General features: G+C 66.4%; 50 protein-coding genes (1 of these 50 running past the window's edge). 34 read left to right on the top strand and 16 right to left on the bottom strand.

Going from position 1 to position 57,671, the window contains the following annotated elements; translation table 11 throughout:
* The 3 genes from ACFU5G_RS05045 to ACFU5G_RS05035 all read right to left on the bottom strand — a co-directional run.
* Positions 1–1,369, bottom strand: partial view of an exo-alpha-sialidase gene (locus ACFU5G_RS05045; RefSeq protein WP_377241405.1) — the 5' portion only. 227 nt of this gene lie to the left of the window's left edge; the window shows 1,369 of its 1,596 coding nt (coding positions 1–1,369); the start codon lies at positions 1,367–1,369; the stop codon falls past the left edge of the window.
* A gap of 167 nt (positions 1,370–1,536) precedes the next feature.
* Positions 1,537–2,316, bottom strand: coding sequence for a glucosamine-6-phosphate deaminase (gene nagB, locus ACFU5G_RS05040; protein WP_377241403.1), 780 nt, complete (start codon positions 2,314–2,316; stop codon positions 1,537–1,539).
* Positions 2,317–2,344: 28 nt separating this feature from the next.
* The gene (locus tag ACFU5G_RS05035; RefSeq protein ID WP_377241400.1) at positions 2,345–3,067 is read right to left on the bottom strand and encodes a FadR/GntR family transcriptional regulator; all 723 of its coding nucleotides are present in this window, start codon (positions 3,065–3,067) and stop codon (positions 2,345–2,347) included.
* A 150-nt stretch (positions 3,068–3,217) separates the two neighbouring features.
* Here ACFU5G_RS05035 and ACFU5G_RS05030 point away from each other — a divergent pair, with 150 nt between their 5' ends.
* The 7 genes from ACFU5G_RS05030 to ACFU5G_RS05000 all read left to right on the top strand — a co-directional run bounded on the left by ACFU5G_RS05030 (position 3,218) and on the right by ACFU5G_RS05000 (position 11,434).
* Positions 3,218–4,813 (top strand): ABC transporter substrate-binding protein, encoded by a 1,596-nt coding sequence (locus ACFU5G_RS05030; protein ID WP_377241398.1) that lies wholly within the window; start codon positions 3,218–3,220, stop codon positions 4,811–4,813.
* A gap of 120 nt (positions 4,814–4,933) precedes the next feature.
* Positions 4,934–5,890 carry an ABC transporter permease gene (locus ACFU5G_RS05025; protein WP_377241396.1) on the top strand — a complete coding sequence of 319 codons (957 nt, stop codon included), beginning with the start codon at positions 4,934–4,936 and terminating at the stop codon, positions 5,888–5,890.
* Between the two features lies 1 nt (position 5,891).
* Entirely contained in the window at positions 5,892–7,913 is a 2,022-nt protein-coding gene (locus tag ACFU5G_RS05020; protein ID WP_377241394.1) for a dipeptide/oligopeptide/nickel ABC transporter permease/ATP-binding protein, read from the top strand.
* Positions 7,910–8,740 (top strand): ABC transporter ATP-binding protein, encoded by an 831-nt coding sequence (locus ACFU5G_RS05015; protein ID WP_377241392.1) that lies wholly within the window; start codon positions 7,910–7,912, stop codon positions 8,738–8,740. Before ACFU5G_RS05020 ends, ACFU5G_RS05015 begins: the two co-directional genes overlap by 4 nt.
* Before the next feature lie 63 nt (positions 8,741–8,803).
* Complete coding sequence (locus tag ACFU5G_RS05010; RefSeq protein ID WP_377241390.1) at positions 8,804–9,730, top strand: dihydrodipicolinate synthase family protein; 927 nt, start codon at positions 8,804–8,806, stop codon at positions 9,728–9,730.
* Positions 9,723–10,730: an ROK family protein gene (locus tag ACFU5G_RS05005; RefSeq protein ID WP_377241388.1), complete on the top strand. Its 1,008-nt coding sequence runs from the start codon at positions 9,723–9,725 to the stop codon at positions 10,728–10,730. Before ACFU5G_RS05010 ends, ACFU5G_RS05005 begins: the two co-directional genes overlap by 8 nt.
* Complete coding sequence (locus tag ACFU5G_RS05000; RefSeq protein WP_377241386.1) at positions 10,727–11,434, top strand: N-acetylmannosamine-6-phosphate 2-epimerase; 708 nt, start codon at positions 10,727–10,729, stop codon at positions 11,432–11,434. Before ACFU5G_RS05005 ends, ACFU5G_RS05000 begins: the two co-directional genes overlap by 4 nt.
* A gap of 12 nt (positions 11,435–11,446) precedes the next feature.
* Here ACFU5G_RS05000 and ACFU5G_RS04995 read toward each other — a convergent pair whose 3' ends face one another.
* Entirely contained in the window at positions 11,447–12,625 is a 1,179-nt protein-coding gene (locus tag ACFU5G_RS04995) for a hypothetical protein (protein WP_377241384.1), read from the bottom strand.
* Positions 12,626–12,911: 286 nt separating this feature from the next.
* Between ACFU5G_RS04995 and ACFU5G_RS04990 the strand changes: the two genes are divergently transcribed.
* Together ACFU5G_RS04990 and ACFU5G_RS04985 are read left to right on the top strand one after the other, a co-directional pair.
* Positions 12,912–14,504: a molybdopterin-dependent oxidoreductase gene (locus ACFU5G_RS04990; RefSeq protein WP_377241382.1), complete on the top strand. Its 1,593-nt coding sequence runs from the start codon at positions 12,912–12,914 to the stop codon at positions 14,502–14,504.
* A gap of 119 nt (positions 14,505–14,623) precedes the next feature.
* The gene (locus tag ACFU5G_RS04985) at positions 14,624–15,061 is read left to right on the top strand and encodes a hypothetical protein (protein ID WP_377241380.1); all 438 of its coding nucleotides are present in this window, start codon (positions 14,624–14,626) and stop codon (positions 15,059–15,061) included.
* A 217-nt stretch (positions 15,062–15,278) separates the two neighbouring features.
* On the opposite strand, the gene ACFU5G_RS04980 is transcribed toward ACFU5G_RS04985, so the two are convergent.
* Positions 15,279–15,557 carry a hypothetical protein gene (locus tag ACFU5G_RS04980; RefSeq protein ID WP_377241378.1) on the bottom strand — a complete coding sequence of 93 codons (279 nt, stop codon included), beginning with the start codon at positions 15,555–15,557 and terminating at the stop codon, positions 15,279–15,281.
* A gap of 148 nt (positions 15,558–15,705) precedes the next feature.
* Between ACFU5G_RS04980 and ACFU5G_RS04975 the strand changes: the two genes are divergently transcribed.
* From ACFU5G_RS04975 to ACFU5G_RS04955, 5 genes are all read left to right on the top strand, one after another.
* Entirely contained in the window at positions 15,706–16,488 is a 783-nt protein-coding gene (locus ACFU5G_RS04975; RefSeq protein WP_377241423.1) for an ABC transporter ATP-binding protein, read from the top strand.
* Entirely contained in the window at positions 16,485–19,022 is a 2,538-nt protein-coding gene (locus ACFU5G_RS04970) for an FtsX-like permease family protein (protein ID WP_377241376.1), read from the top strand. Before ACFU5G_RS04975 ends, ACFU5G_RS04970 begins: the two co-directional genes overlap by 4 nt.
* A 100-nt stretch (positions 19,023–19,122) precedes the next feature.
* Positions 19,123–20,358, top strand: a complete 1,236-nt coding sequence (locus ACFU5G_RS04965; RefSeq protein WP_377241374.1) for a sensor domain-containing protein — start codon at positions 19,123–19,125, stop codon at positions 20,356–20,358.
* On the top strand, positions 20,343–20,981 hold the full coding sequence (locus ACFU5G_RS04960; protein WP_377241372.1) for a response regulator: 639 nt from the start codon (positions 20,343–20,345) through the stop codon (positions 20,979–20,981). The genes ACFU5G_RS04965 and ACFU5G_RS04960 overlap by 16 nt, the downstream gene beginning before the upstream one ends.
* Positions 20,982–21,489: 508 nt before the next feature.
* Entirely contained in the window at positions 21,490–21,621 is a 132-nt protein-coding gene (locus ACFU5G_RS04955; protein ID WP_377241370.1) for a hypothetical protein, read from the top strand.
* A gap of 349 nt (positions 21,622–21,970) precedes the next feature.
* Here the strand turns inward: ACFU5G_RS04955 and ACFU5G_RS04950 are convergent, their stop codons facing one another.
* Positions 21,971–22,906 (bottom strand): hypothetical protein, encoded by a 936-nt coding sequence (locus ACFU5G_RS04950; RefSeq protein ID WP_377241368.1) that lies wholly within the window; start codon positions 22,904–22,906, stop codon positions 21,971–21,973.
* Entirely contained in the window at positions 22,903–23,895 is a 993-nt protein-coding gene (locus tag ACFU5G_RS04945) for a hypothetical protein (protein ID WP_377241366.1), read from the bottom strand. Before ACFU5G_RS04945 ends, ACFU5G_RS04950 begins: the two co-directional genes overlap by 4 nt.
* Before the next feature lie 431 nt (positions 23,896–24,326).
* Here ACFU5G_RS04945 and ACFU5G_RS04940 point away from each other — a divergent pair, with 431 nt between their 5' ends.
* The gene (locus tag ACFU5G_RS04940) at positions 24,327–24,767 is read left to right on the top strand and encodes a hypothetical protein (protein ID WP_377241364.1); all 441 of its coding nucleotides are present in this window, start codon (positions 24,327–24,329) and stop codon (positions 24,765–24,767) included.
* Positions 24,768–24,784: 17 nt separating this feature from the next.
* On the opposite strand, the gene ACFU5G_RS04935 is transcribed toward ACFU5G_RS04940, so the two are convergent.
* Positions 24,785–25,024 (bottom strand): hypothetical protein, encoded by a 240-nt coding sequence (locus tag ACFU5G_RS04935; protein ID WP_377241425.1) that lies wholly within the window; start codon positions 25,022–25,024, stop codon positions 24,785–24,787.
* Between ACFU5G_RS04935 and ACFU5G_RS04930 the strand changes: the two genes are divergently transcribed.
* From ACFU5G_RS04930 to ACFU5G_RS04905, 6 genes are all read left to right on the top strand, one after another.
* Positions 24,950–25,597, top strand: a complete 648-nt coding sequence (locus ACFU5G_RS04930; RefSeq protein WP_377241421.1) for a response regulator transcription factor — start codon at positions 24,950–24,952, stop codon at positions 25,595–25,597. The two genes, ACFU5G_RS04935 and ACFU5G_RS04930, sit on opposite strands and share 75 nt — an antisense overlap.
* A 158-nt stretch (positions 25,598–25,755) precedes the next feature.
* Entirely contained in the window at positions 25,756–26,997 is a 1,242-nt protein-coding gene (locus tag ACFU5G_RS04925) for a cytochrome P450 (protein WP_377241362.1), read from the top strand.
* A 26-nt stretch (positions 26,998–27,023) separates the two neighbouring features.
* Positions 27,024–27,263, top strand: a complete 240-nt coding sequence (locus tag ACFU5G_RS04920; protein WP_377241360.1) for a ferredoxin — start codon at positions 27,024–27,026, stop codon at positions 27,261–27,263.
* Positions 27,260–28,555 (top strand): NAD(P)/FAD-dependent oxidoreductase, encoded by a 1,296-nt coding sequence (locus ACFU5G_RS04915; protein WP_377241358.1) that lies wholly within the window; start codon positions 27,260–27,262, stop codon positions 28,553–28,555. Before ACFU5G_RS04920 ends, ACFU5G_RS04915 begins: the two co-directional genes overlap by 4 nt.
* Positions 28,556–28,767: 212 nt before the next feature.
* The gene (locus ACFU5G_RS04910; protein WP_377241356.1) at positions 28,768–30,750 is read left to right on the top strand and encodes a toprim domain-containing protein; all 1,983 of its coding nucleotides are present in this window, start codon (positions 28,768–28,770) and stop codon (positions 30,748–30,750) included.
* A gap of 221 nt (positions 30,751–30,971) precedes the next feature.
* Positions 30,972–31,175 (top strand): DUF5710 domain-containing protein, encoded by a 204-nt coding sequence (locus ACFU5G_RS04905; RefSeq protein ID WP_377241354.1) that lies wholly within the window; start codon positions 30,972–30,974, stop codon positions 31,173–31,175.
* 196 nt (positions 31,176–31,371) lie between these two features.
* On the opposite strand, the gene ACFU5G_RS04900 is transcribed toward ACFU5G_RS04905, so the two are convergent.
* The 5 genes from ACFU5G_RS04900 to ACFU5G_RS04880 all read right to left on the bottom strand — a co-directional run bounded on the left by ACFU5G_RS04900 (position 31,372) and on the right by ACFU5G_RS04880 (position 36,530).
* Positions 31,372–32,112: an SAM-dependent methyltransferase gene (locus ACFU5G_RS04900; protein WP_377241352.1), complete on the bottom strand. Its 741-nt coding sequence runs from the start codon at positions 32,110–32,112 to the stop codon at positions 31,372–31,374.
* A 191-nt stretch (positions 32,113–32,303) separates the two neighbouring features.
* On the bottom strand, positions 32,304–32,561 hold the full coding sequence (locus tag ACFU5G_RS04895) for a phosphopantetheine-binding protein (RefSeq protein WP_377241350.1): 258 nt from the start codon (positions 32,559–32,561) through the stop codon (positions 32,304–32,306).
* Between the two features lie 39 nt (positions 32,562–32,600).
* Entirely contained in the window at positions 32,601–33,779 is a 1,179-nt protein-coding gene (locus ACFU5G_RS04890) for an acyl-CoA dehydrogenase family protein (protein ID WP_377241348.1), read from the bottom strand.
* The gene (locus ACFU5G_RS04885; RefSeq protein WP_377241346.1) at positions 33,766–35,016 is read right to left on the bottom strand and encodes a type III PLP-dependent enzyme; all 1,251 of its coding nucleotides are present in this window, start codon (positions 35,014–35,016) and stop codon (positions 33,766–33,768) included. The genes ACFU5G_RS04890 and ACFU5G_RS04885 overlap by 14 nt, the downstream gene beginning before the upstream one ends.
* Complete coding sequence (locus ACFU5G_RS04880) at positions 35,016–36,530, bottom strand: class I adenylate-forming enzyme family protein (RefSeq protein WP_377241344.1); 1,515 nt, start codon at positions 36,528–36,530, stop codon at positions 35,016–35,018. The genes ACFU5G_RS04885 and ACFU5G_RS04880 overlap by 1 nt, the downstream gene beginning before the upstream one ends.
* Before the next feature lie 451 nt (positions 36,531–36,981).
* On the opposite strand from ACFU5G_RS04880, the gene ACFU5G_RS04875 reads away from it, so the two are divergent.
* From ACFU5G_RS04875 to ACFU5G_RS04820, 12 genes are all read left to right on the top strand, one after another.
* Positions 36,982–37,239: a transposase family protein gene (locus tag ACFU5G_RS04875; protein WP_377241419.1), complete on the top strand. Its 258-nt coding sequence runs from the start codon at positions 36,982–36,984 to the stop codon at positions 37,237–37,239.
* Positions 37,240–37,353: 114 nt separating this feature from the next.
* Positions 37,354–38,691 (top strand): condensation domain-containing protein, encoded by a 1,338-nt coding sequence (locus tag ACFU5G_RS04870; protein ID WP_377241342.1) that lies wholly within the window; start codon positions 37,354–37,356, stop codon positions 38,689–38,691.
* A 628-nt stretch (positions 38,692–39,319) separates the two neighbouring features.
* Positions 39,320–40,588 (top strand): radical SAM protein, encoded by a 1,269-nt coding sequence (locus ACFU5G_RS04865; RefSeq protein WP_377241340.1) that lies wholly within the window; start codon positions 39,320–39,322, stop codon positions 40,586–40,588.
* Positions 40,589–40,924: 336 nt separating this feature from the next.
* On the top strand, positions 40,925–42,619 hold the full coding sequence (locus ACFU5G_RS04860; RefSeq protein WP_377241338.1) for a carbamoyltransferase: 1,695 nt from the start codon (positions 40,925–40,927) through the stop codon (positions 42,617–42,619).
* On the top strand, positions 42,616–43,578 hold the full coding sequence (locus ACFU5G_RS04855; RefSeq protein WP_377241336.1) for a phosphotransferase: 963 nt from the start codon (positions 42,616–42,618) through the stop codon (positions 43,576–43,578). Before ACFU5G_RS04860 ends, ACFU5G_RS04855 begins: the two co-directional genes overlap by 4 nt.
* Complete coding sequence (locus tag ACFU5G_RS04850; RefSeq protein ID WP_377241334.1) at positions 43,575–44,840, top strand: DegT/DnrJ/EryC1/StrS family aminotransferase; 1,266 nt, start codon at positions 43,575–43,577, stop codon at positions 44,838–44,840. The genes ACFU5G_RS04855 and ACFU5G_RS04850 overlap by 4 nt, the downstream gene beginning before the upstream one ends.
* Positions 44,791–46,101 carry a nucleotidyltransferase family protein gene (locus ACFU5G_RS04845; RefSeq protein WP_377241332.1) on the top strand — a complete coding sequence of 437 codons (1,311 nt, stop codon included), beginning with the start codon at positions 44,791–44,793 and terminating at the stop codon, positions 46,099–46,101. The genes ACFU5G_RS04850 and ACFU5G_RS04845 overlap by 50 nt, the downstream gene beginning before the upstream one ends.
* Positions 46,098–46,571 carry an NUDIX pyrophosphatase gene (locus ACFU5G_RS04840; protein WP_377241330.1) on the top strand — a complete coding sequence of 158 codons (474 nt, stop codon included), beginning with the start codon at positions 46,098–46,100 and terminating at the stop codon, positions 46,569–46,571. Before ACFU5G_RS04845 ends, ACFU5G_RS04840 begins: the two co-directional genes overlap by 4 nt.
* 458 nt (positions 46,572–47,029) lie before the next feature.
* Positions 47,030–47,536 carry a hypothetical protein gene (locus ACFU5G_RS04835; RefSeq protein ID WP_377241328.1) on the top strand — a complete coding sequence of 169 codons (507 nt, stop codon included), beginning with the start codon at positions 47,030–47,032 and terminating at the stop codon, positions 47,534–47,536.
* A gap of 383 nt (positions 47,537–47,919) precedes the next feature.
* Positions 47,920–49,797, top strand: a complete 1,878-nt coding sequence (locus tag ACFU5G_RS04830; protein WP_377241326.1) for an ABC transporter ATP-binding protein — start codon at positions 47,920–47,922, stop codon at positions 49,795–49,797.
* Positions 49,794–51,563 carry an ABC transporter ATP-binding protein gene (locus ACFU5G_RS04825; RefSeq protein WP_377241324.1) on the top strand — a complete coding sequence of 590 codons (1,770 nt, stop codon included), beginning with the start codon at positions 49,794–49,796 and terminating at the stop codon, positions 51,561–51,563. Before ACFU5G_RS04830 ends, ACFU5G_RS04825 begins: the two co-directional genes overlap by 4 nt.
* A 182-nt stretch (positions 51,564–51,745) precedes the next feature.
* Positions 51,746–52,807 (top strand): LLM class flavin-dependent oxidoreductase, encoded by a 1,062-nt coding sequence (locus ACFU5G_RS04820; RefSeq protein WP_377241322.1) that lies wholly within the window; start codon positions 51,746–51,748, stop codon positions 52,805–52,807.
* A 204-nt stretch (positions 52,808–53,011) separates the two neighbouring features.
* On the opposite strand, the gene ACFU5G_RS04815 is transcribed toward ACFU5G_RS04820, so the two are convergent.
* The 3 genes from ACFU5G_RS04815 to ACFU5G_RS04805 all read right to left on the bottom strand — a co-directional run bounded on the left by ACFU5G_RS04815 (position 53,012) and on the right by ACFU5G_RS04805 (position 55,682).
* Positions 53,012–53,425, bottom strand: coding sequence for a flavin reductase family protein (locus tag ACFU5G_RS04815; RefSeq protein ID WP_377241417.1), 414 nt, complete (start codon positions 53,423–53,425; stop codon positions 53,012–53,014).
* Between the two features lie 744 nt (positions 53,426–54,169).
* Positions 54,170–54,844, bottom strand: a complete 675-nt coding sequence (locus tag ACFU5G_RS04810; RefSeq protein ID WP_377241320.1) for a hypothetical protein — start codon at positions 54,842–54,844, stop codon at positions 54,170–54,172.
* 16 nt (positions 54,845–54,860) lie between these two features.
* The gene (locus ACFU5G_RS04805) at positions 54,861–55,682 is read right to left on the bottom strand and encodes a hypothetical protein (RefSeq protein ID WP_377241318.1); all 822 of its coding nucleotides are present in this window, start codon (positions 55,680–55,682) and stop codon (positions 54,861–54,863) included.
* Positions 55,683–56,356: 674 nt separating this feature from the next.
* On the opposite strand from ACFU5G_RS04805, the gene ACFU5G_RS04800 reads away from it, so the two are divergent.
* Positions 56,357–57,625 carry a DUF3238 domain-containing protein gene (locus ACFU5G_RS04800; protein ID WP_377241316.1) on the top strand — a complete coding sequence of 423 codons (1,269 nt, stop codon included), beginning with the start codon at positions 56,357–56,359 and terminating at the stop codon, positions 57,623–57,625.
* The last annotated feature ends 46 nt before the right edge of the window (positions 57,626–57,671 follow it).

Here is a 57,671-nt window from a genome sequence, read left to right as displayed (position 1 = left end):
CCGTGGTCGCGGCACCGGACCTGTTGTGCACCGTGTAGCTGAACCGCAGCACGTCGCCCACCGCGTACCCGGCCGGCTTCGGGTTGGTCAGCACGCCTCCGACGACCTCGATCGTGCCGGCCGTGGCGGACGTCCCGGAGAGCAGCCAGTCGAGGTCGAACGAGGCGAACCGGATGCCGCCGTTGCCGCCCTCGGGCTCGTACAGCAGGCCGACGTTCCCGTCGGGCAGCGTCGCGAGCGTCGAGTACGCCATGCCCGCCGGCTGGAAGGTGCGGGACGTGGGCCAGGTCGCCCCGTCGTCGTAGCTGATCCGGATCACGCCGTTGCTGCGCGACGACGTGGAGCCTGCGTTGGAGAACAGCAGCACCTTGGCCTGGGCCGAGCCCTGCGCCGCGTTCGGGTAGGCGCGCACGATCGAGGCGTTGTTCGTGGGGTCCGGCAGCTCGCTGTCCACCGTCACCGCACCGTAGGTCACGCCGCCGTCCGTCGAGTAGGCGACCTTGCGGTAGCCGGACCGGGCGGAGTCGCGCGAGTTGAGCATGACGCGACCGTCGGAGAGCTCGACGGTCTTGTTCTCGTCCATGCCGGTGCCCACGGGCGTGCCGGCCTGCCAGGTCGCGCCGTGGTCGTCGGAGTAGACGGACACGGCCTGGTAGGCGCCGGACGCGTTGGTGATCGTGTACTGCTGCAGCAGGCGCCCGGCGTGCGGGCCGTACTTGAGCTGGATGCCCTGGCCCGACGCCGCGAACCGGGACCGCCAGCCCAGGTCCGCCGTGATGTCCGCGGTGATCGTGCGGTGCGACCACGTGACGCCGTCGTCGGTCGAGGTCGACACGTTGGCGTGGATGACGTTCCGGTCCGTGGGGTCGACGCCCGGCTGCGAGTTGCCGAAGCCCCGGTCGTAGGACTTCACGTGGAAGCTGAGGACGGCGCCGGTCTCGCGGTCCACGACGTAGCTCGGGTCCGAGTAGCCCTCGACCGGGGCCGGCGTGCGGCCCGCGGCGACGACGGTCTGCGGTCCCCACGTGGCGCCGTCGTCGGTGGAGCGGCGCTGGAGGATCGAGTTGGGTCCGGGGGAGTCGGCCCCGGTCGGGCGCCCGTCGTAGGACGCCAGCACCGTGCCGCTGTTGGTCACGGCGAGCGCGGGGATCCGGTAGTTCGGGAATCCGCCGATGCCGTTGGTCGCGAGCTGCTGCTCGGTGTAGCTGCCGGCGCCGCCGGTCGCCGGAGCGGCGTCGAAGTCGGGTGCCGGTGCCGCGTGGTGGGCCACCGCGGTCGCCGCGGGGACGAGCGCGACGGTCGCGCCGAGAGTGAGTGCCGCGGTGAGGCCGAGCGCGGTTCGCGCTGTCGTGCGAAGGGTTCCGAGCATGTCGTTCCTTCCGGTCGGTGCGGCTCGGCGGTGCCGGTTCTCCGGCACGGGAGAGCGCGCGGCGGCACCGCCGAGACGTTAGACAGATGACGTCAGATGTCTGACGTGGGAACGGTAGGTGTCCTTCCGGCGCTGGTCAAGGCCCTGCGGCCTACAGGCTCTGCGGCCTACAGGCCCTGCCAGTCCGGCTTGTCGGCGTACGTCTGCCGGTAGTAGTCGCCGAGCTGCAGCCGGGAGGCGGCCGCGTCGTCGACCAGCACGGTCGCGTGCGGGTGCAGCTGCATGATCGTGGCGGGCCACATCGCCGAGACCGGGCCCTCCACGAGCTGGTGCACCGCCTCGGCCTTGGCGCGCCCGGACGCCAGCAGCACCAGGTGCCGCGCCGACATGATCGTGGCCAGGCCCTGGGTCAGGCAGTGCCGCGGGACCTGGTCGACCGATCCGCCGAAGAACCGCGCGTTGTCCTCGCGGGTCTGCTTCGTCAGGGTCTTGATCCGGGTGCGGGAGGCGAGCGAGGAGCCCGGCTCGTTGAACGCGATGTGCCCGTCCGTGCCGATCCCCAGGATCTGCAGGTCCACGCCCCCGGCGTCCTGGATGCTCGCCTCGTAGGCGGCGCAGGCTGCCGGGAGGTCGGACGCCAGCCCGTCGGGTCCCTGCACCGCGCCGGCGGGCAGGTCGACCCGGGAGGCGAACTCCTTCTCGATGACGTTGCGGTACCGCTCCGGGTGGTCGGCGGGCAGGCCCACGTACTCGTCGAGCATGAAGGCGCGGGCGCGCGCGAACGAGAGCCCGTCCTTGTGCCGGGTGGCCAGCTCGTCGTACACCGCCAGGGGTGAGGACCCCGTGGCCAGGCCGAGCACCGTCTCCGGGTTGGCGCGCAGCAGGCCCTCGACGGCGTCCGCCGCCAGCCTCGCCAGCTCGGCCGCCGGCGCGATCACGACCTCCATCAGCTCCTCGTCCCGTCGTGGGGCGCGGTCACGATCGTGCCGTCGTCGCGTCGAGCGCCCGGTCGATCGGCTCGTAGTGCGAGACGACGGCCGCGCGGAAGGCCGCGACGTCGCCGGCCTCGGCCGCGTCGAGCATGAGGCCGTGGGCCCGCGCCGTCTGGTCGAAGTCCGCCGCCACGGCGAGCCCGAGCTTGGGGACCACCGCGGTGTGCACGTCCCAGAACGCCGCCACGAGCTGGCCGACCAGCGAGTTGTCGAGGCGGGCGAGCAGGCCGGTGTGGAACGCGCGGTCCTGCTTCGGGAAGCTGCGGTTCTCGGCGGCGGCGGCGACCATCTCGTCCACGAGCGCGTGCAGCTCGGGGTTGGACGTCCCGGCCAGGCTCCCGACGATGCGGTGGGCCATGGCGTGGTCGAGGGCCTGCCGTACCTCGACGACATCGCGCAGGGCGCGCAGGTCGTCCCCGGGGCTGAGTACGCCGCGGAACACGAGGGCCTCCACCAGGCCGTCGAGCGACATGTTCCCCACGAACGTCCCGTGCCCGTGCCGTACCTCGACGATGTCGAGCGTCGACAGGGTGCGGATCGCCTCGCGCACGCTGGAGCGGGAGACGCCCAGGCGGTCGCACAGCTCGGACTCCGTCGGCAGCGGATCCCCGGGGCGCAGCCCCTCGGCGAGGATGAAGTCCTTGATCTGGTCCGCTGTCGCGGTCCTGCGCGGCGTGGCCCTCGGCCGGTCCGCGGTGTCGGGCACGGGTGAGTCGGAAGCGAGGAAGGAAAAGCTCCTGCGCTCTGGTGACGGCATCTTGACCCCTTCGTTTTCTGGTCCTACTGTCATCCTACTCGACGTCAGACATCAGACGTCGTCTGTCCGGACTGGTCTGGTCCACTGTCAGGAGAACCAATGAAGATTCACGCCAGCTCACCCCCTCGCAGAGGCGCGGTCGCCACGGCAGGAGCTCTCGTCGCCCTGTCCCTCGCCGCGTGCTCCGGCGGAGCCGCGGGCGGTACGTCCGGGGCGGGATCCGCCGCCACGGGCGAGATCGACCAGGACGCCGTCATCGAGGCCGGCATCTCCTACACCCTCTCCGGTGGTTTTGACCCGATGATCACCACCGGTGCGGTGACAGTATCGGCGAACTGGCACGTGTTCGAGGGGCTCACGGAGCTCGATCCCGCGACGCGCGAGGTCTACGCCGCACTGGGCACCGACCTGCCCACCCAGGTGGACGACACGCACTACGAGGTCGACCTGCGCGAGGGCGCCACCTTCCACGACGACACGCCCGTCACCGTCGACGACGTCGTCTACAGCTTCGACCGTGTCCTCGACCCCGAGAACGAGTCGCTCTACGCGGGGTTCATCGACTTCGTCGACTCGGTCACGGCCGTGGACGACGACACGGTCTCCATCAACCTGAAGTACCCCTTCAGCCTGGTGAACGAGCGGCTGTCCGTCGTCAAGATCGTGCCGGAGGAGCTCGTCGAGTCCGACTACGACGCGTTCAACGAGCTGCCGGTCGGCACCGGCCCGTACAAGCTCACCGGCGCGAGGCCGGACGACAAGATCACGTTCGAGCGGTTCGACGCCTACAACGGCCCGCGCCCGGCGCAGTCCGCCGGGCTGGTCTGGAACCTCCTGTCCGACCCCGCTGCCCGCGTCACCGCGATGAGCTCGGGTACCGTCAGCGCGATCGAGGACGTGCCCTACATCGACGTCGCGGCGCTCGAGAGCAGCGCGACGGTCGAGTCGGTCCAGTCGTTCAACACGCTGTTCATGATGTTCAACACCGACCTGGCACCGTTCGACGACCCGCGGGTGCGGCAGGCGTTCTTCTACGCGCTCGACACGGACAAGATCATCGAGACCGGGCTGCTCGGCAACGGCGCCGCGGCCACGAGCTTCCTGCCCGCGGACCACCCGAGCTACCACGAGGCGTCGACCGTCTACTCCTACGACGCCGAGAAGGCGAAGTCCCTGCTGGCCGAGGCCGGCGTCGAGGACCTCTCGGTCACGCTGCTCACCACCGACACCGGGTGGGTCCAGGACATCGCGCCGCTCATCAAGGAGAACCTCGACGCGATCGGCGTGGACACCACCCTCGACATCGGGCAGTCCGGCGGCCAGTACACCAAGGTCGACAACGGTGAGCTCGAGGTCATGGTGGCCCCCGGCGACCCGTCGGTCTTCGGGAACGACCCCGACCTGCTGATGCGCTGGTGGTACGGCGACAACGTCTGGTCCCAGTCGCGCTACCGCTGGGACGACGACCCGAGGTTCGCCGAGCTGCAGGACCTCCTCGACGAGGCCGTGCGCACCGAGGGCGACGAGCAGCAAGAGCTCTGGAACCAGGCGTTCGACCTGATCTCCGACGAGGTGCCGCTCTACCCGCTGCTGCACCGCCAGCTGCCCACCGCCTGGGACGGCGCCCGGCTCGCCGGCTTCCAGCCGCTGCCCGTCACCGGCCTGTCGTTCCTCGACGCCGGCCTCGTCAAGTAGCCGACCCAGAACTGATCCTGCGCCGGGTCCCACGCCCCCCAGAGCGGGGGACCCGGCGCATGGTCCCGAACGGAGAACCACCATGCCCCGCCGCCCCCACGACGAGCCAGGAGGCAGAACGTGAGCGCGCTCCTGCGGCTCGTCGGACGCCGCCTGCTCCAGCTGCCGATCATGATCGTCGGCATCACGGTCCTCGTCTTCTTCGTGATGTCGTTCTCCACCGTCGACCCGGCCATCCAGGCGCTCGGCGAGGGTGCCTCGGTCGAGGCGCGCGAGTCGTACCGCGCGGCCAACGGCCTCGACGACCCGCTGCCGGTCCGGTACCTCGACTTCCTCGGCGGCCTGGTGCAGGGCGACCTCGGCACCTACAGCGCCCGTAGCCTGTCGGTGGGCGACGAGGTGGCCCGCGCGCTGCCGATCACGCTCCAGCTCACGTTCATGGGCCTGGCCATCGCGGTCGTGCTCGCGCTGGCCTTCGGCGTCGTCGCGGCACTCTTCCGCGACCGCTGGCCCGACAAGGCGATCCGCGTCGTGTCCGTGGCCTCGCTGGCCACGCCGTCCTTCTGGCTCGCGGTGCTGCTCATCCAGAGCGTCACGCTCGGAGCGGGCCTGCTGCCGGCGAGCGGTCCGCTGCCGGACCCGGCCGAGGACCTCGGTGGTTACCTCGCCCGGATGGCGCTGCCCGCGCTCGCCCTCGCCGTGCCGGTGATCGGCCAGCTGACCCGGGTCGTGCGGACCTCCGTGGTGGAGGAGCTGGACAAGGACTACGTGCGGACCGCGCTCGGCGCCGGCATCCCCAAGCCTGTCGTCGTGGGGCGCAACGTGCTGCGCAACGCGCTCATCACCCCCGTCACGGTGCTCGGCCTGCGGGTCGGCTACCTCATCGGCGGCGCCGTCGTCATCGAGGTCATCTTCGCGCTGCCCGGCATGGGCACGCTGATCCTCAACGGCGTCACCAACAACGAACCCAACCTGGTGCAGGGCGTGACCCTCACCGTGGCTCTGGCGTTCGTGCTCGTCAACATCGTGGTCGACATGCTCTACGTGCTCGTCAACCCCCGGATCAGGACGGTGTGACGTGCGACGACAGCTCACCGAACGACTCTCCGGCCCCGCGCTGCGGCTCCGCGGGCTGCCGCTGGGGTCCAAGATCTCCCTCGCCTTCGTGCTGCTCGTGGTGCTCGCGGCGGTGTTCGCCCCGCTGGTGGCCGTCCACGACCCGCTCGCCACGGGCGTCCCGGTGCAGCCGCCCGGCGGCGAGCACTGGTTCGGCACCGACCGACAGGGGCGCGACGTCTTCGCCCGCGTGGTGCACGGGGCGCGCTACTCCCTGGTGATCGGCCTCGGTGCCACGGCGATCGCCCTGGTCGCGGCCGCGATCCTCGGCTCCGTCGTCGCCACGGCGAACAAGGTGGTCTCCGAGACCCTCATGCGGGTGCTCGACATCATCATGTCGTTCCCCGGCATCGCCCTGGCCGCCGTCTTCGTCGCCGTCTACGGGCGTTCGCTGCCCGTGCTGGTGCTGACGATCGCGTTCCTGTACACGCCGCAGCTGACCCGCGTCGTGCGGGCCAACATCCTCGACCAGTACGGGGAGGACTACGTCGCGGCGACCCGGGTCATGGGTGCGCGCACGACCTGGATCCTCGCCCGGCACGTGGCCCGTAACTGCGCGGCTCCCGTGCTCGTGTTCACGACCGTGCTCGTCGCCGACGCGATCATCTTCGAGGCCTCGCTGTCCTTCATCCAGGCGGGTGTGCCCGACCCGGAGCCGTCCTGGGGCAACGTCATCGCCGCCGGCCGCGACCTCGTCATGGGCGGCTTCTGGTGGGCGACGTTCTTCCCGGGCCTCGCCATCATGCTCACGGTCCTGTGCCTGAACATCCTGTCCGAGGGCATGACCGACGCGATGGTCGCCCCCGCACGCGGTTCCGTCCGTGCGACGGGCGCCGATGCCGACGCCGACGCCGCTGATGCCGGCTTCGTCGCGGACGCCGCGACCGCCCCGCAGGTCGGCCCGGCCGAGCCCACGGTGCCGCTCGCAGAGCGGCTCGCCGCCCTGCGCGTCGCCGAGGCGGCACGCACGGACCGGCGCATCTACGCCGGCGACGCCGAACCACTCCTGGAGGTCCAGAACCTCTCGATCAGGTTTCCGGAACGCCACGGCGACGTGGCCGTCGTCGACGACGTGTCGTACTCGGTGCGGCCCGGCGAGACCATGGCGCTGGTCGGCGAGTCCGGCTGCGGCAAGTCGATCACCTCGCTGGCGGTCATGGGCCTTCTGGACCCGTCGGCGCAGGTCAGTGGCCAGATCCTGTACAAGGGCCGGGACCTGCTCGGCATGCGGGACAGGGAACGTGCGGGTCTGCGCGGCACGGAGATCGCCATGATCTACCAGGACGCGCTCAGCTCGCTGAACCCCTCGATGCTCATCCGTGCACAGCTGCGGCAGCTCACGCGGCGCGGCGGTACCCGCACCGCCGAGGAGCTGCTCGAGCTCGTGGGCCTCGACCCGGCGCGCACGCTCAGGAGCTACCCGCACGAGCTGTCCGGCGGGCAGCGCCAGCGCGTGCTCATCGCCATGGCGCTCACCCGGGACCCGAGCCTCGTGATCGCCGACGAACCGACGACGGCGCTCGACGTCACCGTCCAGGCGCAGGTCGTCGCGCTGCTCGACGAGCTGCGGGAGAAGCTGGGCTTCGCGATGGTGTTCGTCAGTCACGACCTCGCGCTGGTCGCGCAGCTCGCGCACCGCATCACCGTGATGTACGCGGGCCAGGTCGTGGAGCAGGCACTCACCAGCGCCCTCCTGACCGACCCGCGCCACGAGTACACGCAGGGCCTGCTCGGCGCGGTGCTCTCGATCGAGCAGCGCTCGACACGTCTGCACCAGATCCCCGGCACCGTCCCGTCCCCGCGGGACTTCCCGGCGGGCGACCGGTTCGCGCCGCGCTCGTCCCGTCCTGACCAGGGCCTCGACGTCCGGCCAGTCCTGCGCCCCGTCGACGGGGACACCGACCACCTGGTCGCCGTGCCCGGGGAGCAGGGGAGTGCCGACCGGTCGAAGGACACGCCCGTCACCACCGGAGGCCAGCGATGAGCGCCACCACCACACCGTCGCGTCCGGCCGGTCCGGCGGACGCGGAGCCCGTCGTCGAGCTGCGCAACGTGCACGTCGTCTTCAAGGCGCGCACCGGCACCCTGTTCCGCGCGAACCGCGTGCACGCCGTCGACGACGTGTCGGTCCAGGTCCGGCGGGGCAGCACCCTCGGGATCGTGGGCGAGTCCGGGTCGGGCAAGTCGACCATGGCGAAGGTCCTGGTCGGTCTGCAGGCGCCGACGTCGGGCGAGATCCGCTTCCGGGGCGAGCCGGTGCGTTCCTACTCGCCGGCCGTGCGCCGGTCGGTCGGCCGCGTCGTGTCCGTCGTCTTCCAGGACCCGGCGACGGCGCTCAACGCCCGCATGTCGGTACGGGACGCGCTGCGCGACCCGCTCGACGTCCACCGCGTGGGCGACCAGGCCTCGCGCCGGGCTCGCGTCCGCGAGCTGGTGCACCTCGTCGGCCTGCCGTCCTCCGCGCTCGACGCCATGCCCGGCCAGCTGTCCGGCGGGCAGCGCCAGCGGGTGGCGATCGCGAGAGCCCTCGCGCTGGAGCCCGACGTGATCGTGGCCGACGAGCCCACGTCGGCGCTCGACGTGTCCGTGCGCGCGCAGATCCTCAACCTGCTCGCCGACCTCAAGACGGAGCTCGACCTGGGGATGGTCTTCATCTCCCACGACATCCAGACCGTCCGGCACGTCTCGGACGAGATCGTCGTCATGCGCTCGGGCCGCATCGTCGAGTCCGGGCCGGCGGCCCGGGTGCTCGACGACCCGCAGGACGACTACACCCGAACCCTGCTCGCGGCCGCGCCCGCCCTGCTCTAGGGCCGGACGCGTGCCGACGCCGCAACCAGATCCACAGCCAGAAACCAGAACCGGAGCTACTTCGTGACCACGCCCACCTTCCGCGGGATCGTCCCGCCCATCCTCACCCCCCTCACGCCGGACGGTGAGGTGGACACGGCCTCGCTCGAGCGCCTCACCCGCCACCTGGTGGCCGCGGGCGTGCACGGCGTGTTCGTGCTCGGGTCCACCGGAGAGGTCGCCTACCTCACCGACGCCCAGCGCGAGCAGGTGGTGCGCACCGTCGTCCGTGCCGTCGACGGCCGCGTACCCGTCATGGCGGGCGCGATCGATCTCACGACGGCCCGGGTCGCGGGGCAGGCCAGGGCGCTCGCGGCCGCCGGTGCGGACGCCGTCGTGGCGACCGTCCCGGTGTACGCGATCAACGACTACCCGGAGATCGAGCGCCACCTGCGGACGGTCGCCGCGGCCGTCGACGTACCGCTGTTCGCCTACGACGTGCCGGTGCGCGTCCGCACCAAGCTGCCGGTGGACCTGCTGGTCCGGCTCGGCCGCGAGGGCGTGCTCGCCGGGGTCAAGGACTCGTCGGGCGACGACGTCGCGTTCCGCCGCCTCGTGCTGGCCAACGCGGCGGCGGGCTCACCGCTGGCCCTCTTCACGGGCCACGAGCTCGTCGTGGACGGCATGCTCCTGCTCGGGGCGGACGGCGTCGTACCCGGCCTCGCCAACGTGGACGCCGCCGCCTACGTGCGCCTGTGGGACCTGGCGCAGGCTGGCAAGTGGGAGGACGCGCGGGACGAGCAGGACCGGATCGCGGCCCTGTTCGAGATCGTGTTCCAGGCGGCCGGCCGGTCGGGCGACGCGGCCGGGGTCGGTGCCTTCAAGGTCGCGGTGCAGCGGCAGGGCCTGATCGACACCGACACGCTCGCGTACCCGCTCGAGGCGCTCGACGGCGAGGTCGCCGGGCGGATCGAGCAGATCACCCGTGCCGCGGGGCTCCTGGGTGACTGACCCGGCGGCTGCCGGGGTCGTCGTCGGCGTGGATCTCGGTGGCACCAAGATCGCCGCGGCGACGGTGACGGCCTCCGGCGGGCTGGGTCCGCTGCGCTCCGTCCCGACGCCGGGCCAGGACGGTCCGGACGCGGTGCTCGACGCCGTCGCGGGGCTGGTGCGTGCCGTCGTCGACGCGGCGGGCGCACCGCTCCGCGGCGTCGGGGTCGGCACGGCGGGGGTCGTGGACGTGTCGCGGGGCGTCATCGTCTCGGCGACCGACACGCTGCCCGGCTGGCCGGGCACCGACGTCGCCGCCGAGGTACGACGGCGTCTCGTCGACGTCGTGGCCGGCCCGGGCCCGCTGGCCGTCTTCGTGGAGAACGACGTCGACGCGCACGCGGCCGGCGAGGCGTGGCTCGGCGCCGCCGCGGGGGCGGACAGCGCGCTCCTGGTCGCGGTCGGCACCGGGGTCGGCGGCGCGGTCGTGCTCGACGGCCGCCCCGTGCGGGGCGCGCACCACCTCGCGGGCGAGATGGGCCACGTGCCGGTGCCCGGCGCCGAGGGGCTGCCGTGCACCTGCGGCCGGCCCGGGCACCTCGAGGCGATCGGTGCCGGCCCGGCGATCCACCGCCGCTATCTCGCCCTCGGCGGCGACCCTGCCGTCCGGGACACGCGCGAGGTCGTGGCGTTGGCCCGAGCCGGTGAGGAGCTCGCCGGCTCGGTGGTCCGGGCCGCGGCCACGGCGGTGGGACGGGCGACGGCAGGGGTCGTCACCGTCCTGGACCCCGAGGTCGTCGTGGTCGGCGGCGGCGTCGCAAACGCGGGCGAGGTGTGGTGGTCCGCCTTCGAGTCCGCGCTGCGGGCCGAGGTGGTCGACGTGCTCGCCGACCTGTCCGTCCGGCCCGCGGCCCTCGGTGCTGCGGCCGCCGTCCTGGGCGCCGCGCGCGGCGTGCACCAGCTCTGCTCGGCGCCCGGCGGGAAGCCGGCTCCGACAACCCCCGGAAGGACCGTGGAATGACAGGGACGACGCGGAACGAGATCACCTGGACCCGCCAGGCCGTGCTCGACGCGATGCGGGGGCGGCTCACCGTGTCCTGCCAGGCCTACCCGGGTGAGCCGCTCCGCGACCCTCGGACCACCGCGCAGATGGCGCGCGCCGTGGTCGACGGTGGCGCCGCGGCGGTGCGCGTCCAGGGACTGGCCGACATCGCCGCGGTCGTGGCAGCGGTCGACGTCCCGGTCGTGGGGCTGTGGAAGGACGGCGGCGACGGGGTCTTCATCACGCCCACGCTGGACCACGCGCGCGCCGTCGTCCGGGCGGGCGCGCACGTCGTCGCGCTCGACGGGACGCGCCGCCCGCGACCCGACGGGCGGACGCTCGCCGAGACCGTCCGGTCGCTGCGCGAGGAGTCGGACGTCCTGGTGATGGCGGACTGCGGTTCGCTGGCCGACGCGCTCGCCGCGCAGGACGCCGGCGTGGACCTGCTCGGGACCACTCTCGCCGGGTACACCGGAGAGCGGGCGAAGACGCAGGGGCCCGACCTCGAGCTCGTGGAGGAGCTCGTCCTCGGCTGCGAGCTCCCGGTCGTCGTCGAGGGTCGGGTCCACACACCCGACCAGGCCGGTCAGGCCCTTCGGCGTGGGGCGTTCAGCGTCTGTGTCGGCACCGCGATCACGCACCCGACGACGATCACCTCCTGGTTCGTCGCGGCGCTCGACTAGGCGTCCGGCACGTCAGGAGGCGAGGCCGGCCACCGCGTCGCGGTCCGCGGGCAGCCCGACACGCATCCGTGCGAGGTTCGCGTTGCCGTCATGGCCGTCCCACAGGCTGTCGTTGGCGACCAGCTCGCGCAGCACTGCCTTCTGGGCCTCGTCCAGGTTCCGCGGGGGATCGGGCCGGACACCCGGCTGGAACTCCACGCCGGGAAACGCCTTGAGCAGGATCGGGCCCCAGGTCATGTTCGCCCACAGCCCGCCGGACGCGGCCCGGATCACGGGCAGGCACGCGGGCAGGAGCTCGGCGAGCCCTACGTCGCGGGCCAGGAGGTTCGCCAGCAAGGTGAAATGGACCCGCATGTCGAATCTCGAGGGGCGGCGGGCGAACCACTCGTCCGCCGCCAGCGGGTCGTGCAGTGCCTCGACGAGCAGGGCGGTGGCCTCGGCCGAGTCCGTGAGCGACAGCGCGGCACAGGCACGGATCGCGAGGTCGTCGTCGGCCAGCCACCGGGTGGTGTCTGCCCCGAGGTCGCCCACGCCGAGGACGAGCACGGCGCGCTCGTCCCGCCCGGACGCCGCGTCCACCGCGGCGGTCAGCGGTCCGGCCAACGCTTCTGGGTCCGGCTGGACCGCTGCGAGACGCACGTAGGCGTCAAGGGATGCGAGGCGCACTGCCTCGTCCTCATCGCCCAGGTACGTCGAGACAGATGCCAGCGCCTCGCCGCATGCGGCCGGCAGCTCGGCGATCGACCGGGCCCACAGGTAGTTGCTGACGTCGGAGTCCCACACCGACTCGTCGTCCGCCGCCATCGCACGATAAAAGGCCTCGACGTCCTCGTCCGTTGGCTCGGCACCGTCCGACTCGCTCGCGTCCTCGTGCCAGGACGCGCTGTCTCCGACGGCGTCGACCCATTCCAGCAGCGAGGCCAGGCGCGACCGCCCGTGCTCGTCGTGACGGCGCAGTACGGGGTCGTGCAGCATCCCGGCCACGACCCGGAGCGCGGGCACCGTCGCCGGGTAGACGGTGCCCTGGTGGAGCACGGCGGCGCGGAGATGATCGAGAGCCTCGTCAAACGCGGCATCGTCTTCGGAGACGAGGCCCTGGAGATGGTGCGGCGTGTCCGACGCGACCCCGTAGGCATGGAACAGCCGGGACCAGTCCACGTCGGTGACCAGCGGCGTCGTCGTCGAACTCATGGCCAGGGACCTTACAGGGCCGGTGGAACTGGTTCGGCGGGATTCGCCCTGACCGATCCTGATCGTCTTCCGCTCCGAACCTAATAGGTCCTACTCAGGCGGCAGCTTGCCGCCATCACAAAGGCGGATCGGTTATGCGCACGTCAAGAATCGCTCACTCTGCTGCGACAGCTGCCCTGGTCGGTCTGCCGCTGGCAACCGCGCCGGCCGGCGCGGCAGAGACCAACGAGTTCACTGCTGAGCCCACTCAGCTCGACGACGCCGCAAGCCGAACCGGGCTCAACGCATGACACAGGCCACTGAGAGCCCCGCGGCGCCGTCGGCCGAACGCTCTCCGGGCGGCGCGGGCTGGGCCGCGCTCGCGGGAGTGCTCGCCGGAGGCGCCGGGCTGGCCGTCGCGGAGCTCGTCGCCGCGGTCGTCGCACCCGGTGCCAGCACGCTGTTCGCAGGCGGCGCCGCCGTGGTCGACGCCGTGCCCCCAGGGCTCAAGGACGTTGCCGTGGAGTGGTTCGGCACCAACGACAAGGCCGTGCTGCTCGCCACGATGGGCGCGGTGCTGGCCCTGGGGGCGGCGCTCGCGGGCTGGCTGGAGCTGCGCCGCCCGCCGGCGGGCGCGGTCCTGGTGGGAGTCGTCGGCGTCGTCGGGGTCGTGGTCGCGTTGCTGCGCCCGAGCGCGACGCCGCTGTGGGCACTGCCGAGCGCCATCGGGCTCGGCGCCGCGGTGCTCCTGCTGCGTGCCGCCGTGGCGCGGCTGCGGCCTGTGCCGGGCCGGGGCGATGCCTCGGCGGGCGAGACTCCGGGCGCCGCCGTGAACCGGCGTGGCTTCCTGGCCGTGTCGGGCATCACCGTGGGGGTCGCGGTGCTCGCGCTGGCCGGCTCGCGCGTGCTGTCGATGGGCTCGACCGCGATCAGCGCCGTGCGGGAGAAGCTGCGCCTGCCCGCAGCGCGCACGCCGGCGCCGCCGGTGCCCGCCGGAGCTGACCTGAAGCTCGACGACCTGGCGCCGTACGTCACCCCGAACGCGGACTTCTACCGCATCGACACCGCGCTGATCGTGCCGCAGGTGAACCCGCAGGACTGGTCGCTGGAGGTCCGTGGTCTGGTGGACGAGCCGTTCACGCTCACCTGGGACGAGCTCATGGAGCTGCCGATGGAGGAGCACTACGTCACTCTCTCGTGCGTGAGCAACGCGGTGGGCGGCGACCTGGTCGGCAACGCTCTCTGGCTCGGCTACCCGGTCCGTGCGCTCCTGGAGCGCGCCAAGCCCCGCGCGGGTGCCGACATGGTGCTCTCCACGAGCGACGACGGCTTCACCGCGGGCACGCCGCTGGAGGTGCTGCAGGACCCGGACCGCGAGTGCCTGTTGGCGATCGGCATGAACGGCGAGCCGCTGCCCCTCGAGCACGGCTTCCCCGCGCGGCTGGTGGTGCCCGGGCTGTACGGGTACGTCTCGGCGACCAAGTGGGTGACCTCGCTGGAGGTGACCACCTTCGAGGCCGACGAGGGCTACTGGACCCCACGCGGCTGGTCCGCACTGGCGCCTATCAAGATCGCGTCGCGCATCGACGTGCCGCGCCTGTCCGTGCCCCCGTCCGCCGGCGCCGTCACCGTCGCGGGCGTCGCCTGGGCGCAGCACACCGGCATCAGCAAGGTCGAGGTCCGGGCCGACGGCGGGGACTGGGTCACCGCCGAGCTCGCCGAGACCGTGGGGGCGGACACCTGGCGCCAGTGGCACACGTCGATCGATCTGGACGCCGGTTACCACAGCCTCACGGTGCGCGCCACGGACTCGGACGGAAAGGTGCAGACCGAGACCAAGGCGCCGCCGGCTCCCAACGGCGCGTCGGGCTGGCAGACCATCTCGATCACCGTGGAGTGACCGGGGGTGGTCGACTCGGAGACCGAGGCTTGCAGGATTAGGCAATCCATCCGTCCATGTGCCCGCTACCGTCCAGCCCAGCGCGTCGACGGTCGGCGCTGAAGGGCGGGGGAGTTCGGATGAGGAAGAGAAGTCGCTTTGCTGTTCTAGCCACTGTCGCGAGTGTCGCGGCATCGTTCCTGGTCGCGTCGCCGGCGGTAGCGGCCGCGCCGTTCGACGCGCAGTGCCACGGCGATCGAGTGATCCGCTGCGTGCGCCTGGACGTGACGGGCTCGGGCGCCGTCGCGATCGCGAGTGTCACTGACGACCAGAGTGACAGCTCGAACTACGACGTGACGGTCGATGCTGTCCAGCTGCAGGCCTGGTATGGCTACTGGAGCACCATTCGTGAAGCCTCCGGCGACTCGGGTTGGCAGGTGGAGTGGGACCGTGCAGTGACGAGTGGGGGCGGCTGCGACCAGGCGTACCGGGTCGTCGCCTTCCTCCGCTGGCGAGCGGTTGGCGGCACCGCCACTGGTGAGACGTTCACGTCGAAGAGCGCTGTCGTCAACTGCTAGTAGACCACCACCTGACGCGCCGACCACGGTGCCCCGCTTCCCCACGGGGAGCAGAGCACCGTGGTGTTCCCCTGAAGGCGGGTTCGGTGTCAGATTCCCGGTCAAGCCGTTGGATGACGGAGGGACAGGGGCACCACGGGCGTTTCCCTGCCCCTCTGGTATTCGGTTGGTGCCCGCCGGAGGCATCAGGGCGAGGGCTGCACCTTCGTCATCGTTCTCAGACTCGGGCGATGATCTGCACTGCGGGCTCGCCAGTGGTTCGCGAAATCTCATCAATCAGGTTGCCGGCGATCCCGAGAAGCGAGAGTGCCGTCGTGAGCGGTTCCTCGGTCGTCATCCGCTCTGACGCGTTGTGCACGTCGGCATCGTGCCCGGCCTCGTTCAGCTTGAGGATCTCTCGAACGCCCGTGTCGTGTTCACGCGCGTGCTTCCGGGCCTCCGCCGTCGCGCTGGACGTGCTCCAGCGGGTGATCGGGGGCCCGTGCCGGACGATCAAAGCTGATGGGATTCTGCGGAGATCGTATTGGCGATACCGGGAACGGGTAACCGTGCGTCGTGATCGGCCGGCTGGTAGTGCCTGCGTTACCTCCGGTCCGGTGCCCCGCACCATGGACCGCGCCGAGCCGATCCGATGGGATCGGGGTATGTCGTCCCCTTCGCCGCAGCCGGCTCCTCCGTCGTCGTCCAGCGAATCGCCGTTGCCCGCAGCGCGCGCTGAAGCGATCACGCGCGAGTTCGGCCACGAGCCGGCCAACGTCACCGCGCTCGACCGAGTCTCGATCGCATTCGATGCGGGGCGGTTCACCTCGATCATGGGTCCTTCGGGCTCGGGCAAGTCCACCCTGCTCCACTGCCTCGCAGGCCTTGAGCGCCCGAGCTCAGGATCAGTTTTCGTCGGCGACACCGATCTCGCGGTTCTCTCCGAGTCGCAGCTCACGACGCTGCGGCGCGACCGGCTCGGCTTCGTCTTCCAGGCGTTCAACCTCATCCCGACCCTGACGGCCGAGGAGAACATCACCTTGAGCGAACGGATCGGCGGATCGCGAGTGGACCGTGCGTGGATCGCAGAGCTGGTCGAAGTCCTCAGGATCGGTGATCGCCTCAAGCATCGACCGAGCGAGCTCTCCGGCGGGCAGCAGCAGCGTGTGGCGATTGCCCGTGTCCTGGCTCATCGTCCAACGGTCGTCCTTGCCGACGAGCCGACCGGCAACCTGGACTCGCAGACGAGCGTCGAGGTGCTGAGCTTCCTGCGCCTGGTGGTGGAACGGTTCGGCCAGACCGTCGTCATGGTGACCCACGATCCCACTGCTGCGGCGCGGACCGATCGTGTCGTATTCCTTCGGGACGGACGGGTCGATGGAGAACTGAAGCAACCATCCGCGGAAGAGGTTCTTGCTCACCTGGCACCGCGGGACACCGAAGCATGATCACTCTCGCGTGGCGGAGCCTGTTGTCCCGAAAGCTGTCGATTCTCGCGGCGCTGCTGTCGATCGTCGCGGGTTCGTCCCTGGTCACGGCCACCCTGCTGGTGGCGAGCTCCCAAGAGCAGCAGGGGGCGGCGAGCGTCACGAGCTGGCGGTTCGGCAACGTCGACGCCGTCGTCATGCCGCCGGCGATCGTGAAGCTGAACAGCGGTCTCGCACTCGAGCTGCCGTCCATGCCTCGGCTGACCGCTCAGCAGATCGACGAAATCCGCAATGCACCCGGGGTGACCTCGTTGACCACGGAGTCACCAATCCCTGCGTACCTGGTGGCGCCTGACGGAACGGTGGTCGGCAACGCCTTCGCTCGCTCATGGGGACACCCGTGGTCGACGGCGGTGGCAGACAGCGCGTCGTTCATCCGCGGCCGAGCTCCAGTCAGGCCGGACGAGGTCGCGGTGGATGCGTCCGTGGCGCAGACGGCCGGTGTCGGTGTCGGCGACCGCGTATCTGTCGTGCTCGCCGAAGGCCCACAAGATGTCACGGTGAGCGGCGTCGTGACGCGTCCGGGAGAGCAGTTCGAGCATGCCGTGTTCTTCTCGGACGCGACTGCCGCGCGACATGGCGGTGCGCCCGTCGCGGCGCTCGTCTCCCTGACCTCTGCGGAAGCGCTGAGGTACGCCGTTCCGGATCTTCAGGTCCTGACCGGCGAGGATCGCGCCGGAGCTCTGCAGCTCGATCTACGTCAGGCGGAGCTCGCTGGCGGGTCGAGCCAGTTCTTGATGGTGATCGCCTTCCTTGCGCTGACGGTCGCGATATTCGTCATCTCGAGCACGCTCATCGTGTCCATCGGACAGCGCCGCCGCGAGCTCGCGATGCTCCGGGTCGTCGGGACCAGACCGCGCCTGATCCGCCGCATGATCACCTGGGAGGCCATCTTCATCGGCGCCCTGGGCGGAGTGCTCGGCGCTGTCGGGGGCGTGGCGCTCGCGGAAGTGGCGCTCGAGTTCTTCGTCGCACAGGGTTTGACGGCGCGTGGAGCCGTGGTGTCGGTGGAGCCGCTTCCGCTGGTTGCCGGGGCCGCCGCCGCGCTCGCCGTCGCACTGGTGGCGGCATGGCTGCCTGCGCGCCGCGCAACCCGCATCGACCCCTTGGACGCGCTGCGAGAGTCAGAGGTGCAGCCGGTCGGTGCACGGCGGAGCAGAACGGCATTCGGTTGGCTGCTGCTGGCGACGGCAGCCGTTTGCCTCATGGCGGTCTTCCTTCTGGGAGGCCCCGTGACGACCCTGGCGGGAACGGCCGCCTTGTTCCTCGTCATCATGGCGTTCACACTCCTGGTCGTTGCCGCCGTCCTCCTCGGGCCCACTCTGCTCAGCGCCGTGCTGACCGCTTCGGGCCAGCTGCTGCGCCGATGGTTCGCAGGCTTTGCCGCTGAGCGGTCGATCCGGTCCGACCTACGCCGCGCCGCAGGCGTCTCCGTCCCTCTGACGCTGCTCGTGGCCGTCAGCGCCGTGGTGCTCTTCCAGGACAGCGCGAACTACCAAGCGCGCTCCCATGTGTACGCCGACCAGGTGACGGCTGACGTCGTCGTGACGGGCGGAGTGCAGCTCGGCGTGCCGCTCAGCGCAATCAGTGCGCTCGACGACGTGCCCGGCGTCGCCGCGGCTTCCGGCAGCATCTCCTCGCAACTGATCTTCGACGACCCACCGACGATGCGTTCCAACGGGACGGTCACCGGTGTCGACCCGGCCGATCTCGACCGCGTGCTGGACTATGAGGTCGTATCGGGAACGTGGGCGGGCTTCACGGAAGGAAGCATCGCCGTTTCCGAGATCGTCGCGGACGAGAAGGGCTGGGACATAGGTGACACGGTCGCCTTCCTCTACCCGGACGGAACCCCCGGGACCGCCGTGCTCAGCACGATCCACGTCGACCCCATGGGGGTCAGCGACACTGTGCTCCCACTGCAGGCACTGGTTCCGCACGTCCTGGAGCCGTTCGCCTCCGCGGTCTACGTCGCGCTGGAGCCCGGCAGCGAAACGCCTGACGTGCTGACGTCGATCAACACGGCGCTCGCGGACGTCGCCCCCGGAGCACACGCCGTCGATCGTGAGGAGCACCTCGCGCAGGTGGCGGCACAAGCGTCGGGCGACAACTGGATCATCCTCATGATGGTGATCATCCTCGGCGGCTACGCCGGTGTGTCGGCGATCAATGTGCTCGTGGCGTCGACGATGTCGCGCAGACGCGAGTTCGCGCTGTACCGCCTCGCGGGAGCGCGTCGCCGTCAGATCGTCGTGTCCCTGCTCGTCGAGACGCTCGTGGTAGGTACTACCGCCGTCGTCGCCGGAACCGTCGTCGCGACGGGCACGATGATCGGATACGGCTACCTGCTCACCGACACGGTCTGGGTGCCCTTCGTCGGACCGACGTACCTCGTCATCGTCGGCTGCGCCTATCTGGCCGCGCTGATCGGGACCCTCGCCCCTGTCCGGTCCGCGATGACGGCCGAACCACTCGCGGGGGTTCGCGCGTGGTGAAGTTCCGCGCCGGCCAGACCAACGCGCGAAGATGTACGGCGTGAGGATGTGGGGATCGTTGCCTGAGCCTCCGGCGCCTGTCACGGCCTTGACCCCGGCCATGGCACTGCGTCGTCATCCTTTGAGCCTGCTCGCGACATCCTGGCCCTGGCGTTCACTCGCATACGTCGCGACCACTCCCGTCGTAGCTGTGTTGTGGGCTTCGACGTGCTGGCCCCTGCTGGTGCTGGCTGGTGTGCCTCTCGGCCATGTCGAGCGTTGGCGCCTGCGCTGGGTGGATCGCAGGCGGGCCGAGGACCCCCATGAGCGCAGCGGCTCCCCAGGGCTGCGTGGGTGGATCCGACTGCGCGTCAACGAGCGAGTGACATGGACGGAACTGTTGCACGGTGTGCTGCTGGTCCCTCTGTCCCTGCTGAGCTTTGTGCTTGTCTGCGTCGTACTCCTGGTCCCGGTCATGATCTTCGTGAGCAGCGGCGCGCTTCTCGCCATACGGGTCCTCGGCATCGACTCCGCTGCGGTTACTGCTGTTCCGGACCTGCCGAACACCAGCAACGAGAGCCTTCTCTCGCACCTGGGGCTCGCCGTGCTCGGACTGCTGATCCTGGTGCTCGGGATGTATCTCGTCACGCTCGTCGCTGAGGGGCAGCGTCACCTCACGCGTTCCCTCGTCAGCGAGCCGGTCACCCCGTTTGCCGAGAAGCTGGACGACCTCGCTCGCTCCCGCGCACGTTTGACGAGCTCCTTCGACGACGAGCGTCGGCGCATCGAACGCGACCTTCACGACGGTGCCCAGCAGCAGCTGACCGCGCTCGTGCTGACGTTGGGCACGCTGCGCTACCAGTACGACCGTGGTGACGACATCGCGCCTCTCATCGATCAGGCTCGGACCACCGCACAGCGAGCCGTGGAGGAGCTCCGGGACATCGTGCACGGCATCTACCCCGCTGCGCTGCGGGAGCACGACCTTGCCGACGCGCTCCACGACCTCGCCTCCCGCGCCGAGCTTGCCGGGCTCGGAGCGACCACGCGGATCGACCTTCCACAAGACCTGCCAGCTGACGTGGAGGTCGGGCTTTACTTTGCCGCCAACGAGCTGTTCACGAATGTCGCGAAGCACTCCGGGGCCGGGACCGTTCAGCTCTCGGCCCAGCAGTTGTTCGACGACCGTGTCGTCCTGACCGTTCACGACGACGGACGCGGCGGCGCGCATCTCGGCGGCAGCGGCCTCGTCGGCGTCGTCGATCGAATCGAAACCCTGGGCGGTCAGGTGACGATCGAGAGCCCCGTCGGTGGCCCGACACACATCACCTTGGAGGTCCCGTGCGCATCGTCATAGCCGAGGATGCAGCCCTGCTCAGAGAAGGGCTCGCACGGCTCCTCGCGACCGCCGGCCACGAGGTCGTCGCCGCGGTTGCTGACGCGCACGCGCTGCTGAACGCCGTGGAGGTGCACCGTCCCGACCTGACGATCGTCGACGTGCGCATGCCACCGACACATACCGACGAGGGGATTCGAGCAGCGCTGACGCTTCGCTCGACGAACCCGTCGGAACGCATCCTGGTCCTGTCGCAGATCGTCTCCGGCCGGGCGGCAGCAGACTTGTTCACCACCGACGCCGGCGGAATCGGGTATCTGCTCAAGGACCGGGTCGGTGACGTCGAAGAGTTCCTCCGCACGCTCGACACCATCGTCGCCGGGGGAGAGGTGATCGACCCTCTCGTCGTCCGCCAGCTTCTCCGGCGCCGGTCCCTGCTCGACGACCTGACGCCCCGTGAGACGGAGGTCTTGGCACTGATGGCCGAAGGGAGGACGAACGGCGCCATTGCCGAGGCGCTCGTCGTCACCGACGCGGCGGTCGCCAAGCACATCAACCGCATCTTCGCCAAGCTGGGTCTCGGCGCAGACGACGAGACGGTTCACAAGCGTGTGCAGGCAGTCCTCACCTATCTCCGACGTTAGCGACGGCTCGCGGCCCACGAGGTGGCCTGTTTGGTGACACCTATCTCGTGAGATATCGCCGTGTAGCGCTACGGTGAGTGTCGTTACAAGGAGTCTCACGATGAGCTGAACATCAGCCTCGTCGAGGTCGCGGGATGGGGCCGCCGACATGTACGACAACCACGGTGGCGAACTGATGCGTTTGCTGCCCACCGTGATTCGTCCGGTTCCGGAGAACGACCGACCATGGGGCCCCGAGGCATGCCAAGTACGCGCTGGCTTCGAAGCCATGGAGCGCAGCTGGCCTGAACATTGGGCCAAGCACCGGGAGCGGCTCGAGGCCGCGGCCGACTCCGTATGGCCGTGGTGTGCTCAACTCCGAGATTGACGAGGTTGGGGACCTAGACGGAGGAGATGTTCGGTGCTACTAGTTCCGCTTGGAGTCGGTGCGGCACTCGTGGTCGTTGGATTGCTGGGGGTTCTGCGCCCAGAGGATTGGGCTCATCGGTATCAGCGGATGTTCGACAACATGCCCGACTATTACCGCGATTCCCACGCCTGGCAGGGCGCACCTCGAGATCTGGCGATTCGCCTCTCGGTCGCCTGGATGATTGCCGGAATGATATTCGTCGGAGGATTCCTGGTTATCTACTTTGGGTGACTCTCCGTCCCGCGTGAGGGCGAAAAATTGGCGCAGCTCGTACCCCGCGAGGTCGACGCCCGGTCACGGCCAGCTACTGGTACCCGGATGGTGAGACCCATGCCCGTATGCAGTCACGGGGCGAGAGGACCCACCCAGGTCACGCAGACCTTTCCGTCGTACCCTCGGCCCCGTCGAGGAGCGCAAGAGTCCAGCGACCGGCGCGATCACAAGGTTTCGGGCGCGATACGTCGGCCCGGACGCGGAGAAGGCACGACGACGGTGGGGTCACCGACCTGGACCTCCCTGTCGGACAGCCGCTCGTGCTGCCGCCGGCCCCATCAGGACGCGTCAGGGGCTTCGCGGGAAGTCATTCCTCCGTCAGGCAGTCAGAGGGTGTGGGCTGTTCGTTGAGGTGGTCGCCGGTGACGTACGTGAAGTCGGTCCACGTCTCGCAGTCCGGGAGGACGACACCGTCATAGGTGGAGAGGTCCGTCCGGGGTGCCGTGAGCTCAAAGGGGCTGCCGCCGGGCCCCGGGATGGTGAGGGTCGTGATCTTCTGGTCGCTGCTGATCTCGACCTCGAGGTTCCAGCGGCAGTACTTGTCCGTGGCGAGAGCGGTGATGCTGATGGGGTACTGCTCGCCGGGGGCGAGGGAGATGTAGTGCTCGGCGAAGAACTTCGTACCCGGCGACCCGATGCCGCCGTCGGCGGGGTCGACAGGCGACTCCTCGTAGAACACGGGAGGCTCCTTGTCGATGACCGTGTAGAGATGCGTCCGGGGGCCTTCTCCCTGCGAACGGGTCTCGACATAGGCGCCCTGCGCTGGAACTCGGCACGGCTCGAGTAATGCCGGGCGGATATCCGTGACGATCACCCCGTTCGGCCGGTTGCCCTCCAAGACGATCTGCCAGGTCATCCTTCCGACACTGACGGCCCCATCCGGCGGTGGCACGAGCACCGCGGGCTCCCCGGCACTGAGGGCGCTCACCCACTGGTCGTCGACCTTCGCCGCAGGGACGACGTACGGCTGGATCTCGGCCTCGTCGCGGCGGACGTCGACGACCCGGACGGGATCTCCGGGCGCCCAGTCGGGGATCAGGCTGCCGAGGACACTCTCGACGTAGTGGCCGATGAAGGCTCCTACGCCGGCGACCAGGGCGAGGCCTACCCACACCAGTGGCTTGCTCAGCCAGCTCCGCAGCCGCTTGCCGAACGGCTTGGGCTTCTCCCGGGTGTTGGTCCCGCCTGCTCGGTTTCCGGCACGCAGCCTGCGCGCCTGGGCGCTCGTCCGTCCCCGGCTCATGCGGCGACCTCGCTCTCATCTTTCGGCGGGTTGGGCGCTGATGACCGTCCTACCGCTCGCAACGCGAGGACAGCAGCGACGCCCACCAGCCATCCCCAGACCGCACCGAAACGAAGACCGTCGATCGTCAAGTCCAGCCCGAACCGTAGGTCGGGCGGTTCGACGATCGCCGCTGCCGTGCCGGCGACCACGGTGGACACGAGCGTGACCACGCCCCAGACGGCGATGACGCTGGTTGCGGCGTCCAGAACGCTGCCCACATTCAGTGCCCGGACGAACCAGGCCACGACAAGCCATACCACTAACAGGAAGACCGCAGCCGTCACGAGCGCGGGCAGGAGATACACGAGCTCGGCCCCCAGATTGCGATTCCGGATCCCGGTGCTGCCCGCAAGAGGCCCGATGCGGTACTCGTAGAAGAACTCGGCGAGCGAAGTCGCGAGCCCAGATGTCGGCCAGTCCGTCTCCCACCTGCTGAGCCCGCGAGACCGGGTAGCGAAACCTCCGGCGAAACACAGAACGATCATCGGCAAGGTCGCCCAGGTCGCTACGCTCCGGGCCGACGCCCATTCCACTAGAGGCCCCTCTTCATGAGGGGCGGGCGGTGCCAGACGCGCCACCGTCAGCGCGACAACGATGGTGGGGATGATGACCGCGAAAGCGAACGCGAGCTGACCGGTGCCCCCTGCCGACTGCAGGGTGCGGCCGATGCTGCTCGCCAGATCCGAAGAACCGTTGGCGCGGAGAATGAGCAGGTCGACCACGAGCCTGTACAGGGTCGCGCCGAGATAGCTCGCCCCCGCCGCAAGGAGCACGCCTCCTCCCGTCGCGATCGCTCGGTGCCCTGGACGTCGGACGGGCAGGAGGCCGAGCAACACCGCCACGGGGGTGCAGGCAAGCGCGACGACCACGGGGAGGAACTCTGCGCTGGCGTAGGCCGAAGGGTTTCCCTGGAGAAATATGACCAGGTTCAGGGCGATGCCACCCATCGCATCCTTGGCGGGATAGAACGAGGACGTTGCCGGGGGTAGTAGAAGAGCCAGATACAGCAGCGCGTTGCACCAGATGGCGACGTAGGCGCTGATCCAAAGAGCCTGACGCCGCACTATGGGACGCCCTTCCGCGCGAGTGGGACGAAGTTGCAGCAAGTCTGCCCGCGACGCGCCTCTTTGACCAGGTCAGACCCAATATGGCCGGACCGGACCGGGTTCAGGTACCGACGCCTGTAGACACAATGGGCGATCAAGATCAACGGAAACGGCACTGCGCACCTCGATCGACGTGGCGTCCGCAGAGACCGCGGCGACCATTTTCATCAATGGAGCGCGAGGCGCGATGGACACCCGCCTCTGTTTCGGACGCAGGGCGGCATCCTGACTTTGACCGCGCTACGAGCTTCCCGATTGGTAAGGAGGAGAGTGTGGGGTTTCTCGTGAGACAGGTGGTGTTCGCTGGTCCTGATGACGCCCGTGCGGGAGCCGCGCTGGAGAGCGGGCCGGAGAGCGGGGTTGTCTGTGATCCCGGACCGGTGGGGTTGTGGCAGCTTGAGTCGATCCTCACCGGCCGTGAGTTCAAGGACGTCATGGTGGGCGCGCCGGATCCGGTCAAAGTCGTCGATGAGGGGCGGCAGGTCGTTCTTCCTCTCGGTGACGACTTGCGTGACCGGCTTGCCGGAAGCCGTGGCCTGCGTGGCTGGACAGTTGCGGTGCAGTGGGCAGGCACGGACGAGGTGCGAGCCGAAGGGCTGACGGTGGCCGTGGTGCGTCGCCTGCTCAAGGACCTCGGGATCTTGGCCCGGATGGCTCAGAAGCAGAAGGAACACCTGTATCTCTGGATAGATGTTGATCCGGTCGTCCCCTGATTGGGTTCCGCCTTTCCTCAGGCGCCGTCGCACCGGCCGTCGGGGCGAAGCCGGATTTCACCTCGGGCCGCGTACGCTGATCCGGAGGTCTTTGTCCGGATCTGGAGGGGCGGATGGCAGCAGTGGAGGACAGGGTCGCGGTCGGTGCACCTGGGGTCGGCGTCGGTACGGAACGGGTCCTGGTGGTTGCTTCCGACGAGGAGTTGCTTGATCTTCTCCGCACGACTCTCGGCCTTGCGGGTTACGACGTCGAGCATGCGAGCACCGGACCGGAGGCGGTCGACCGCGCGCGTACGACGCCGTTCGACCTCCTGGTCGTCGATACCGGCCTGCCCGGCCTGCGGCACATTCCCCGGTGGGCACCGCAAGAGCGTGAGATGCCCGTCCTCTTCCTTGCGTCGGGCGGCCAGGTCGACATGGTGGCGTCCGAGGTGGGATTCAGCGGTGACGACTACCTGAGCAAGCCGCTGCGGGTCGGGGACCTGTTGGCCCGCGTGCGGCTGCTGCTGCGCGGCGCCTCCGGCGTGGGTCGGCACAAGATCCTCGCGCAGGGTGAGCTCCGGCTGGACGAGGCCACCTGCCAGGCTTGGCGTGGTGAGCGCGAGCTGGGTCTGGGCCCGGCGGAGTACCGCCTGCTGCGTGCGCTGCTGATCCGTGCCGGGACGGTCCTGTCGAAGGAGCAGATCGCGCACCGGGTGTGGGGCGAGGTCCGGGACGACAACGCGATCGAGCGGCTGGTCTCGCGCCTGCGGGGGAAGGTCGACCGCGAGTCGCCGGCGCTGATCCGTACCCAGCGCGGGTTCGGCTACTCGCTGGTCGCCGGGGACTGAGCGAGGACTCCGGTGGCCGGCGGACGTGGCCGCCGTGGGGGTGAGACGTGAAGGGTTGCGGTCGCGCCGCAGCCGTCAGGTTCGCGTCAGGTTCGGGTCCGGTCGGGGTCAGCCCTGGTTGATGGGATCGGAGCACCCGAACCCCCAGGAGGCCGACCATGACCGACACCACGCTCAGCGCCGCGGACCGATCGCCTGACGTCGTCGACTACCCGACCCCTCGCGATCCCCGCTGCCCGTTCGCCCAGCCGGCGGACGTCCGCGCCACCACCGAGGCCGAGCGCATGGCCCGCGCCCGGATCTGGGACGGCTCCACGCCGTGGCTGGTGACGAGGTACGCCGACCAGCACGCACTGCTGACCGATCCGCGGCTCTCGATCGACGAGAAGCGGGAGGGCTACCCGCACATGACTCGCGGTCGCAGCGTGTCTTCCCAGCACACGCCACCGCTGATCACCAACACGGACGCTCCTGAGCACACCCGGATGCGCCGGACGGTGAACCTGCCGTTCACGGTGAAGCGGATCGAGGCCATGCGGCCCCGGATCAAGGAGCTCGTGGACGGCCTGCTCGACGAGATGCTGGCCGGTTCCGGGCCGGTCGACCTGGTGCAGGCGTTCGCGCTTCCGGTGCCGACGATCGTGATCACCGAGATGCTCGGCATGGACTACGGCAACCGGGAAGACTTCCAGCACGCCAGCCACACCCTGGTCAGCCACGAGGCCACCGACGAGGAGCACGCGGCGGCCGGCGCGGTGCTCGGCGGCCATGTCGCGGCGGCGATGCAGGCCAAGATGGCGCAGCCCGCCGACGACGTCATGTCCGAGCTCGCCGCCCGCGTGCAGGCGGGGGAGATGACGATGCGCGGGGCGCTGTCGATGTCCACCGCGATCCTGATCGCGGGGCACGAGACGTCGGCCAGCATGATCGCGCTGGGCACGCTGGCCCTGCTGGAGAACCCGGACCAGCTGGAGTACTTCCGCTCGATCGTGGACGACCCGAAGGCGGTTGCCGGCGCCGTCGAGGAGCTGCTGCGGTACCTGTCCATCGTGCACACCGGCGTGCGCCGGATCGCGAACGAGGACATCGAGGTGGGCGCCGACGTCATCCGCAAGGACGAGGGCGTGATCCTCGACGTGGCCGCCGCGAACTGGGACCCCGCCAAGTACCCGGAGCCCCACCGGCTGGACCTGACCCGCGCGGCGCGTTCGCACCACGCGTTCGGGTACGGCGCCCACCAGTGCTTGGGCCAGACGCTGGCGCGCGTCGAGCTGCAGGAGGCGTTCCGGGCCCTGGTGCGACGGGTGCCGGACCTGCGGCTCGCGGTCCCGGCGCAGGACGTGGACTTCGCGTACGAGGGCGTCGCCTACGGGCTGCACTCCCTGCCGGTGACCTGGTGACCCGCGGACCGGAGAGGAGCGTACCCGTGAACGACGAGACCCTGACGGGCAACACGACGACCGGCACCCACCGGATCGAGCTGGACGAGCCGAGGTGCGTGGCCGCGGGCCAGTGCGTCATGGTTGCGCCGGACGTGTTCGACCAGCGCGACGAGGACGGCGTCGCCGTGATCCTCGACGAGACCCCGGGTGAGGCCGTGCTGGACGACGTGCGTGAGGCCGTGGCCGTCTGCCCGGCTGCGGCGCTGCGCCTGGTCGCCCTGTGAGCGGCACAGCACCCGGCGCGGCACCCGGCACCGCACCTGGCACCGAACCCGGCGCGGCATCCGGGGCCCCGGTGCGCGACGTCGTCGTGGTCGGTGCCTCGGCCGGCGGCCTGGCCACCGTCGAGGGACTGCGCCGGGGCGGGTTCACCGGGCGGATCACTCTGGTCGGCGCCGAGCCGCACATGCCGTACGACCGGCCGCCGCTGTCCAAGCAGGTCCTGGCGGGTCAGTGGGAGCCGGACCGGCTCCCGCTGCGCCCGCCGTCGGATATCGAGGCACTCGACCTCGACCTGCGCCTGGGCGTGACGGCCACCGGTGTGGACCCGCGTGCACGGACGGTCGCCCTGGACACGGGGGAGGAGGTCCCCTACGACGTCCTGGTCGCCGCGACCGGGGTGAGCCCCCGCCGCCTGCCGGGCGGTGGCGGGCATGTGCTGCGGGACCTGGAGGATGCCCTGGTGCTGCGCGACCGGTTGCGGCCGGGCCGGCGCCTGGCGGTGGTGGGCGCCGGCTTCCTGGGCGCCGAGGCCGCCGCGGTGGCCCGGGGCCTGGGCTGCGAGGTCACGATGGTCGAGCCCGCCCCGGTGCCGCTGGCGCACGCTGTCGGTGCGCAGGTCGGCGAGGTGCTGACCCAGGTGCACCGGGAGCGGGGCGTGGACCTGCGGACCGGCGCCGGGGTCACGCAGGTGCACGACGGCGGGCTGGAGCTGGGCGACGGCACGACCGTGGAGGCCGACGACGTGCTGGTCGCCGTCGGCTCGGTGCCGAACACCGGGTGGCTGGAACTTGGTGGGCTGCCCGTCGCCGACGGCCTGGTCTGCGACGAGTTCTGCGAGGCCGCGCCTGGGGTCTACGGCGTTGGCGACGTCGCCCGGTGGGAGAACCCGCTTTTCGGCGTCTCCATGCGGATCGAGCACCGTACCCACGCTGCCGAGCAGGGGCTGGCGGTGGCCCGCAACCTGCTCGATCCCGGAGCGGCCCGGCCGTTCGCCCCGGTGCCGTACTTCTGGTCGGACCAGTACGAGCTGAAGATCCAGGCGTACGGCTACCTGCGCGGCCACGAGGAGGTCCGGATCGTCGAGGGCGACCTCGCCGAACGCCGGTGCCTGGCCGCGTACCGCACCGGCGACCGCCTGGTTGGCGTGCTTGCGATCGGCATGCCGCCCCGGGCGCTGCGCCCCTGGCGCCGAGATATCGCGGCAGGTGCGGCGTGGCACGACGCCGTCGGCGACCTGCCCGACGGCGTCATCACGACAACCAGAGAGGTGGTGAGCGATGTCGCAACAGCCTGACACACAGCCCCCGGCCAGCGCGAGGTCGTGGTCGTCGCCGGTGCGGGAGGCATGGGCGAAGCCATCGCCCGCAGGATCGGCTATGTCACTGGAACCGACCTGCTGGTCGACGGCGGGCAGGCGGCGTGGATCCTGCACCACATGCCGACCCGTAGCGCCCGGCTTCGTCCAGGCCACGTGCCAGCTCAACGAGAGACCGAAGGGAACGCCCCGTGCCGCCGCGCCTGGTGCAGGCCGGCGGCACGATCGCGCACGGAGTGCTGAAATGTTCACAGCGACCCGGCTTCGGCCTACCCCGTGCCCATGACCACGACGGACGAGAACTGCCGGCCTGGATCACGACCGCACCCGACACGACCGACAAGAGGCTCTGGGCCCCTGACGCCCCGACAGCCGGCGACGACGGACCTGGTGACCCGATCGCGTCCACACCGTCGCTCGACGCATCGCCGAAGGACGCCGGCACCGACAGCAGCGCCACGGCCGGGCCGGGCGTCCCGACGGGCACGGATCGTGAGCCGACCGGGACCTGCGCCCAGGAGCCCGTGGCAGTCGACGTGGGGGAGCGGGACCTGGTCATCGAGATCACCGCGCACGCCTGGACCTGGTGGACCCGGCAGAAGGCCACCCAGTCCTGGGCGACCCGGTACATGGCCAGCCGCGGCCTGGTCGACGCGGAGTGGGGTGCCGCTCCTGCGTCGTGGAGCAGCCTGACCGACCATCTTCAGTCGTTGGGGTACCCGCCGGACCAGCTCGTCACCGCTGGGGTCGCGACCCGCACCCGCGGTGGGAAGGTCATCGACAAGTTCAGAAACCGGATCGTGTTCCCCTACCGCGACCACAAGGGCGTGGTGGTCGGCGTTACCGGGCGCATCAAGCCCACTGAGACAGAGACCGGCGATCGGCGTGCCCCGAAGTACCTGAACACCCCCGAGACCGCGGCCTATCGCAAGGGCGAGCTCGTCTACGGCCTCGACCCCGACGCCATCACGCGGCTCGCTGCGGGAGCGCGACCGGTTCTGGTCGAAGGCCCGACCGACCACGCCGCACTCCACCTGGCCGCCGCCCGCCTCGCGGAACAGACCAGTATCGAAATCGTCCCTGTCGCTGCGGGCGGCACCGGAATCACCGCGCAGCACCTGCAAGCCCTGCGAGATGCCACCGGCAGGGACCTGACCGACCTGATCGTCGCCCTGGACCCCGACACCGCCGGCCGGACCGCCGCCGCCCGCGTCTGGTCCCTGCTCACCCCCGAGGAAGCCGCACACGCCCAGGCACTCGACCTGCCGACCGACCCCGCCCAGACCGCGACCGACGCCCCCGACGCTCTCGCCGGCGCGCCGGCGCGCTGGCGCGCTGGCGCGCTGGCGGAGACCATTCCGCTGACCTGGTTCGCGATGGAACCCAACCTGCAGACCATCCGGAACCTGGACCACTTCGAGCGCCAGATCCCGCAACTGCGGGCCCTGGTCGACCACCTCTACGAGAGGGTCGCGCTGGACCAGTGGTTGCCCCTGACCGAGCACGTCGCCCCGACCATCGGCCACACACCCGGTGCCGAGAACCACAAGCGACTGGACGTCGGGGCGGTGCGCAAGGTCATGACCGACCACCTCGCCGACCGCATCACCGCCCAGGCCCAGACCGAGGCAGGCCTCAACACGGAGCACCCTTCCGTGGCCGATGGCACCGGAAGGGCTGGGCAGGAGAGACCGGTGACGGATCCGCTGGTGCTCGCCTGGCTCACTCGGCACGCCGACCTGATCGCCACCCGCCTGGACACGTTGGTCGAGGACGCGATAACGAACCCGCAGCTCTGGATGGAGAGCACCACCCCGCCGCCTCCGGACGGTCGGGCACGCGAGGCATGGCAGACAGCGATGCGGGAGGTGGTGGCCTACCGCGACCGCTACCAAGTCACCGACCCGGTCGACCCGCTCGGACCGCGCGTGACGGAAGGGGAACGCGGACAGGCGCACGCTGGTGCCGCTCAGGCCCTGAAGGCCATCACTACCCGCCAGGACCTCGGAGCCCAGCAGTGCGTTCGTCCCGGGGCGCGACCGATGGAGCGCGTCCCGGTGGTTCTGGCCGAAGCCCGAGCCCGCGCCGCCCAGATCCGCTACGACGCGGACGAGCGGGCGCGTCGCGACGCCGCCGACCGGGCGTACCAGCAGCCCGGCGGCTGGGGCTGGTAGGAATTTCGACAGACACGGGGACGCCCGGAGCCCTTGAACCTAGCGGTGTCGAGCAGTCAACAACGGGCAGTATCCACAGGTTCTTACCAGCTCGGAGCTCTGGGTCTCCTCCACGGGGACCGGTCGGTAGCGTCGCCGCGGGACGAGCTTCGGCGACGCGTGTTGCCTGTTCCGTAGAGGTCGACCGCGAGAGATGGGCTTGGTGAAAGGGGGCGGATGCGATGGAGCGGATCTGGCTGGACGTGCCGTTCAAGGAGAAGGACGAAGTCAAGGAGCTCGGTGCCCGGTGGGCACCGGACGCGAAGCGTTGGTTCGCGCCTCGGCCCGGGATGAAGCGGCTGAAACGCTGGGCGGCTGAAACTGGTGCTGGAACCTGGTGTGGTGCCCGGGATGCCGCGCATCCCGGGCGATGTTGGTGGCGGTGATGCGAAGCATCGACGTTGGTCCCTGACCTGCACGAACTACACCCAACAGGGTCAAGAAACAGATTGGACGAAGCGATCAGGTCGGGCTATCCATCATGCGAATGAGCGAGGCCAAATCCTCGACCACGAGCCCGCAGCCTGCCACAGACGGGCAGGTCAGGCACAACGGACACGGCGATCATTCTGAAGCGAGGCTTTAGTCGACACGACGGAGGCCAATCTCGACCATATTGTTACGGCCAGTTTCTAGCAACGTTCTCGATGTCTTATAGAATCTGAGCCGCCGGTTCCTCATCTCCAACGAGGCCTGATCTTGTGGCGGTATGTACGCGCTCTCCAGATTTGACACAAAGCATGCCAGTGTCGCGGCATAGTGATGGGCGAGATCGGGCGCCAACCACATTACCTCCAGCCGCGCATCATCGGCCCAGCCGAGCACATCTGATAACGACGGCGCACGATATATGGAGGAATCGGCAGTGACCGACCAAATTACCGCTTGACCGCCAGGCTTGAGCCAGTCTCGCAACTTGTGAAAGAACGCCGAACGTTCATCAAAGTTCTCCAAGGCGTTAATGCAAACGACTCGGTCTACTGTTCCGGTGTAGTCCTGCCAGCGCTGAACAACGATGTTCAGGTTAGGCGTTCGCGGCGCCCAGGCGGCATGCTCAGGGTCGACTGTTAGCCCCGTAACGTCTGCTCCCTGCGCTGCAATCCACTGTGCGAACGCTCCCCAAGAGCAGCCAACATCGAGGACCTTCATGCCTGGCTCAATTTCGAGAGCATCGGCCAGTCGCAAAGACTTCTGAACTTGCGCGACGTCCAGCGATGCCTTCGGATCTGCAAACCATCCGCTGCTGTGATGCATATCTTCATCGAGGTAGAGGCGCTGGAACTCTCGTAAAGACATTCTGTCTGACTCGAATGTGTTTGACACTGAACAGTTTCCTCCGGCCAGGTTTGCTTAAGGCTCGTTTTGGCAATCACGCAGACGGCTTTTCCTGAGGTGGTGCGTCGTAGGTCGTGGGTTGAATGGGCCCGTTCATGCGCTGCGTGCTGATACTGCCGCTAGAAGAACCTGCGGCGACTCACCGGTCGCATTGGCGAATTGCGATTAGACCACGATGATCAGTCGATAGCCGCTTCGCGAAGTGCCTCAATCACCTGGCGGAGGGAGGAGGCTGTGTCGAAAGTAGTACTCGTAAGTAACTCATCGGGGATAGAAACGGCGAATGCGTCTTCCAGCTCGATGAGCAGCCCTACAGTTCCCAGCGAATCCAACCCTAAGTCCGACAGGCGGTCGTCTGGGCTGAGTGGGGTCTCTGAGCCCAGCAAGGGCAGGTACGGGCGAATTATTGGCTCTAAGTCGATCTGTGAATTGGTCATGGCACGCTCCTTCTTGGATCTTCGCTATATGTATTCTGATTATATAACCGTGACATTGCGGTCCAACAGGCATAGGGCGCCAGTGGAAATTAGCAACCGGTCGTTCGAATAGTTGAGGCTGGCTGATCTCAAGTCGCGGAGGCGACGCTCGAGTGCGAGAGCGGAATCCTTGCGATACCCGAGGGATAGGCCGGCGAGTTGCAAGAGATTGTCGACAGACCGGTATGTTAGTTCAGAGGCTGCGATCTTCAACGTGTTCAGATGGATCTGCACGGGCGGGCTGTCAAGACTCCCGCCTCTGCGCTGGACTTCAAGAACCTCTTCGATCACGCGGTGGAGGTAGGCACCAACTAGTTCAAGGTCGATTCGGATTCTCGCCAGTCGCTCCCTGACTAAGTCCGATGAGATGTCGACACCTTTCGGGCGCTCAGGTGAGCGAAGCAGTTCGGCAAAGTCGGTCATGGCGGCTCGTGCTCCGCCCAACCAACACGAAGTCCAGGCGATGTGGCCGGTCGGAGCCATTGACTCGATGGCGATCATTCGGAAGTCCCCGGGCGCCCCGACCGTCTGAGACGCTGGAACCTCCCCGGAAATTAATACGCCAAGGCTCTCTGTGCCGCGCATACCAAGTGTGTCCCAATTGGTGGTCGGTTCAACTGCCAGTTGAGACCGATCCGCGTACACAAGGCTTACGCTCTGGTCTGGCGCGTCCTCGGAAGATCGCATCGTGATGAGGAATCCGTCGGAATGCATCGCGCCTGTCACGATAGGTGCTTGGCGACTGATCTGGAGGCGACCATCCTCAAGCCGGAGGGGGGACGATGAGGACATCAGTGTGCCACCACCGCTGGGCCCGGTAGTCACCGATCCCATATATATATGGCCAGCAGCGATTCGGGGTAGGACGCCTTCTGCAAGTTCAGCTGAGGCGTGATCGACGAGAACTTGGACCTGCTGGCAGTGCATCGCCCAGACCATTGCCGTGGACATGCAACCAGCGGCTAGAACTTGTGCAACAGCCGCGAGGGTGTCGAGGTCGCCTCCTAACCCTCCGTATTTCACTGGCACGAGCAGACCTAGCAAGCCGTTCTTCCGGAGAACTTGCAGGCTAGCGACTGGGAAGGCCGCGTCTCGGTCGGCATCTTCGGCGTTGGCGGCTAGGGCTCCAACGGACGCTCTCGCCAAAGCCAGCGGGTCAGACGACTCAGTGGTGCGCATGGTTCGGCTCCTTAGGCCCTGTTCCGTCGAGGGCAGCTCTGTAACGTTGCATCCGCGTCGCGGAGACAGTCTTTTCGCCATCTAATGCGATCTCTACCGGAACTGGTCGACTCAGAAACGCGGTTAGGCTCGCAGTAAGCCCGTACGCACCAGTGTTCGGAAACACCAATTTGTCGCCGGGCTTGACTGGCGGAAGTCTCACAGCGACTCCTAGCACGTCTGCCGGTGTGCAGAGTGGTCCTACCAAAGTCACCTCGTCGGATGTGCCGCCGTCGGACCTGGGAGAAGCACTCGGGCGTATTAGTCTGCCTAGGCCTGCCATGCCGCCGAGGTGGTTTATTCCTCCGTCGAGTAGAACGAATGTGCGTGACCCGGTGCGTTTCACGTCCATTACCGTGCAGATAAACTCTCCACTGTCTCCGACCAAGTATCGACCTGATTCAAAGGCGATCTGGGGTTGGCCTTGACGCCAGCCAGGCAAGTTGTCGTCGAGTGCAGTTTCCAGCTCAAGTTTAAGATCGTCATATACGGGCCGGCGTCCGGGGGTCGCATATGGAGCGGCAAACCCGCCCCCGAGGTCGACCAGCTCAAGTGGAATGTCCAGAATCTCGGCCGCGGCTTGCGCGCTCCGGATACTGCCGACGAGCGCGTCGCGCAAGCTACCTTCGTCTCGGGCGTTGCTGACGGGGAAGAGATGAAACCCTACGACCCGCGTTTGCGCGGTGGAGGCGAGGGCCTGGCGACCGCTCTTGAGGGCACCTAAGTCAATGCCGAATTGAGAGGCGGAACCGGTCATGCGTAGTCCGGTGGCTCCCGAAGGTTGACCGTTTATGCGGAGAAGGCACTCCACTTGGACCTCTGCTGTGGCCGCAGCTCGTCGCATTCTTAGGTAGTCCCGCTCGGATTCAATCGAGAAGCGTCGGACACCATTAGAGATTGCGTATCCGAGTTCCGCTTCAGTCTTAGCCGGACCAGTGTAGAGACACTCATTGGGCGAAGCCCCACTGGATACTGCAACATCCAGTTCCTCGGGAGAACTTATCTCGGCTCGGGCGCCGAGTTCGATCAGTTTCGCGACAACGTCAGGGTGAGGATTGGCCTTCAGTGAATAGTGGAGCAGAGACCGCTCCGGAAGTGCGAGAGAAAGGGCTGCCCAGGCCGCGGCAGCATTTTCGAGTTGGTAGACGTACAGGGGAGTCCCGAATCGCTCTGCGAGTAATTCTAGTTCACGGGACATCATGAGCGTACCTGTCTTTCTAGTTCCGATCGATCCACCTTGCCGTTGACGCTTGTCGGAAGAGAGCCAAACACTCGGCAGTGGCGAGGTACCTTCGCAGACTCTAGACGTTCCCGGAGGTGTCGAAGCACGACTTCGGGCGGGAGATCCGAAATCACGCAGAGCGTGGATTCGGCGTTGTCACGGGGCGGGAGTAGAATCGCCCTTCGAACCTCTGGGATGGTATTGGCCGCTTCTTCGATCTCAAGGACATTCGTTCGTACGCCTCGGGATTTAAACTGGTCGTCTTTGCGACCGCTTAGATAAATCTGGCCGTCATCGTCGAGGTAGCCCCAGTCCCCAGTGCTCAGGGATCTGTGGCCAGATGCGTGCTCCTGAAAGTTTTTCTGTGTGGGTACCGGCGCCTTCCAGTATCCGGCCATAACATGAGGCCCTGTGACGATGAGTTCGCCAACTGTAAAGGGAGGTAGTTTGGCCCCGGACGAATCCACCACGGCGACAGTGGTCCCGTCGAGGGGCCGACCGACGGAGCCTGGGTAGTTGAGGTCTCCGTCCGGTTCGCCGATCGAAACTCGCTTGCACTCCGTGAGCCCGTACATGAGTTGGACAGCGGCGCCAGGAAAGCGCTTCCGCAACTCGGCGATCCGCCCCGGCTCCAGCCGTTCACCTGTGTTGGTGAAGAGTCGGATGGTCTGGTCACCACTTCTCCGACGAGACAGCGCTAATAACATATCGGCAAGCCCGGGGACGAGCGGCACAACGGTGGCGCCTACAGCACTGATCTCAGCGAGCAGTCTTGCGTCCGCTTGAGGTGGGGGGAAGGCGACTGCCGCTCCAGCGTCAGCGCACAAGAAGATCTGATACAGGCCGTAGTCGAAAGACAAGGGCAGGCGTGTGAACACGATATCGTCAGCTCGATACTGGAGGCGCGCACCGATCGCGCTGACTGCATATGCCACCTGAGCGTGTCGGCAGAGGACCCCCTTGGGCTGAGATGTACTGCCGGAGGTGTAGATCAGCAGTGCGGCGTCGGAAGGGTCTACAACGGTTGATCGCGCCTGAGCTGCCGATTCTGGTAGCCGATCCCATATCTCGGCTGCAGACATAGTGACGGGTTCGAGTCCCGCCGACGACGACCGCGACGAGACGATGAGCGCTGCGTCGGCGTTAATGAGCTGATAAGTCCGCTCGGGGGTGGTGAGCTCAACGGAGATGGGCACGATCAGTGCTCCAGCAGCGAGTCCGCCGTGCAACATTGATACGAACCTGCGGTCAGGGACTGCATCGATCGCAATCCTGTCGCCACGCCGAATGCCGCGGTCTAGGAGCCACCGTGTGAACCGTCCCGCCTCGTGGGATAGCGCGGCGTAGGTGCAGGGGCCGTCATTGTCGTAGAGTGCGACAGCACTGGGGTCGCGGATCGCAGCGGCCTCGAGGAGGCTGCTAGCGAGAGTCGCAGAGCTTGTTGATGCACGTCCCGCATGGCCGGAGCCGGCGGCTGCAGCAACGTCCATCCGTAACCTGCCTTCATTTGGCCGCACAGGGTCGAACGCCAGTGTCCGGCAGAGACCCTACCAGCGTGCATAGCTGGTAGGCCGGGCTATCGCATCGCCGGCGCCCCGCACGCGCGCCACGTCGCGGCTGACGACGTGTTCGTGTGACCCAGGGCTCGGGCAAAGTCCGAGCGACAGGTGTCTTGTAGGGCTGTGGTCTGCGTCTTTACAGGTACATGGTCGGGTGCGGGCGTGCTCTGAGCAGGTTGGATCGGTAGTTCCTACACCTGTCGGTCCACACCTCGAGCACGCCCGCGCATGTCATCTTCGTCTATCGCTGCGCCCCGAGACCATGGTCGTCTCGCGTGAGGATCTCCTCCTCGATCTGCTGGGCAGGCTGCCCGACCCGCGGGACCGGCGCGAGCGGCGTCATACGGTCGTGGCGCTGGTGGCGGTCGCGGTCTGAGCGGTACTGACGGGCGCGAAGGGCTTCACGGCGATGGCCGAGTGGGCTCGGGACGCCAGCAACGCACGGCTCAGCAGGCTCGGCATGAGCAAGTCAGTCGCGGACGAGTCCAACTTCCGGCGGTTCTTCGCCCGCCTGGACACCGAGGTGCTGGACCAGTTGCTGGGTGCCTGGGCGATGACCCGGGCCGCCGTCGTGGACGGACGCCGCGTGTTCGCGATCGACGGGAAGTCGAGCCACGCGGGCCACCAAATTGATACTTGACACCGTCAAAAAATAGCTCGTATCCTCACCGGAGCCCGCAACTTCGAACCCGATCGACAACGGAGTCCTTCGCCGTGACTCATGCCCCTTCTGAGGCCGCGGTGGACATCGTCCATGGTGATCGCCGTGCCGCATGGGAGAACTTTTGGGAGAAGGAAGGTGTTTATGCGTATCGACGGTCTCGAGGTTTTGTCTGATGATGATTCACTGACTTGGGGGCAGTTGGATTTTCTTATTGCCGCACATCGAAATGACGAGAATCCACACCACATGATACTGCGTAAGTCGATCTCCCTGAAGGACGGGAGGCATGCCGAGCGGGTGTTGGATGCGATTGATAAACTGATTTGCCGTCATGACGCTCTTCGTGTAATCGTGGATATCGATGCAGGAAAAATTTGCGGTTGGGGAGTGTTCTCGCGAGCCGACTGGGTGAGTTACGTAGACGATGACAGTAAAGAGCGTCTCTTTCATCGGGCGGCGAGTGAGCTTCGTGTTGATCAAGGCCCTCCGCTGAGGTGCCTTATTGTCGGAAGCCCGCCAGATCGTTGTGAGATTTGGGTTTCACACTATGTCGCTGATGGAGCTGGTATGACCACTCTGCGAGGCGAAATTGATGATGTCTTACATGGTAGAAAGCTGCCTCCGGCCGTTCAATTGACGGATGTGCGGAAGTACGAGTCATCGGATCGGGGGCTTCAACAGGCGGATAGGAACGAGCGCTGGGCTACTAGCGTCTTGGCAAGTGCCGATTCGACTTGGTTGGTCAAGCCGGGTAATGGCACTCGCGTTGCGACGCGAGCGGTCGCGAGCGGTCGATCTACGTTCGTGAAAGCGAAGGCCATAGCCTCGAAGCTTCGTGTGCCCGTGGCAGCGGTCTTGCTTATGTCGCTCATTGTTGTGGCACACAAAGAGACATCGAGCACTGAAGGCATGGTTAAGAGTCTCTTCCGCAACTCCATCAGGGGTGCGGTGTGTATCGCACCAAGTACTTTCAATGCGTTCGTGCCCTTCGATATCGCAAGTGCTCGATCCGTCGAAGATCTCCTGCGGCTGGTTGCGTCACAGTCGCTAGGTGCTTACATGCATGCTCGATACCGCCCCGGCCAAATTGAAATACTTGAGAGTCACGTTGCTCAGGCTCTAGGTACTCCGTCGCTCGACGGTATGGTCTATATGAACTTCAGGCCGCCTAATGCCGCAGTATCGGATCCCGCGCCCGGCGTCGATGACACCCGAATCGTGATGGATTCGCTGGCGAAGTCGTTGCCATATCGCGTGCAGCTCGAGCTGTTTCCCAGCACTGATCGCGAGATGACAATCCGCGTACACGTGAATGGTCTACAGTTTTATGCCGACGCTGCGGAGTTTTTGTCGGCTTTTCGATCCTGTATCGAGCAGCTTGCTACGTTACCCCCAGCGTCCCGGTGGCAGGAGCTGCTAGGAAAGTGAACTGTCCTCGGTTTGACGCCAGAGCCACGGCAAAGCCGTGAGATAGGGCTGTGATCTGCGCACTTGCTGGTGGGACGAGTGGGTGCGGGCGTGTTCGGCCCGGTTGGATGGAAGTTCTTCCCACCACTCCTTGATTCGGGCCGACTCCACGGTCGTGACCCCCCGGGGCCTGCCCGGCATCGACATGGGCCCGCTTGACCCACAATCGCAAGCTCTCGACACCGACGTCCAACCGCTCGGCCACTGCCTTGACTGCCGCGTACTGCGACGGGTATTCCGACCGGTGCTCCAGCACCATGCGCACCGCACGGGCCTTCAACTCATCCGGTTAAATCTTCGATGTCGACACGATCAGGATCCCTTTAAGGGAGGAACTCTCCACGAAACCGAAGGCGGTTCAGACTCCTCACACAAACGAGACATGATCGAGAACCTACTTGCCTGGCAGTAACGTTTTGCTCTCGCATTGGTCCGCACTTCCTGAAGGAGCGCCACGCCAGTTCGCCTGTCATCTTGCTGGTGGTCAAGTGGCGTAGGAAATCAAAGATGGGTGTCCGGGCCGGCGAAGGCGAAGAAGTAGCGCAATGAGAGCGACAAAGAAGCGCAATCATCAACGGAAGGGCATTTCGTGTCCGCACCAATCGCAGCCGCAATTCGCAGGGATATCCCCGGACGATTCAATGAACTCGACATTCTGCGCCGGCATCGGGACCGTTATACCGCTGCCATGAAGGGTCACAACGTACCACCGCACGAGGTAATGATCCACGGGTCATCGGTTTGCAACCTCACCTGCGACTGGTGCATCGGAGACCACGTCCCCATGACATCGACGAACGGGTCTGGTCAGACGATCGTGATCAGCGCGGCCAAGACGGAGGAGACCATCCTTCCGGACGGCCTGCGCGACCCTGGGGCGATGGCACGGCTTGCCTCCCAAATCATCAACTTCAAGCGCGTCGTGCCCACTGACAATGGCGACCAGGTCTTCGGCATCGAAACCGTAAACTTCTCTGGGCTGATCGGCGAGCCCTTGGTCAATCGCGCGTCTCTCATTCCTGCCATCAAAATGCTTAATGATGCTGGTTTGCGCACCGGCATATTCACCAACGGCATCCTGATTGGTGACAAGGATCTTGAAGTCATGGCCCGAATGGGCTTCGTTCACGTCAGCATGGACGCAGCCACGGGGGACACATACGCGAAGCTCAAGTACTCCGGCAAGCCCCAAGGAGTACATCTCTTCAAGAAGGCACTGGAATCAATTCGCAGGCTCCGCGATGCCAAGGACGCGGCGGGCACCGACCTCCAGATATCCGTGGGCTTCATCGTCTACCCCGGGAACTTCGAAGAGGTCTACGAGTCCGCCCGCCAAGCGAAGGAGCGAGGCGCAATGACTTTCAAGATCAAGCGAGATATATCTTGCCTGCGTCTCCTTGATGCTCACCAGCGGAGCGTTTGTGCGCGCTTGATCGACCGAATCGAGGATGAGCTCGCAGACGAGACGTTCGAGGTGTTGAGAATCCACGACGTGGAAGCCGAAGCCACAACACGCCGACAGTTCGACTCATGTCGCATCACCAAACTGATGGCCTCGATCGGCTCGGACGGCAATATGTACCCCTGTAACTACCACCCTCGCCCAGGGGCAGCGCATTATGGGTCGGTCATCGAAGATAGCCTCGAAGAAGTCTGGGATGGCACTGCTCGCTCAAGCATGATGCCAACTCTTCCCCAGATATGCCCGCCGACCTGCGACCCTTTCAAAGGTCGGTCTAACACGCTCTTTCAGACGATCGAGATGCGCCGGAGTGAAGTGGGCGACATTCAAGTCGACGCTGAGATCGACGAGATCATCGAAAGCGGGGCATACCGAGTAAGACACATCACAGAGTGAGTTTCGGCGCCGCCGTCAGGACCGGGCCGAATCCATCAGGATCAGGCTAAAGCTGCACCGTGGTTTCGGCCCGGCCATCGAACTACATCTTGACACTGCGGCAGTCACTCTGCGCTCGTGATGACTGGTCATTTGGAATCGCCCTGAAAATTGGACACGACGCTCGACTCGAGAGCCCAGCTGCGGACTTCTTTGATCGTCGTTTCCCATCGGTGGATCCGGGCCGACCGTCCGTGGTTCTCCCACGCCAGACCCTGGCACAACCATTGACCGCATGCTTGTTGACACTTCTTACAGAAAAAAAGCCCGTGGGCCACACCGACAGGAGAGTGAGAGATGCGCATCCTCGGCATCGCCAATGACATGCACATTTCTTCCGCCGCGCTGATAGAAGACGGTAAGGTCGTCGCCGCCGCAGCCGAGGAGCGCTTTACCCGGATGAAGCACACCCGTGCATTTCCGGCTGGTGCGATCGACTACTGCCTGTCCACCGTCCCCGGGGGCATGGATGCTGTCGACCGGGTGGCAGTCAGCGCGAATCCGGCGATCGATCTCAGCGTTTACGACGGCCGCTACGCCGGACGCGCCCGTTGGTATCCGGAGGCTCTCTACTCAATTCCGAACAACCTCGCTGCTTTGACGAATGGGCCATACCAAGGACACACAACTCAGGTGCTCCAAACCGCTGACAAGCCACTACAAATCGATTATGTCTACCACCACGACGCTCATGCGGCCAATGCGTTCTTTCTCTCCCCCTTCGACTCCGCCGCGATCTTGACAGTCGACGGGCGGGGTGAGGACTGCACCGCCCTAAGTGCAATCGGGGAGGGGGGATCCTTCACGGCGATCGATACGATTCCATTCCCTCATTCGATTGGGCTGCTGTACGGCGCTGTCACTGAGTACCTGGGTTTCCGACTCGACCGCGATGAGTGGAAGGTCATGGGATTGGCAGCCTACGGTGATCCCGACTCTGCCGCCTATAAGGCTCTTCGCGATCTCGTTCACCTAAAAGACGGAAATGTCCGTATCGATCTCAATTACTTCGGATATTATCTCCGCCCATCGCGTGGGGCGGTCAGCGACTCATTCATCGACCAGTTCGGCCCCGCACGGCTGCCCCGTGAAGCCATCACGAGTCGGCACCATGACGTTGCAGCGGCTGTGCAGCACGTGCTCGAAGACGCGCTGCAGTATCTGCTCACAGACCTGCACCGGCAGACCGGAATGAAGCGAGCTGTCCTAGGCGGAGGGAGCTTCATGAACTCCGTCTTCAACGGCAAGATCACGTCGTCGACTCCCTTCGACGAGGTCTTCATCTCAAGTTGCCCCGACGACAGCGGTACGTCAGTCGGAGCCGCTCTCTACTCGCACTGTGTTCTGCAGGACGCGAAACGTGGTCCCGCGATGGCCCACAATTATTACGGTCCATCATTCGACCAGGCATCGATCGACGACGTGCTGTCGCGCGCCAAGCTGAGGGCACCTGCTGTGGAGGATCCTGCTGCTACTGCTGCGCGAGCGCTGGCCGAGGGACATATCGTCGGCTGGTTCCAAGGTCGTATGGAATTCGGTCAACGCGCGCTGGGTAACCGCTCGATCCTTGCGGACCCTCGAAGCGTGAGCGCGCGGGACCAGGTGAATGACGCGGTGAAGTTCCGCGAACCGTGGAGGCCTTTCGCGCCGGCGGTGCTCGCCGAGGACTTTTCCTCCTACTTCGGATCGGAGCCACCAGTGCCGTTCATGGAGCGAACGCTGCCCGTACTACCGACAGCGCGGAATTTGATCCCAGCCGCTGTTCACGTGGATGGCACAGCACGGCCGCAGACCGTTAGTGCGGACACGAATCCGCTCTTCTATCGGCTGATCAGTGCATTCCGTGATCTGACAGGTGTAGGCGCGGTCCTCAACACATCGTTCAACCTCGCCGAGGAGCCGATCGTGTGCGAGCCACAAGATGCCATCCGCACCTTCTACTCCTCGGGCCTTGACATGCTGGTAATGGGAAACCGAGTGCTCACCAAGTGACCGCGGTCTTGGTTGAGGAGGATCTGAGCGCCTGCTTGCGCCAATATGGTCTGCACGCGCGCCGAGCGGCACGGTCCCTGCCAGGCGGGCACGTTGGAAAGACCGTCGTAGTTCCGACCAATCAGGGGCTACTGGCCGTCAAGCAGTTCGGCCGGCGATTCGATGCCACGCGCGCCAGGCTCGCGGCTGAGGCACACCAGTTCGCGGCGATCGCCGGACTGGCCCCACCAGTGCGGCCGACCGCGACAGGCCAGTTGACTACGGTTATCGACGACGCCAGCTACATGATCACCGAGTACGTCGAGCCGGCCTGTCCACCCCAACCTCAGGGCTTCGCTGTCACGCTCGCCGCACTCCATAACCGACTCCAAGACTTCCGATCCGGCACTCACTGCGCGGACTTCCTCGAACTGTCCGATCCGCCCCCCCTCGCCTTGGAGCGGATACTGCAACAGACACAGGACCAAGAACACCGGGACGCCATCGCGTGGCGCCTGCAGGTCCTTGAGGATCACGGACTTGGATCACAGGCACTGGCGGCCACCGGCCGCAGTTGGATCCACGGCGACGCACGTCCAGAGAACCTTCTCACGACTTGCGTCGCCGGTCGGCAGCTGTTCATCGACTTCGACCAGGTCTCACGTTTCCCGCGGTCATACGAAGTTCTTCGGGGCTACGTAGCCTCCGTCGGTCTTCAGCTGCCCGCACATCTCTTGGAGACGACGTTCAGGTCCTACCTGAGTGCTTATCTCGCAGTTATGCCAATCTCGGCGGAGGACCGAGCAATCATGGTCGATTTGTACATCACCGTGCAGGCGGCCGAGACCCGGACTTTCACTACGCCTGAGGGCGAGGTCCGTGGCATGCGCGCCTTCGCCAGAAGCCGCCACGAGAAGTTGACTCGGATCGTCAAGTATCGCGACCTGCTGCGGAGGATCGCGGAGGAGGTACGGCCATGAACACTCTCGCGCTTCTCGGTGGACAGCCCCTGCGCGCCCGCCCCTTCCAGACATGGCCGCAATTTGACCAGGCGGAGCTCGACGCGCTAGCCGATGTCCTACACAGCCGCCGCTGGGGCGGCATCTATAACGGGTCACAGGGAGAGTCCTTCGAGACCGAGCTCGCTGCATATCTCCAAGTGCCCCACGCGTCCGTGGTATCGAGCGGCACCGCCGGCCTGATGATCGCCCTGAGAGCGGTCGGGGTGGGACCGGGCGACGAGGTCATCGTCCCCGCCATGACGTACGTAGCGACAGCCACAGCAGTCTCCCTCCTCGGCGGCACACCAGTCTTCGTCGATATTGACCCTGCGACCCTCACTATCAGCGGCTCGGCAGCAGAGGCAGCAATCAGCGAGAAGACGAAGGCTGTCATCGCAGTCCACTTGGGAGGACACCCTGCCGACATGGACCGCATGTGTGCCATCTCCAGGAGGTACGGACTTCCGATAATCGAGGACTGCGCCCAGTCTCTCGGAGCGGCTTGGAATAGCTGCCAGACCGGATCGCTGGGCAACATTGGAGTGTTCAGCTTTGCCAACACGAAGAACATCACCGCGGGTGAGGGCGGAGCAGTTGTCACCCACGACGATAAACTCGCAGCGCGCATAGCCTCTTTGCGCGATCACGGCCGACCTCCGGGTGGCGCCAACAACCACCCCCAACTCGGATGGAACTTGCGCCTGGGTGAATTCCAATCCGCCATCTTGCGTGTCCAGTTGGCGCGTCTGAAGGATCAACTTGCGGCGAAGGCGAGAGGCGCGGCGTACCTCGCCGCAGAACTGTCCAGCGTGCCCGGCTTGACGTCTATACCCATGCCCACCGATTTCGACCCACGGGTGACGGCGCACGGCTGGTTCTCTCTAGCCTTCACCTTCAATGGTGAGGCATTCCGCCGCGGTAACAACGACGGCCTTTCGGTCACAGCCTTCCGCGCTGCACTGCACGCAGAAGGCATACCCGTCCAGCGTCGCGACCTCATCGCCTGCCCTGATGAACCGATCTACGCCGATGCCAACAGCCGTGACTACTCCAGCTCACGAACAGCCTCGGCAGCCCAGGCGCGGGCGGCCTGCGCCAGCGTGGTCTTGCTCGGCCAGGCGACCGGATCCGGACTGCTGTTCGAGAAACCGGAGGAACTCGTCGATGTCGTCCGCGCGGTGGAGAAGATTCATGAGAATCAACACCTACTGCTGGACGAACCTTTCGCATCAACATTTTGAGTATCACTCGGGCGAACTGCTGACACTTTGTGCACTGACACTTTCCGGGCAAGCAGCTAATGACCCGGCCCGAAACCTGAGAGTTTTTCGCGCAATAATGGCCTCGTCCTACTGGCAATCAGTTCGCCGAGGCAGAACGGTTACCGAAGGGGCAATAATGCGAAAATCACCTGTGTCAAATCCGGACGATGTTTGGACGTTTCTCGAACTTGTCGCGGGCCACCCGCACGCATCCGAGCCGGGTGCAGCGGGCGAACTAATTGGCAGAGCGCATTTCGACCACGACCGTATGGTGGGGCTAGCGATGCGCCACGGCTTGTTACCTTCGGTGGCGAACTTTCTGCACGTGAACGGCCTAAGACGCTCCCTGCCAACAAGGCTTCGCAACCCAGTTCTCAACGCGCTTTACCACTCCCGTCACAGGTCGGCACTGTTAACGCTGGCTGCAGTCGAGATAAACGCCGCCCTATCTGCGCACAAGATTCCGGTGGTGTGGACGAAGGGTGTGGTGCTCCAGACATGGCTTTACCGCAATACGGGCACGCGGCTCTTTAATGACCTTGACATCATGGTCTTGCCGGAACACCGAGAGAGTGTTTCAGAGGTTCTGATGTCAGCTGGTTTCAAAGCTGGGCACCGGTTCGATCCGTCTAGTGCGACACTAGTTCCGGTCGATAGAAAGACGACTACGCTCTATCGGTTATCGCCGGACCACTTGGTACCATTTAACCGCCTAACCGGCGACGTTGCTGTCCCAGTGGTAGTGATAGATGTTGCCAACAGCCTGACATGGCATGGCAGCCCTTGGGACGTGCCGGTTCATCTTGTGCAAGAGCCTGCTGTTTTGGTTCCCGTGAGGGAAGGAGATTGCCTTCCTGCCATGGCACCTCCTCACTCCCTCCTGTTCCTCTGTCTTCATCTGTTCCGCGAGGGCTGGTTTGAAGGAACGATACGGCTAAAGGACATATCGCTGGCGCAGTTCGCCGACATCTCGCTGGCTTGGAGGCAACTTAGCGGCCCGGAACGGCAAGAATTGGGAAGACTGATCCATCACCATGGACTACAAGAGCCGCTAGCCTGGGCGACGGCACATACCGACTCGATATTCGGGGACATGATGACCGAAGAACTAGACCTTTCTGAGTACGCGACAGCAGATTGGCTTTCGAGTGCACGGGGTCGAGGGGAAGATGTCCTGCATTGGTCAGGGACTATGCGTGAACGCCTCCGCGCGAACGGACACCTGGTACTACAAGTATGAATCACAACGATTGGAGTACTAGTCCGATGAGGGCTCCGTTTCAAGTCTTAGTCGTCCCATATCGCCGTGCGTTTGACGCACTTGAGTTCCTAATCCTTCAACGCGCCGACTCCCACAAGTGGCAGTGGGTGGCAGGGGGCGGCGAAGATGACGAGACTCCGGTGCAAGCTGCACAGCGTGAGCTCGTGGAGGAGTTGAGTGCCACTTCTGCGGTGCGTCCTCTTGCGACCATATCTCCGGTCCCGGTGGTCAATATCACCGGCGAGTTGACGTGGGGTTATGAGCACCTCATTGTCATGGAACACGCATTCTGCGTGAATCTCGATGGGCAAGAGTTCACTTTGTCAAGCGAACACATATCGGCCCGCTGGGTCGGCCTTGAAAAGGCAGGTTCTATGCTCGAATTTGACTCAAATCGTACCGCCGCATGGGAAGTGAAGACACTGAGCGAAGGTGGACTACTCGCATGACGAGCAACGTGCAGGCGTTTGGGCGAGGAGATTGGACTCTTGAGATTGAGCTGTCGGGCGAGAGTGCCATGGCTCACCTGAGCGGGGTCCTTCATCCCCATTTCCAGCCTGTCGAGATGAGTTCGGAAAGAATTTCTCAATTCAGGCTCCGGGTTGGTGGGAGGCGCCCAAGTCGCAACTGGGCCTTTTGGGAGACCCCTGAATGGGCTGTCGCAATGAGAGGTCCCGCCGACCTCTGGATCGCCGATGGACCCAGTTACATTACGGCGCGGCTTGTGCGCGAGCTTCATCGCGTCGCATTATGGAGTGAGGGTCGGACCCTACAAATGCACGCGGGCGCAGTTTCCATAGAGGGTCGTGGTGCCGCACTAATCGCTGGGCACCGCACGGCAGGAAAGACCACCACCGCTTTGAGCCTTGTGGGCCGCGGAATGTCTTACATCGCCAACGATGACGCGATGGTCCAGTTCGTCGATGGCCGGGCTATAGTGCTCGGTTCAGCTCGTCGAGTCAATGTCAGGAAGGGGACACCGGATTACCTTCCTGGGCGGTGGCCCGGATTAGAGGCGATCTTGGAGACTGCTCCTCGAACAGATGGACGGGACGCCGCAACGATTGAAGTGTCGGCGCTGCAGGGTCTTGGCGTGGAGATCACCCCCCAGGCAGACGTCCAGGCAATCCTCCTTCCTGACCTTCACGAGGGAAGCGTCGGCTGGCACCGAGTCACTTCAGAATTGGAGCTTCGAAGTGCCGTGATCGATCAGGTCTGCGTTCCTCCCAGCGCGCTCAATGCTTTTTTGGTGCAGTTGGTGGAACGCCCGTCGATAGCGTCCACGCTATCTCTCGTTGAGAAGCTCTGTCAGATCCCCACATTCGTGCTCAAGGGAGACCTCTCGTCTGGCGTTGCTGACGCTCAGCTTGACGAACTTCTCGACGCCGCGTTGCCAGTAAAGGCTTGGTGCTAACGACGCGGTTGGCTCGGGCAGACAGCTAGGGGTCGATGGCCCGGCCCGATTCGACGACGTAGCTCTCGTCGGTTTTAACGGGCACAGGTCGCATGCCCATCGCGGGAGCCACGTGATTGTCGGTGTTGTTTCAGCTCGTGCCGAAACCGGACCGGCACGTTCGTTTGACACAGTCCAAGCCCGCTCGTTGACCACATGCGATCCTCGCCAGGTTCGCGCATCGCGTCGTGCGAGACCTTGGATCCCAGCAAGGCTCGATGCCGGTTTGCTCACGGAGTCAACGGCCGATTATTTGCTGGCAGTGCCTTTTCAAAGGGCATCGTTAGGGAATAGTTCTCAAACAGGACCAGTGATACCGCCTTCTAGACTCTGGACGGAGCCGCATGCCCCCGGTGATCTCTCCTCCTCCTCCGACGACGCGCGAGCTGTTCGCCGAACGCTGGCGCTTGCTTGGCCTGCTGCGACTCGCGGCGGGTGCTGCGGCCGCGCTCGCTGGGTGCCTGCTCCTCGTCGCCGTCACACCGAGCGTTCTCGCCCTAGCTCTCGGCTGGCTCGTCTCGGGCATCGAATCGATCGACGGCGAGACAGACTGGGGCACGCTGGCGCTCCCGCTCGCCGCCGTCTCGGCGATGTTCCTCCTCGAAGAGACTTTCTACGCGTTGTCGAGCCTCGCCCGCACCACGGCCGGGTCACGTATCGACCGGATGCTGCGCCGCGAGGTGCGGTCGCTGTCGCTGCGGCGCCTCTCTGTGTCCCAATTGGACGATCCCGCGATCGTCGACGACCTCGCCCGTACCTCGGACCTGGACCAGAAGTGGGTTCGTTCGGCCGGGTCGGGCGCGACCGGGCAGCTGCTCCTGCTGTTCCGGTTCGCCGCCGCCGGGTTCGCCACGATCCTCCTCGCCGTCGTCCTCTCGCCGTTGCTCGCCGTGCCGGTCCTGGTCGTCTGCCTGTTCAACCGCGCGCTGCTGCGCCGCCAGTGGATGCGCCTGGTCGCCGAAGGGGCTACGCGCGAGCGTTTCCAGCGCCGCGCTGACTACTGGACCGGCCTCAGCCGCAGCCCCGAGGCAGCCAAGGACCTGCGCATGTTCGGCCTCGGTCAGTGGCTCGTGGCCCGCCGTACCGCGGCATTCCTTGACTACGTTGCCCCGCTGCGGCCAGGCCGCCGGCGGGTCACGGTCGGGCAGTGGCCCATCGTTCTCATGACCGCCACCGTTGGCTGCCTCGTGCTCCTCGTCCCCGCCCTCGCGATGCGCGCCGGGACGATCGACGCCTCCGAGCTCGTCACCTGCTTCTTCGCCGGCTGGGGTATCTTCGGGATCCTCTTCATGGGACACGAGGCCTTCGACATCGAGCACGGCAGCGGGTCGCTCAAGGCCTTACAACGGCTCCGGGCCGCCGCTTCGGCGGTCCAGCCCGCAGCGACCGAATCGGTCCGCTTCGATACTGCCGTCCGCTGCGAAGGCGTCGCCTTCGCCTACCCCGGCACCGACCGGCCCGTCATCTCCGGGCTCGACCTTGAGATCAAGGCAGGCGAGGTGATCGGGCTAGTCGGCCGCAACGGCGTCGGCAAGACCACACTCATCCGGCTTCTCGCCCGCCTCTACGCACCCGACGCAGGGCGCATCACCGTCGACGGCACCGACCTCGCGGGCCTGCCCGAGGCGGCTTGGCACCGCCGGGTCTCCGTGGTGTTCCAGGACTTCGGCCGGTTCCCCGCCAGCGTCGCGGACAACATCGCCATCGGCGCGGTCGAGCACGCCGCCGACCGGGCGGGCCTTCTCGAAGCCGCGCGCACGGCGGGCATCGACCGCTGGCTCGACGACCTCCCCGACGGCATAGATACCCTGCTCGGGCGCGAGTTCGAGGACGGCACCGACCTCTCCGGAGGCCAATGGCAGGGCATCGCCATCGCGCGCGGCCTCTTCGCCGCCCGGCACGGGCGCGACCTCCTCATCTTCGACGAGCCCACCGCGCACCTCGACGCCCAGGCCGAAGCGGCCTTCTTCGACCGTGTCACCTCCGCGATCGACGACGCCGCCATCGTCCTCATCTCGCACCGACTCGGCACCATCCGCAACGCCGACCGCATCGTCATGCTCGGCCCCGACGGCGTCATCGAGCAAGGCAGTCACGACCATCTCATGGCCGACGGTGGCGAATACGCGCGCCTGTTCTCCCTCCAAGCCTCCCGGTTCACCGACCTCGAGCCCGATGTCGTTTCCGGCCCCGACTCCGACACCCGAAAGGCGACGGCATGAACGCGCTGCTACAGCTCGCCCGCCACACCGTCGCCCTCGCCTGGCGCTCCGACCGCCGCGCTACGATCGCGCTCGGCACGCTCGTCGTCCTTGAAGCGATCGCCGCCGTCGGATTCGCCTTGTCGCAGCGCTGGATCGTCGACAACGCCGGCGCCGGCGCCGTCGTCGCCCTTGTCCTCGCCGCGGCTCTCGGCGGCCTCGCGGCCGCTGTCAACGCCGCGGGCAACCGCATCGTGAACCTCCTACAGGAGAACCTCGCCGAACGCGTCGACCTCACCCTCAACGAAGAGGTCATCGGCATCAGCACGGGCCTGTCCACCCTCGAACACCTCGAACGCCCCGAGTTCCACGACCGTGTCTCTCTGCTCGGCAAGAGCACGTACGAGCTCGCACTCTCCGGGATCGGCCTCGCCCGCACCGTTGCCGCCGGCGTGAGCGTCGTCCTCAGCGTGATCCTCCTGTCCGGCATCCACATCGCCCTAGGCCTGCTGGTGCTGCTTGCGTTCCCTCCGATCTGGACGAGCATGATCGCGCAACGTCACCGCGAAGCGGCCCGCGGCCGCGCCGCGGCAGACGAGCGACGCGACGAGCGCCTGCACCGGCTCGCGGTCGAGCCCGAGAGCGCTCAGCAGATCCGTGTCATGGCCGCGGCGGACGCCGTCGACGCCTGGGCCGACGAGGCCCGTGCCCGCCACCTGCGCGTCCGCGACCGAGGACTCTTGGCAGCCACCGGCTGGGAGCTCATCGGCTGGGCTACCTACACGCTCGGTTTTGCCGCGACCATCGCGCTCGCGATCTCCATGGTCGGCACCGGCGCGGCGACGCTCGGCAGCTTCGTTCTCGCGGTGACCCTTGCGACGCGGTTGCGCGGCGAGGTGCGCCGGGCGGTCGAGTCGATCAAGCAGGTCGCGCGGGCCGCCACCCCCGCGGGGCACTACATGTGGCTCAAGGACTACGCCCAGCGCGAGAGGGCCGCGGCCGGCTCCGACCCGGTGTCTGGTCCGGTCGGCCGGATCGAGCTTCGCGGTGCGGGCTTCACCTACCCCGGTGCGGCCGCACCGGTCCTGCGCGGCATAGACCTGACGCTGGAGTCCGGGCAGACCGTTGCCCTCGTTGGCCTCAACGGGGCGGGCAAGACCACGCTCGTCAAGTTGCTCACCGGCATGTATGCGCCGACCGAAGGCGACGTGCTGCTCGACGGGCGCCCGCTCGCGGACTTCGACGCGGCCTCGTGGCGGCTGCGCACCACCGGCGCGTTCCAGGACTCGTTCCGGCTCAGGACCACCGTGTCCGAAGCCGTCGGTGTGGGCGATCTCGACAACGCGGGCGACGCCGAGCGGATCCGGCTCGCGATCGAGACGACGGGCCTACACACATTCGTCGACCGGCTCCCGGAAGGAACCGAGACGCTCCTCGACCGGTCGATGGGCGGGCACGAGCTCTCGGGTGGGCAGTGGCAGCGCCTCGCGCTGGCCCGGGCGCACATGCGGACGGACTCGAACCTGCAGGTGCTCGACGAGCCGACCGCGGCGCTGGACCCGCAGGCCGAGCACGAGGTGCACGAGCTGTACGCCGAGCGGACCGCGGACACCGCCGGGCAGATCACCCTCCTGGTATCCCACCGGTTCTCGACCGTGCGCATGGCCGACCTTATCGTGGTGCTCGACGACGGCGCGATCGTCGAGCGCGGCACGCACCGGAACCTCATGGACTCCGGCCGCGCGTACGCGGCGCTGTACGAGAGCCAGGCGAACCAGTACCGCTGAGTTAACGTCGTCCGGGAGCCGTCGTCATGAGACCGAGGGACGAAGGGCAGTCCACCACGCAGCGGCTCGCAGGATAACTTCTCACTTCCGACATGCGCGATACATTGGCACCCGTGTGGTTTACTAGGAATCGTTGAGACAATGCTCGGTGCAGCCTCGTGAATGAACGAGATTGAGGGAATATGCAGATCTACTCAGCCGCTCCACCTTCGGTAAGTACAGTTGGAGTCAACCATTTAGAACGACTCACCGAGGTCGCGCTGAAATGCGAGGAGGCTGGCTGGGATGGCGTGCTCGTGCCGCACAATCTGCACGAGGTCGATCCATGGTTGGTGGCCGGACAGTTGGGCTCGTTGACTGAGCGACTCATCCCGCTCGTCGCCGTTCAGCCTTCGTCACTTCCCCCTCATACTGCTGCGGCGATCGCCGCCGCCTTCGCGAGCCTCTACGGGCGTCCACTTTACTTTAATCTCGTGGCCGGCGCAGGGGAAGAGGAACTCAGGTCTACAGGCGATCACTTGGAGCACAACAAAAGATACGAGCGGTTGCTGGAATACGGGCGTATCCTCCGCGCATTGCTGCGCGGCGAACAATTAAACCACCGAAGCGAGTACTACCGATATGAAGGCTTTCGGTTATCTCCACGACCCGCCGCCCTGTCTGACTGCAAGTTCTTCGTCGCTGGATCTTCGCCTGCAGGGCTTAAGGTCGCTTTAGAAATCGCAGATGTGGTGGTCACACATCCGGGCCCGATCGATGAGTGGCGGAGCACGTTCCTGGAGCCACTCCTCGCCCAGGGCTACTCGGGAGAACTCGGAATCAGGATCGGCATCCTCGCGCGATCCGAACGCGATGAAGCGTGGAATACGGCCCTCGAGCGCTTTCCGCCAACCAGGAAAGGAGCGATCAAGACGGCCTTGAAGACACGGTCGTCGAACATGTGGGCACAACAACTCGCGAGCCGTGCGCTCTCCGAGGATGGCTCTCAGGACGATGTGTACTGGTTGGGTGCTTTCAAGACCGGTCGGATAAGCGCGCCGTACTTTGTGGGAGCCCACGAGGATGTGGGAGCCCGGCTTGGAGAGTACGTCCAGAACGGCGTCAGCCATATCATTCTGAGCGACACAATGAGCGCCGGCGAGCATGTGGACATCAACACTGCTCTCCGGCATGCCGACGCCCTCAATGCAGGGCCTCCACGCTCCGGCATCGAGCCAGGCAGTGCCACTGGTACACAATTCTGACCCGGCCGATCGGTCCGCGGCTCTGTTCAAGTTCGCACGACGAGTGGAGAAGGCGGCATGCGCGGGCGCGCTACAGATGCGAACCAGCCGGTGTAAAGACCTGTTCCGCCCCCGATCAAAGGCGCCTGCAAATCGCTGCTGTCCGCCCATGAAGGTGCAGCCCGCAGAGCCACGCCACGCATCTCGGCCGTGAACTGCCGAGGCCTACTCTCGTTCGGCTCCGAGTGCGGGAGAAAGCGTAGCAAATTGCCGGCCGACGTAGAGCAGGGGCGGAGCGTCCCTGCCCGTGTAGATTTCATCCGCCTCTGCGACAAACAGCATGCTTGACCCCACCTGCATGGAATCTACTAGGTGAGCAATTGCTCCTGCTCGTGATCCAGACATCATCGGTACCCCCGAGTCGTGGAACACAATGCCATCAGGGATCGGGGGGCCGCCTCGCTCAGGCTCCGCGAATCTCGCCGCAACGTCCGCTTGGTCGGCGGCAGGAAACGCCACAGAGAACACCGGAGCCGCACGAAGGGAAGCCAGGCGTCGGGATTCTGTCGCAACGGAGAATACAAATAGGGGTGGATTAGCTGACGCCGAAGCCACAGAGGTCAGTGTAAGCCCTCGCACCCGTGGGCTATCCCACCATAGTGCAAGTGATACGCCCGATGCGTGTAGTGCAAAAGCATCCTTGAATTGCTCCGGTGTAGCCGACAAGCGTTATCCTTCGCTTGGAGATCAGAGCGCACTAGCTGCTTTCAACCGCGGCCAATCGACTTCAAGAGACATGCCTCCTGGGCATAATATACCAGACCGGATATTTGGGATGTCGCTCTGAACCTTGAGAGTCCCCACAGGGCTCCGGCGTAGTCCGAGCTATAGGTGTCTTGTAGGGCTTTGGTCTGCGTCTTCGTTGGCGCACCAGGTGGACGATTGCGCTGGCTGCAGCTTCCGTGGTGCCGATCGGACTGGTGATCGTCCACGCCGCTGACGTGCCCCGGCGCCGGATTGCTGCGCGGAAGGGCTGCGTTGTGGCGCCGACTGGATCCCTGCAGCCATCCTGGCCGTGCGTGTGCGCCTGGTTGGACGACAGTGACGGGTCAAGGGACGGGCGGGGCGTGGCTTCGGACTGTCGCGTCGCTAGCTGGTGCTTGCACCCGCGTGGGAATCTGTGCCCATGATCCAGCACACGAACCTCGAATGCCCGTGGGATGCCCACGAGCGTACTTTCGGGGGGCGCGTCGGTGGAGGTCAGGGCAACTTCCACGGTTTATGCCGTGATAGCGGGGGAGCGGCGACCGCTCTGACCGACTCAGGTGTGGGGTGTTGACCGGCACCGTCCGCGCTGGTTGCCCTTGAAGTTCTCCCTTGGGTTCAGGATTGGTCTCCAAGTAGCGTGCGGAGGTGGTTCTTCGCGCGCTCGGCGAGCGCCTTGTAGTCGCCGTGGCGCGCACGGTCCAGGATTCGTGCGATCGCGAACAGCTGTGAGCGTTGGCCGTCTGTCGTGTCGAGGACGTCGGCGAACTGTTCGTGGACCTGCCGAGCGGTCTCGGGGATGAGCAGGCTGTGGCAGTAGAGGGTGGCGGCGTCGTAGCCGGCGGGGGCGATGCCCCAGCCTTCCCAGTCGAGGATGGCGAGGTCTGGCGCGGTGAGGTCGGCCCAGTGCAGGTCGTTGTGGGCGGTGACCCACCGCTCGACCGTGGCGTCGACCCGGTCGCCGAAATGGCGGTGGAGTCGTCGCTTCACGGCGTCTTGGGTGTAGGCGACGCGTTCTGTCGGGACGGTGGCGAGCACGTCGAGCGATGTCTGGAGGCGGGCGAGCCAGTCGGGGCTAACGTCGGGCGCCACGGAGGGCGCAGGATCGGATGACGTGATCTGGTCTGTGACCAGGGTCATGACTTCGGTACGAAACCACCGGTCGGACGTTCGATCCTCGATCCAGGCAAGGACGGTTGGCTTGGGGACACCGGCGATGGTGTTCGCGTCGAGGTTGCCGGTCCAGAAACTGCCGTTAGTGATCCACAGCGGGTCCTCGCCTACGGTGCGCACCCAGACCGGTTCGCCGTCAAGGGGTGCCCGCTCCCGCCGGCCCGGTATTGCCGCCCACGCTGGTACCGCCCGACGCGGGCGTGGCCCTGCCGCCGCCGCCCGCACCGTCAGCGGCACCGCCACCGCCGCTGCCGCCGCCGGAGTCCAGAACCTTGGCCGGGTTCGGGCGGGGCCATCCGCCGGGCAGGTAGGGGACGGGGCGGTTGAGGGCTTCCTTGGCGTCGGTCTCGGTGGTCATCGTCTGGTAGAGGTCGAAGCCGAGGAAGTTGAGGAACTTGTACGTCAGGTACGGCGCGAAGGCGCCGATGACCAGGAGCACGATCCCCGTGAGGGGTTCGGCCACGGAGGCGATGTCGACCTGGATGGGGGCGGACGTCTGCTCGGTCGCGATCAGGAAGATCACTACCAGCACCAGCTTGGACACGATGAGCGCGATCGTGAACGTGGCCCACTTGGTGACCCATCCGCGGGTCGCGTCCCATGACGCTCCGGCCAAGGCCAGTGGTGCGAGGGCGATGGCGATCAGGATGAGGGCGGAGCGGACCAGCAGGCTGATCCAGACCGTGAACGCCCCGGTGAACGCCAGCCCGGCCAGGAACACCGCGAACAGCGGCCCGACGCCGACCACTGTGGTCGAGATCGAGATTCCGGTGATCATGGCGATGAGGCGGTCGCCGACCTGCTCCATGGTGCCGGCCGCTTGGACGAGGCCGTGGCAGAGCTGGTCGGTGATCTCCAGCAACGCAGCGGTCAGCGTGACGACGAGGAACGAGCCCAGGATCGACTTGCCGAGCCCGAGGACGCCGCGCCCGAGGGCGCTGGGGTCGCGGCGGACCATGCCGGTGATGACCTAGAGCAGGAAGAACAGCAGCATGCCTGCCGGCTACACGAGAGGTCTGAGTGGGCCGCCTGAGCGAAGCCCGGTGCGCCGTCGGACGAGCCGTCCTTCGGCAGCGCACTCGACCTTGGCAAGCTGGGTATGCAGGTTGGATCGGCTGCCGCCGAGTGTTTGGGTTGCCTGGTTGCTGCCGGGCCGGTTGACGAGGTGACGAAGTGCGGCGCTCAACAGCCGCGTCGTGCCAGGTGGCCCACTCGGCCTTGCGGTGTACGGTGCGCCTGATTCCTCTCGGACCGCCTCGATTCGGACCGATGCCACAACGCGTTCGGGTCCTCCGGCTAAGGCGGCGACTGTCACATGCGGTCATCTCCGCACGGATCTGCTCCACCGACTGTCCTTACCCTGGACGCCGTCCGCTCTCGTAAGCGGACGTGTCTTCTCCACCAGCACCAGCTGGACCGCCGCCGGCATTCCTTCCGCCCGGGTGCGGCTGGGCAACGACGACCATGCCAACACGGCGACGACAGCGGCACGGGGACCTGCCCTAGAGCGGGTGATATACCGGTCAAATCGTTGCTAAGGGCATCCACCCGATCTAACGTTGCACCCGCTCCAGTGAAGGACTGGTAGCACATGTGGTATGTCGCATGGTGGCTGATTTGGGATGGGGAGTCATGAGGCGCAGGCCTTTGATTGCCGCCGCTGTCGCGGCGGTCGTGGTTGTTAGTAGTGCGGTAGCAGCGAGCGCGTCAGATCGCACAACCTCGGGCTTCGGTGCAGGTCGGCAGGAAGCTGTTTTCGTCGTGTCGGGCCAACGCCTCGTGCCAGCGAGCGCAGAGGCCACGCGCCCATCTGTGCGTTCGACCACTGAACCGCTCGTGGAAAAGCGCGTGGTCACGTTCGGAGTCGGTGATGATGGCGCGGTCTTGGACAAGCGGATCGACCTGGTCCGGTCCAAGCCCGCTCCGAACGACGAGGGCAGGACCGAGTTCGCCACATACTCGGCGACCGACTCAGGCGAGGTAGAGCTCCGATGGTGGGATCCGTCGGACGGTCGGATCCTCTGGACGGTGACGCGCGACGATGCTGTCGTTGGGCGCGTCCACGGAGATACGTTTAGCGACCTTCGGCCGGCACCTGCGAGCGATGCCACGTATCGAATCGAGGGCGAGCGCACTGTGGAGGTCGATGGCCGTCAAGCACAGGAGCCGTACCTTACTGTGCTAGAAGTCCCGGGGATCGACGCAAGTGCGCTCGGGATGCCAATCGACGACGCTGCGATTCTGTCCAGCGCCAAAAACACAGACGTGATCGCTTCCCGCGCGGCGGCGAACTGGCAAATGGTCCAGCAGATCAATACGTTCATCCCCACAGAAAGGGCCGAGCTTCCCTTCGATCTGCAGCCCTGCATCGAGGCCTATGGTGGCGAGGGCGGCGTGGGCTATTACGCGGGTGATGACCGGGGATTCGCGAGCCCCAGTGTCGCCCGGCCAAGCGTCCGCACTGCCATCGAGTCAATCAAGGAATTTGACCCGCTTGGCAACAGGGTTGGTGACTCTCTCAGCACGCGGACTTCCGGGACCCGGCTGTACGAGAGCAATGGCGACCTACTGGCGTTCGCGAACGCAGATCTTTCCGAAATCATCAACTTGGGCGGATCGGGTGACAACACCGGCGGGATCGGAACCTGGTCACATCACGTCGCGGACCCGCTCTGCAGCATCTCGCCAGCGATTGACTACACCCTCTCATTCGGAGGATTCAGCGATGGCTTCGTGCACCTGTCCGGTGACCATGACCAGGCGCCGTCATACGAGTGGCGTGTGAAGACGTTTAGCAGCTTCATGAATCTCTACGAGTTCGAGAATCGTGGACTCGAGTACTTGCTCCCCACGTTCCCGAACGCGCATGTGGACATCACCCTGTCGGTTGGCACCCCCTAAGGCTTCACGCCTCGGAAGCCAGGCCCGACGCAGCCTCGAACGAGGC

The sequence above is a fragment of the Promicromonospora sp. NPDC057488 genome, assembly GCF_042802395.1.
GTDB lineage: Bacteria > Actinomycetota > Actinomycetes > Actinomycetales > Cellulomonadaceae > Promicromonospora.
This window is presented reverse-complemented; position numbering and strand designations above follow the sequence as displayed.

Bases quoted from the DNA above. Each gene is read 5' to 3' on its own strand.
- ACFU5G_RS04965 (WP_377241374.1), top strand. From the start codon at position 19,123: ATGGCACTGCGTCGTCATCCTTTGAGCCTGCTCGCGACATCCTGGCCC.
- ACFU5G_RS05030 (WP_377241398.1), top strand. From the start codon at position 3,218: ATGAAGATTCACGCCAGCTCACCCCCTCGCAGAGGCGCGGTCGCCACG.
- ACFU5G_RS04905 (WP_377241354.1), top strand. From the start codon at position 30,972: ATGGAGCGGATCTGGCTGGACGTGCCGTTCAAGGAGAAGGACGAAGTC.
- ACFU5G_RS04890 (WP_377241348.1), bottom strand. From the start codon at position 33,779: ATGCGCACCACTGAGTCGTCTGACCCGCTGGCTTTGGCGAGAGCGTCC.
- ACFU5G_RS04950 (WP_377241368.1), bottom strand. From the start codon at position 22,906: ATGAGCCGGGGACGGACGAGCGCCCAGGCGCGCAGGCTGCGTGCCGGA.
- ACFU5G_RS04820 (WP_377241322.1), top strand. From the start codon at position 51,746: ATGCAGATCTACTCAGCCGCTCCACCTTCGGTAAGTACAGTTGGAGTC.
- ACFU5G_RS04880 (WP_377241344.1), bottom strand. From the start codon at position 36,530: ATGGACGTTGCTGCAGCCGCCGGCTCCGGCCATGCGGGACGTGCATCA.
- ACFU5G_RS04870 (WP_377241342.1), top strand. From the start codon at position 37,354: ATGGTGATCGCCGTGCCGCATGGGAGAACTTTTGGGAGAAGGAAGGTG.
- ACFU5G_RS04830 (WP_377241326.1), top strand. From the start codon at position 47,920: ATGCCCCCGGTGATCTCTCCTCCTCCTCCGACGACGCGCGAGCTGTTC.
- ACFU5G_RS04935 (WP_377241425.1), bottom strand. From the start codon at position 25,024: ATGCTCGACGTCGTAACCCGCAAGGCCGAGAGTCGTGCGGAGAAGATC.
- ACFU5G_RS04995 (WP_377241384.1), bottom strand. From the start codon at position 12,625: ATGAGTTCGACGACGACGCCGCTGGTCACCGACGTGGACTGGTCCCGG.
- ACFU5G_RS04895 (WP_377241350.1), bottom strand. From the start codon at position 32,561: ATGACCAATTCACAGATCGACTTAGAGCCAATAATTCGCCCGTACCTG.
- ACFU5G_RS04835 (WP_377241328.1), top strand. From the start codon at position 47,030: ATGGTCCAGTTCGTCGATGGCCGGGCTATAGTGCTCGGTTCAGCTCGT.
- ACFU5G_RS04985 (WP_377241380.1), top strand. From the start codon at position 14,624: ATGAGGAAGAGAAGTCGCTTTGCTGTTCTAGCCACTGTCGCGAGTGTC.
- ACFU5G_RS04990 (WP_377241382.1), top strand. From the start codon at position 12,912: ATGACACAGGCCACTGAGAGCCCCGCGGCGCCGTCGGCCGAACGCTCT.
- ACFU5G_RS04850 (WP_377241334.1), top strand. From the start codon at position 43,575: ATGAACACTCTCGCGCTTCTCGGTGGACAGCCCCTGCGCGCCCGCCCC.
- ACFU5G_RS04925 (WP_377241362.1), top strand. From the start codon at position 25,756: ATGACCGACACCACGCTCAGCGCCGCGGACCGATCGCCTGACGTCGTC.
- ACFU5G_RS04805 (WP_377241318.1), bottom strand. From the start codon at position 55,682: ATGGTCCGCCGCGACCCCAGCGCCCTCGGGCGCGGCGTCCTCGGGCTC.
- ACFU5G_RS05000 (WP_377241386.1), top strand. From the start codon at position 10,727: ATGACAGGGACGACGCGGAACGAGATCACCTGGACCCGCCAGGCCGTG.
- ACFU5G_RS04800 (WP_377241316.1), top strand. From the start codon at position 56,357: ATGAGGCGCAGGCCTTTGATTGCCGCCGCTGTCGCGGCGGTCGTGGTT.
- ACFU5G_RS04945 (WP_377241366.1), bottom strand. From the start codon at position 23,895: ATGGGTGGCATCGCCCTGAACCTGGTCATATTTCTCCAGGGAAACCCT.
- ACFU5G_RS04860 (WP_377241338.1), top strand. From the start codon at position 40,925: ATGCGCATCCTCGGCATCGCCAATGACATGCACATTTCTTCCGCCGCG.
- ACFU5G_RS05015 (WP_377241392.1), top strand. From the start codon at position 7,910: ATGAGCGCCACCACCACACCGTCGCGTCCGGCCGGTCCGGCGGACGCG.
- ACFU5G_RS04840 (WP_377241330.1), top strand. From the start codon at position 46,098: ATGAATCACAACGATTGGAGTACTAGTCCGATGAGGGCTCCGTTTCAA.
- ACFU5G_RS04845 (WP_377241332.1), top strand. From the start codon at position 44,791: ATGAGAATCAACACCTACTGCTGGACGAACCTTTCGCATCAACATTTT.
- ACFU5G_RS04825 (WP_377241324.1), top strand. From the start codon at position 49,794: ATGAACGCGCTGCTACAGCTCGCCCGCCACACCGTCGCCCTCGCCTGG.
- ACFU5G_RS04970 (WP_377241376.1), top strand. From the start codon at position 16,485: ATGATCACTCTCGCGTGGCGGAGCCTGTTGTCCCGAAAGCTGTCGATT.
- ACFU5G_RS04885 (WP_377241346.1), bottom strand. From the start codon at position 35,016: ATGTCCCGTGAACTAGAATTACTCGCAGAGCGATTCGGGACTCCCCTG.
- nagB (WP_377241403.1), bottom strand. From the start codon at position 2,316: ATGGAGGTCGTGATCGCGCCGGCGGCCGAGCTGGCGAGGCTGGCGGCG.
- ACFU5G_RS04975 (WP_377241423.1), top strand. From the start codon at position 15,706: ATGTCGTCCCCTTCGCCGCAGCCGGCTCCTCCGTCGTCGTCCAGCGAA.
- ACFU5G_RS04955 (WP_377241370.1), top strand. From the start codon at position 21,490: ATGCCCGACTATTACCGCGATTCCCACGCCTGGCAGGGCGCACCTCGA.